Genomic DNA, 56667 nt, shown 5'->3' on the forward strand with positions numbered 1-56667 from the left:
TCCGGGCCGGCCCGCCGGCGGCGTTCTCCGGGCCGTGCAGAGCCGTGCCGCACGCCCCTCCGCCCGTGCGTGGCGGCTCCGCTCCCCTGCTCCTGCCACGACGTGGCAGGAACCGGCGCATCGATGACGTTCGGCCGCCTCGGCAGCGCGCTCGGTGGGCCCTACCGTGGGCGTCATGACCGACGCTTTCGCCCACTTCTCCGCACGCCTCGCCTTCGAGACCGACTGTGCGGACGTGTACGCGGACCAGCGTGCCGGCGTCTCGTTCACGCTCGTCGACGTCCGTGGCGAGGATGCATGGCGGCAGGGCCGTATCAGCGGGGCCGTGCACCTGCCTCACGCGGAGATCGCCGCACGCGCGCCGCAGGAGATCGACCGGACCCTCCCGGTCGTCGTGTACTGCTGGAGCCCCGGATGCAACGGCGCCCATCGCGGCGCCCGGGAGTTCGCCCGCCTCGGCTACGACGTGCGCGAGATGCTCGGCGGCTACGAGTACTGGGTGCGCGAGGGACAGCCGTGGGAGACCGACGACGGACCTGGACAGCGTGTGTTCGACCCGCTCGTCATGGTCGTGCGGCAGAGGTCGCAGACGGCGTCCGTGACGGCGTGAGCGTTCCGTGACGGCGTGAGCGACTGTGCGTGCGCCTGAGCGTCTGTGCTTGCACCTGAGCGTCCGTGGAGGCGCCTGAGCGCCTGTGCTGGCTCCTGAGGATCTGTGGCGGCCTCCGCCTGCCGTGACGGCCGGCGCTTCCGTGTAGGTGTCTGACCGTCTGTGACGACTCCTGAGCCTGCCCTGACGGCCAGACCTTCCGTGGAGGCGCCCGAGCGCGCCGTGGAGGCCGGCACGGCCGCCGACAGCGCCGTCAGGCCGTCTGCACGTCCTCGGCGAACCAGCGCGTCGCAGAGCCGAAGAACACCGGCTCCGGTCCTCCACGATCGTCGTCATCGACGACGTCGCAGACGACGACGGTGACGTTATCGCGGGTGCCCGCCTCGAGGGCGAGGGCGACGGCCGACGCCGCGGCGGCCTGCGGGTCCGGGGCGTCCGCGACCAGCTGCGCCACATCCGCTTCGGGGACGTAGTCCGTCAGACCGTCGCTGCACAGCAGCCAGCGGTCGCCGACGGTCGGACGCCGCTCGGCGACGGAGACGACGTCACCCTCCGCACCCGCGAGCGATGCGGTGATGATGTTGCGGCGCGGGTGAGCGGCCGCGGCCTCGGGCGGGATGATGCCGTGGTCGACGAGAGCCTGGACGTACGAGTCGTCGCGGGTCTCGCGCGAGAAGGCACCGTCCCGCAGGAGGTAGGCGCGCGAGTCTCCCGTGTGCGCGAGGAGCAGGTCTCCGGATGCCGCCAGGAAGACCCCCGTGAACGTGGTGGCCATGCCCTGCAGGGCGGGATCGCGCTCGACGTGGGCGCGGATGTCCCAGTTGGCCTCGCGGATGCGGACGAGGAGGTCGTCGGCATCCATCTCCGTCCCCCGTGTCGCCACGAGGCGGTGGATCAGCGCCGCGGAGGCCAGGTCTCCCGACGGTCCTCCCCCGACGCCGTCAGCCACCGCCGCACCCCAGGACGCCGCGAAGGCGGCGTCCTGGTTGGTGGGACGGTGGGCGCCGGCGTCGGAGACGGCGGCGACGTTCAGCCGGAGGGGCACGGGATCAGCGCGCGAAGTACCCGCGGTAGTACTCGTACACCCAGCCGACGATGGCGATCGCGAAGACGCCGAAGCCGATCGGGACGAGCCAGCTGCCGACCGCGAGACCCATGGCGGCGATCGCGGCCGAGGCCGCGAGCACGATGGGCCACCACGACCAGGGGCTGTACTCGCCCATCTCGGGGTCGCCGTCGTCGATATCCGCGGTGAGGATGTCCTCGGGCAGCTCGCCGCCCTGGGCCTTCTGCACCCGGCCCAGGTAGAACGCGATCATCGTGCCCATGAGACCCGTGAAGACGAGGGCGACGGTGCCGACCCACTCCACCGAGCCGTGGCTGATGACGTTCCACACGGCGTACATGACCGCGACGGCGAAGAAGAACGCGGTGAGGATCCACCACAGTCCGACATTGGTGCGCATGGACTTACTTCACCTCTCCAGCAGCGGCGTCGACGACCGGGGCGTCCGGAGCGTCCTTCGCCGGGCCCACACCGACCGGGATGCCGGCCTCGGGGTGGTTCAGGTCGAACGCGGGCCGCTCGCTGCGGATGCGCGGGATGGACGTGAAGTTGTGACGCGGCGGCGGGCACGAGGTGGCCCACTCGAGGGAGGCGCCGTAGCCCCACGGGTCGTCGACGGTCACACGCGGCGCCTTGCGGGCGGTGATCCAGACGTTCAGGAGGAACGGGATCATCGATGCGCCGAGGATCATCGAGCCGATGGTCGAGACCTGGTTCTCCCACTGCCAGCCGTCAGCGGCCGCGTAGTCGGCGTAACGACGGACCATGCCGTCGACGCCCAGCCAGTGCTGGATGAGGAACGTCATGTGGAAGCCGACGAACAGCATCCAGAAGTGGACCATGCCGAGACGCTCGTTGAGCATCTTGCCCGTCCACTTCGGCCACCAGAAGTAGAAGCCGGCGAACATCGCGAAGACGACGGTGCCGAAGACGACGTAGTGGAAGTGGGCGACGACGAAGTACGAGTCCGACAGGTGGAAGTCCAGCGGCGGCGACGCGAGGATGACGCCGGTGAGACCACCGAAGACGAACGACACGAGGAAGCCGAGAGCGAAGACCATCGGGGTCTCGAACGTCACCGATCCGCGCCACATGGTGCCGATCCAGTTGAAGATCTTCACGCCGGTGGGCACCGCGATGAGCATCGTCATCAGGGCGAAGAAGGGCAGGAGCACACCGCCGGTGACGTACATGTGGTGCGCCCACACCGCGACCGAGAGTGCCGCGATGGCGATCGTCGCGTAGACGAGCGTCTTGTAGCCGAAGATCGGCTTGCGGCTGAAGACGGGGAAGATCTCCGAGACGATGCCGAAGAACGGCAGCGCGATGATGTACACCTCGGGGTGCCCGAAGAACCAGAACAGGTGCTGCCAGAGCAGCACGCCGCCGTTCTCCGGGTTGTAGATCTGGGCGCCGAGCACGCGGTCGGCGGCGGCGGCGAAGATCGCGGCGGCAAGGACCGGGAAGGCCAGCAGCACGAGGATGCTCGTGATGAGGGTGTTCCAGGTGAAGATCGGCATGCGCCACATCGTCATGCCCGGGGCGCGCATCGTGAGGATCGTGGTGATGAAGTTCACCGCGCCGAGGATGGTGCCGAAGCCGCTGATGCCCAGACCCAGCATCCAGAGGTTTCCTCCGACGCCGGGCGAGAAGCTCGCGTTGGCGAGCGGCTGATAGGCGAACCAGCCGAAGCCGGCCGCACCCTGCGGGGTGAGGAAGCCGGAGACGGCGATGGTCGACCCGAACAGGAAGAGCCAGAAGGCGAAGGCGTTCAGACGCGGGAAGGCGACGTCGGGAGCGCCGATCTGCAGCGGCAGGAGCGCGTTGGCGAAGCCCGCGAACAGCGGCGTCGCGAACATGAGCAGCATGATCGTGCCGTGCATCGTGAACAGCTGGTTGTACTGCTCTTTCGTCGGGATGATCTGCATGCCCGGCTCGAACAGCTCGGCGCGGATGATGAGCGCCATCACGCCGCCGAGCATGAAGAAGATGACGGACGCGATCAGGTACATGTACCCGATGGTCTTGTGGTCGGTGGAGGTGATCCACTTGACGACCAGGTTGCCCTTCTGCTCGACACGCGTGGTGCTGAGCAGAGCGGCCTGACGCGGCGGGAGGGTCGTCGGTCGCCCGGCGCCCTTCTCCTGCAGAGGAAGCGTCGTTGCCATGATCACTCGTTCCCTTCGGTGGCAACCGTCGTGCTGAGGTTCTGCAGTCGCTGCAGGTCGCTGATGTCGCCCACGTCGCCGGCCGCCCGCAGGGTGTCGAGGTAGTCCTCGTACTCCTGCTCGCTCACGACCTTGACGTTGAACAGCATCGCGGAGTGGTACTCGCCGCACAGTTCGGCGCACTTGCCTTCGTACGTGCCCTCGCGGGTTGGCGTGAAGGACCAGTAGTTCTCGCGCCCGATGTACATGTCCTTCTTGTAGAGGAAGTCGACGATCCAGAAGGAGTGGATGACGTCGCGCGAGCGGAGCTCGATCTGCACCGTCTTGTCGACCGGCAGGTACAGCGTGGGGACGTCGTCGAGGTCGTAGCCGTCGGAGGTCTCCTGCGCCTGGACGCCCATGCTGTACACGGCGTCGGAGTTGTCCTCCTGCTCGCCGTTGTACTGGAAGTCCCAGGCCCACTGCTTGCCGTACGCGGTGATGGACACGTCCGGGTCCTCGTACTGCGTCTCGAGGATCGTCTGGTCGCGCGCGGTGAAGGCGAAGAAGCCGACCACGAGGATCAGCGGCACGACCGTGTAGAAGATCTCGACCGGCATGTTGTAGCGCAGCTGCACCGGGAGGCCGGACTGGCCCTTGCGACGCCGGTAGGCGATGACGGACCACAGCATGAGGCCCCACGTGATGACACCGACCGCGAGGAGGACGATCCACGAGTTGACCCAGAGACCGGCGACCATGTCGGTGTGGTTCGTGGCGGGCGTGCCGTCCTCGACGAAGCCGGGGAGGAAGCCGTGCAGCTGCGACGTGGTGCAGCCGGCCAGAAGCGTGGCCGAGGCGATCCCGACGGGGAGCGCTGCCCAGCGGAGGCGACGTTTGGAGGGCACAATGCACCTTTCCGAGTCAGGGATGTTGCTCTCGACAGTCTAGAGCAACCTCCTAGGGTCCTCAGGCCAATCGTCCAGCACCGAGACATCGAAAACCCCCGGAATCCACGGTGTGATCCGCGGTTCCGGGGGCTGTCGAATCGGCGAGGACGCCGGGCCCGTCGGGCGTCAGTGGAAGCTGTCGCCGCAGGCGCAGGAGCCCTGCGCGTTGGGGTTGTCGATCGTGAAGCCCTGCTCCGAGATCGTGTCCTTGAAGTCGATGCTCGCACCGTCGAGGTACGGCACGCTCATGTCGTCCACGATGACCTCGACGCCGTCGAAGTCGACGACCTTGTCGCCGTCGAGGTAGCGCTCGTCGAAGTAGAGCTGGTAGATGAGTCCGGAGCATCCGCCCGGCTGGACGGCGACGCGCAGACGCAGGTCGTCGCGGCCCTCCTGCGAGAGCAGGCTCTTGACCTTGTCGGCAGCGGCGTCGGACAGGGCGACGCCGTGCTCACGGGTGGCGGGGGCGGACGACAGGGTGGTGTCGGTCATGACGAAGCCCTTCGGATGAATCGGACGCGGACGGTCACGAGTCTACGCCCGCCGCGCCCGGATCGGTCCGAGATCACGCCGACCGCGCGTTCAACCGGGCCAGGAGCAGCGCCTCGGACACGACGGCGTTGCGGAAGGTGTCCAGGTGCAACGACTCGTTCGGGCTGTGGGCGCGCGAGTGGGGGTCCTCCACACCGGTGACCAGGATCTGCGCGCCGGGGAACTCCGCGACGAGGTCGGCGATGAACGGGATCGACCCGCCCACGCCAACGTCGACGGACTCGACCCCGTAGCCGTCGGCGAACGCGGCGCGGACGTCCTCCACCGCGTAGCCCGAGGTGTCGACGAGGAACGCGTCGCCGCAGTCGACGTCGGCGAACTCGAGGTGCGCGCCGAACGGCGCGTGGGCGCGCAGGTGCGCCTCGATCGCCGCGAAGGCCTCCTCGGCCTTCTGCCCGGGGGCGACGCGCGCGCTGATGACGACGCGGGCCTGCGGGGCCAGGGTGTTGGACGCGGCCTCGACGGAGGTGGCATCCATTCCGGTGATGGTGATCGACGGCTTGTTCCACATCCGGCTGAGGATCGTGCCGCGGCCGATGGGCGAGACCCCGTCGAGGAGTCCCGACTCGGCGCGGAGGGTCTGCTCGTCGTAGGCGGGCGTCTCGGCGTCGCGCTCGTGGAGCCCCTCCACCGCGACCGCGCCGTCGTCGTCCCACAGCGTCGCGAGGAGCTTGACGGTCGCGAGCATCGCGTCGGGGACCGCGCCGCCGAGCATGCCCGAGTGGGACGCGTGGTCCAGGGTGCGCACCGTCAGCGTAAACCGGGCGTTGCCGCGCAGGGAGACCGTGAGCGCGGGGGTGCGCTCGTCCCAGTTGCCCGAGTCGGCCACGACGATCACGTCGGAGCGGAGCACGTCGGCGTGGTCGGAGAGGAACTGGCCGAATGAGCGGGAGCCGTACTCCTCCTCGCCCTCGATGAACATGGCGATGCCGAGGTCGAGGTCGTCGCCGAGCGCCTCGTTCACCGCGCGGACGGCCGCGACGTGCGCCATGACGCCGGCCTTGTCGTCGGCTGCGCCGCGACCATACAGGCGGCCGTCGCGGACCGTCGGCTCGAACGGCGGCGACTCCCACAGCTCGTCGTCTCCCGGGGGCTGGACGTCGTGGTGGGCGTAGAGCAGGACCGTCGGGCGCCCGTTGCGGGCGGCACGGGATGCCAGGACGGCGGGCTGACCGACCTCGTCGGTGCCGGGGATTCCGGCGCGGGCCACCTCGACCCGGTCGAAGACGCCGGTGCCGCGCACGAGCTCGGCCACCGCCTCGGCGCTGCGGACGACGGCGGACTGGTCGAACGCCGGCCAGGCGATGGAAGGGATGCGGACGAGGGCGCCGAGGTCGGCGAGAGCGGTGGGGATGCCGGCGGATGCGGCCTCACGCACAGCATCCTGCCGGGACAGGTCGAGGGTCATGCGGGTAATCTTAAGTCTCCCGATCAGCGATCCCCGAGGTTTCCCGTGGCCAAGTCATCCGCCCCCGCCCCCAACGACACCCCCGTCGAGCCGACGGACCTCGGTTCGGGCAAGGGCCGCGCGACGCCGTCGCGCGCCGAGCAGGAGGCGGCGCGTCGGCGTCCCCTCGTCGCCGACACCAAGGAGGCGAAGCAGCGTGCGCGAGCCGAGCTCGCCGCACAGCGCGAGAAGGCGCGCGTCGGCATGGCCGCCGGCGAGGAGCGCTACCTCCCCGTCCGCGACAAGGGTCCGCAGCGCCGCTTCGCCCGCGACTTCGTCGACGCCGGGTGGCACCTCGGCGAAGGCGTGATGCCGTTCATGATCCTCGTCATCGTGGCCACGCTCATCCCCGTCGGCTTCTTCCAGTACTGGTCGTTCGTCGCGCTGTGGATCTTCATCCTGTTCGTGGTCGGCGACATGATCATCACCTCCATCCGCGTCAAGCGGGCCGCCAAGGAGAAGTTCGGCGAGACCAAGGTCGAGAAGGGCCTCGGCTGGTACGCGGCGATGCGCACGGTCCAGATGCGCTTCATGCGCCTGCCCAAGGCGCAGGTCAAGCGCGGGCAGTACCCGGTCTGAGTCCCCGGACAGACAGACGGAAGCGGCGCGTCCCCTCGGGGGCGCGCCGCTTCCGTCTCCGCAGGCTCAGTGTCCGCGGGCGAGACCGCGGTTGATCTGCCGCGCCCAGAGCGGCCCGCGGTACAGGAACGCGGTGTAGCCCTGGACGAGCGTCGCCCCGGCGGCGAGACGCGCGCGGACGTCCGCGGCCGTGTCCACTCCCCCGGCCGAGACGACGACGAACTCCGACGGGACCGCGGCGCGCACCAGGCGCAGCACCTCGAGGGCGCGCGCCTTCAGCGGCTCGCCGGACAGCCCGCCGGCACCCATCGCCTCGACCGCGGCCGGGTCGGCCGTCAGCCCTGTGCGTGCGATCGTCGTGTTCGTCGCGATGATCCCGGCGAGTCCGGTGTCCACCGCCAGATGAGCGATGTCCTGCACCTCGTCGTCCGCGAGGTCCGGGGCGATCTTCACGAGCAGCGGCGTCGAGCCGGCGGCATCCCGGACCGCGGTCAGCAGCGGACGGAGCGTCTCGACCGCCTGCAGACCCCGCAGGCCGGGGGTGTTCGGCGAGGAGACGTTGACGACGAGGTAGTCGGCCAGCGGTGCGAGCAGACGGGCGCTGCGGACGTAGTCGGTGGTCGCGTCCTCGACGGCGACGGCGCGGCTCTTGCCGATGTTGACCCCGAGGACCGGGCGGCGACGCGAGCGGCGCAGCGCCCGCAGTCGGCGCGCGGCGACGGCGGCACCGTCGTTGTTGAACCCCATGCGGTTGATGACGGCGCGGTCGGCGACGAGGCGGAACAGGCGGGGCTTCGGGTTGCCCGGCTGCGGCAGCGCCGTGATCGTGCCGACCTCGACGTGTCCGAAGCCGAGGGCGTGCAGGCCCTTGCCCATCGTGACGTTCTTGTCGAACCCGGCGGCCACGCCGAACGGCGAGTCGAAGCGCAGGCCCAGGGCGTGAACCTCGGCGCCGGGGGCGGGCGCGGTCAGACGCCGCGCGACGGCGGCGACGGGGGGAAGACCGACGGCACGGATGACGAGAGCGCCGAGGTGGTGCGCGCGCTCCGGATCCATGCGGGCGAGGACCGTGCGGAAGAGGAGGGGATACATCACCGCCAGGGTACTGGACCGTCGCGGGCGAGAACTCCCGGGGCCGGCGTCAGTCCGCGGCCGGGACGGGGCCGGCGTCAGTCCGCGGCCGGGACGGGGCGGGCGGCCGCGCGGGCGGCGTGGTCCGCGCGCAGCTGCGCGATCGCCGCGTCGAAGTCGTCCAGCGACTCGAACGCCTGGTAGACGCTTGCGAAGCGCAGGTAGGCCACCTCGTCGAGCTCGCGGAGCGGGCCGAGGATCGACAGGCCGATCTCGTTGGCCTCGATCTGCGACGACCCCGTCTGCCGGATCGCCTCCTCGACCTGTTGCGCGAGCATCGCCAGGTCCGCGTCCGTGACGGGACGGCCCTGGCAGGCCTTCCGCACCCCCGAGACGACCTTCTCGCGGCTGAACGGCTCGACGACCCCCGACCGTTTGATGACGTTCAGGCTCGCCGTCTCGACCGTCGAGAACCGGCCGCCGCACTTCGGGCACTGCCGACGACGACGGATGCTGAGACCGTCGTCGCTCGTGCGCGAGTCGATGACCCGGGAGTCCGGGTTCCGGCAGAAGGGACAATGCATGGGATCGCCAGACTACGCCGGGAAGCGGGCGGTGACGGCCTCGCCGTGCGCGGGCAGGGCCTCGGCCTCGGCGAGGGTGACGATGGCATCCCGGACCGCCGCCAGCGCGTCGCGGTCGTACTCCACGACCTGCTGCGGGCGCAGGAAGGTCGCCGCGGAGAGACCGGAGCTGTACCGCGCCTGTCCCCCGGTCGGCAGCACGTGGTTGCTGCCGGCGAGGTAGTCGCCGAGGCTGACCGGCGTGTACGGGCCGACGAACACCGCGCCCGCGTGCACGAAGTCTTCGGGACGCGGGTCGGACAGGTGCAGCTCCAGGTGCTCGGGCGCGTAAGCGTTGCTGAAGGCGGTCGCCTGCGCGATGTCGTCGACGAGGACGACGGCCGACTGCGGCCCGTCGAACGCGGTCGTCACGCGGGCGCTGTGCCGCGTCGCCGCAACGCGCTCGGGCAGCGCTGCGCGCACGGCGTCGGCCAGCTCGGGGTCGTCCGTCACGAGGACGGCGGACGCCTGCTCGTCGTGCTCGGCCTGGCTGACCAGGTCGGCGGCGACGAGACCGGGGTCGGCCGAGGCGTCGGCGACGACGAGGATCTCGGTGGCACCGGCCTCGGAGTCGGTTCCGACGCGTCCGGCGACGGCGCGCTTGGCGGATGCCACGAAGTTGTTGCCCGGCCCGGTGACCACGTCGACCGGGTCGAGGCCGATGGCGGACACCCCGTGGGCGAACGCGCCGATGGCGCCCGCTCCGCCCATGGCGTAGACCTCCGTGACGCCCAGCAGCCGGGCGGCCGCGAGGATCACGGGGTGCACGCGCCCGTCGAAGGCCGCCTGCGGAGGCGAGGCGAGGGCGACCTCGCGCACACCGGCGACCTGCGCGGGAACCGCGTTCATGACGACGCTGGACGGGTAGACGGCCTTGCCGCCGGGGACGTAGAGGCCCACGCGGCGCACCGGCTGCCAGCGCTGGGTGACGCGGGCCCCGGGACCGATCTCGGTGACCGTGGGCGGCGGCACCTGCGCGGCCGAGGCCGTGCGCACACGGCGGATGGCCTCTTCGAGCGCGGCGCGGATCTCGGGCGCGAGCTGGTCGAGGGCTTCGTCGAGGTGCTCCGCGGGGACGCGCAGGGCGTGGCCGGTCACGCGGTCGAATCGCTCGGCCTGGTCGCGCAGGGCCTGCTCGCCGTGGGCGGCGACGTCGTCGACGAGGCGGGCGGCCGTCGCGAGGGCCTCGTCGCGCGCGGCATCGGCGCGGGGAACGGCGGCGAGCAGCTCGGCCGGCGTGAGGACGCGGCCGCGCAGATCGATGGTGCGGAGCATGAGTCCAGGCTACCGGCCGCCCGCGAGCCGCCCGCCCCGAGGCGGAGCGGCTCGCAGGCGCTGCTCAGGTGGTCAGCCGCGCGTGACGCCGGAGACGTCGTGCAGGTAGCCGATGCGGCCGTCGTCGTGGCGCACGACGAACGTCTCGCCGCGGTCCTCGACCACGAGCGCCCAGGCGGTGGGGCCGATGTGGAAGATGGGCGTGCCGTAGTCGTCGACGATCTCGCGTTCCTCCGGCACGAGCGCCCAGAACGCCTGCGCCGCGTGCGGGTGGGGCTCGTCGCCGTGAGTGTCGTGCACGGCCGTCTGCGCGCCGGTGTCGTCGCGCAGCGGCGCGAACACGTCCGTGTCTTGGGTGTCGGCGTCGTGACCGCCGGTGGAGGCCGGCAGTACCGTCGTCGCCGGTGCCCCGTCGTGGGGAAGATCGACGGAGCCCGTGTACGAGCCGGGGGCGTCCCCCTCGCGGCGGACGTCGGACGGAGCCGGTGCGGCGGCGGGCTTCGACGCCGCGGCGCGCGGTGCGCGGGGCGCGCGCGGGGCGCGCGGAGCGCGCGGGCGCGGGACGACCCCGGCGATTGGCCGGGCGTTGCGGTGCGCGGGGATCTCGTCGCGACGCTGGAAGTCCTGCTCGAACGGCGGGATGAACGGCGCGAAGACGGTGAAGACGACACCGGCGACCATGAGGGCCGCCTCCACCCACACGACCCAGGAGCGGGGCCAGAAGCCGGCCTCGTTCGCGACGGCGACGGTGTCCCACACCCACGCCACCCACACGAGGGCCGCGACCGAGAACGCGACGGAGGCGAACTGGTCGATGCCGAGCGAGCCCACGCGCCGGATGCCCTGGGGCGACAGGCGGCGCAGCACGATGAGACCCACGGCGACCGTCGGCAGCGCGATGGCCGGGATCCACCACAGACCCGACAGCCAGACGTTCGACCCGCCGACCAGCACCCGGGCCGGAACGACGAGTTCGTTGAGGCGGAAGAACGACACGAGGAACGCGACGGCCCAGATTCCGAGGAGCACGACCTCGCGCACCGAGAACGGGCCGACGCCGTACTGCGGCGCGTCCGTCGAGTCGGGGCGGGCGGCGCCCGGCCGCGCGGATGCGTCGGCGTCGTGCGGGCGGGACGTGTGCGCCGCGCCGGCGGCGGGGGTCTCCCCCGCGGTCCCGTCGGGGGCGGGGCGCCCCGTGGCGCCGTCGTCCGGGGCCGCCACCGCGGCGATGTGGTCGTCGTTGCGATCAGTCACGATCATCCTTTCCGAGCGCCGGAGCGCGTCGTCACTGTATCGATGGTGCCGGAGCGCCAGGCGCACCGTCACATATCCGGGGGTTTCGGAGCGCGCACGCACCGTCACGTATCCAGAGTGCCGGAACGCGCCCGGCGCACCGTCACATATCGAGCGTGCCGCGAGATCGCCGCCGGTCCGCCCGGGTTGACAGCCGTCGGCACGGCGGGGTGCTCAGCCGAGGCAGTTGGGGCCGAGGAGCCCCTTCAGCTCCCCGAACAGGTCGGCGGTGACGCGGACGGGCAGCGGCACCTCGAAGACCTTCGCCGTGCCCGCTTTGTGCAGTTTGAGCGTCACCTCTGTACTGCCTGAATGCCGACGGAGCATCTGCGCGAGCTCGCCCACGAGCGCCTCGTTGGCGCGCTGCTCCGGCACCATCAGCACCAGGCCGCTCGTCTCGTCGAGACCCTCGAGGTCGGGCGCGAACGCGCTCTGCGCATGCAGGTTGAGGCCGTCGTCCCGACGGGACACGCGCCCGCGGACGACCATGATGCTGTCGGCCACGAGCGCCGGGCCGAACTCCGCGTAGGTCTTGCCCATGAACATCACGGTCACCTCGCCGTTGAAGTCCTCGACGGTGACCATGCCGTACGGGTTGCCGCTCTGCTTCGCGACGCGGTGCTGCACGCTCGTGAGCAGCCCGGCGACGGTGACCTGATCGCCGTCCTGCACGTCCTCCGAGGCGAGCAGGTCGTGGATCGACGTCGACGCGTGCTTGGCGAGCGGCACCTCGAGACCCGCGAGGGGGTGGTCCGACACGTACAGGCCGAGCATCTCGCGCTCGAACGCGAGCTTGTCCTTCTTCGTCCACTCGGGCCGCTCGGGGACCTTCTGCACCTGCTGGGGCTCGTCCCAGAGCGAGTCGAAGTCGAAGCCGACCTCGCCGTTGGCCTCGCGCCGCTTGTCGAGCACCGCGCCCTCGCAGGCGTCCTCGTGGATCTCGACCAGAGCGCGCCGCGTCGATCCGAGCGAGTCGAACGCCCCGGCCTTGATGAGCGACTCCACCGTGCGCTTGTTCGCGACGTGGACGGGGACCTTCGACAGGAAGTCGTGGAACGACGTGTAGGAGGCCTCCTGCCGCGCGGCCACGATCCCGTCGACGACGTTCGTGCCGACGTTGCGGACCGCGCCGAGGCCGAAGCGGATGTCCTCGCCCACGGCGGCGAAGAAGCGGATGGACTCGTTGACGTCGGGCGGGAGCACCTTGATGCCCATGCGGCGGCATTCGTTGAGGTAGACCGCCATCTTGTCCTTCGAGTCGCCCACGCTCGTCAGCAGCGCGGCCATGTACTCGGCGGGATAGTGAGCCTTGAGGTACGCGGTCCAGTACGAGACGAGACCGTATGCGGCGGTGTGGGCCTTGTTGAAGGCGTAGTCCGCGAAGGACTCGAGCACCTTCCACAGCGTCTGCTGGGCGACCTCGCCGAAGCCGCGCTCGGTCATGCCGCCGAAGAAGATCTCCTTCTGCTTGTCGAGCTCGCTCTTCTTCTTCTTGCCCATCGCGCGACGCAGCAGGTCGGCCTGTCCGAGCGTGTACCCGGCGACGCGCTGGGCGACGGCCATCACCTGCTCCTGGTAGACGATGAGGCCGTAGGTCGTGTCGAGGATGTCGGCCAGCGGCTCCTCGAGCTCGGGGTGGATCGGCTCGATCTCCTGCTGCTTGTTCTTTCGCAGCGCGTAGTTGATGTGCGAGTTCACGCCCATCGGACCCGGGCGGTACAGCGCCAGCACGGCCGAGATGTCCTCGAAGTTGTCGGGGCGCATCAGGCGCAGCAGCGAGCGCATCGGCCCGCCGTCGAGCTGGAACACGCCGAGCGTGTCGCCGCGCGCCAGCAGCTCGTACGAGGCCGCGTCGTCGAGATCCAGGTCCTCCAGGACGAGCGGATGGCCGCGGTTGGCCTCGATGTTGTCGAGCGCGTCGTTGATGATGGTGAGGTTGCGCAGCCCGAGGAAGTCCATCTTGATCAGGCCGAGCGACTCGCACGCGGGGTAGTCGAACTGCGTGACGATCTGGCCGTCCTGCTCGCGGCGCATGATCGGGATGATGTCGATGAGCGGCTCGCTCGACATGATGACGCCCGCGGCGTGGACACCCCACTGCCGCTTCAGGTTCTCGAGCCCGAGCGCGGTGTCGAAGACCGTCTTCGCCTCGGCGTCGGTCTCGATGAGCGTGCGGAACTCGCTCGCCTCCTTGTAGCGCGGGTGCTCCGGGTTGAACATCCCGTCGAGGGGCATGTCCTTGCCCATCACCGCCGGCGGCATCGCCTTGGTGAGCTTGTCGCCCATGCTGAACGGGAAGCCGAGGACGCGACCGGCGTCCTTGAGCGCCTGCTTCGCCTTGATCGTGCCGTACGTGACGATCTGAGCGACGCGCTCGTCGCCGTACTTCTCCGTGACGTACTGGATGACCTCGCCGCGACGACGGTCGTCGAAGTCGACGTCGAAGTCGGGCATGGAGACGCGGTCGGGGTTGAGGAAGCGCTCGAAGATGAGGCCGTGCTGCAGCGGGTCGAGGTCGGTGATCTTCATCGCGTACGCGACCATCGAGCCGGCTCCCGATCCACGACCGGGACCGACGCGGATGCCGTTGCGCTTGGCCCAGTTGATGAAGTCGGCGACGACGAGGAAGTAGCCGGGGAACCCCATCTGCAGGATGACGTCGGTCTCGTACTCGGCCTGCTTCCGGACGGCATCCGGGATGCCGCCGGGGTAGCGGTCCTGCAGGCCGTTCTCGACCTCCTTGATCATCCAGCTGCCCTCGGTCTCGCCCGGAGGCACGGGGAAGCGCGGCATGTAGTTGGCGGAGGTGTCGAACTCGACCTCGCACCGCTCGGCGATGAGCAGCGTGTTGTCGCAGGCCTCCGGGTTGTCGCGGAAGACCTGGCGCATCTCGGCCGGCGACTTGACGTAGTAGCCGTCGCCGTCGAACTTGAAGCGCTTCGGGTCGTCGAGCGTCGAGCCCGACTGGACGCACAGCAGCGCCGCGTGGCTCGTGGCGTCGTGCTGGTGCGTGTAGTGCAGGTCGTTGGTGCCGACCAGCGGGATGCCGAGGTCCTTCGAGATCTTCAGCAGGTCGCTCATGACCCGGCGCTCGATGGACAGGCCGTGGTCCATGATCTCGGCGAAGTAGTTCTCTTTGCCGAAGATGTCCTGGAACTCCGCCGCCGCCGCTCGCGCGGCGTCGTACTGGCCGAGGCGCAGCCGCGTCTGGACCTCGCCCGAGGGGCACCCGGTCGTCGCGATGAGCCCCTTGCCGTACGTCTGCAGCAGCTCGCGGTCCATGCGGGGCTTGAAGTAGTAGCCCTCCATGCTCGCCTTCGACGACAGGCGGAACAGGTTGTGCATGCCCTCGGTCGTCTCGGACAGCAGCGTCATGTGCGTGTACGCGCCCGAGCCGGACACGTCGTCGCCCTGCTGCTCCGGTGTGCCCCAGCGCACACGCGCCTTGTCCGAGCGGTGGGTGCCGGGGGTGACGTAGGCCTCGATGCCGATGATCGGCTTGATGCCCGCGTCCTTGGCGGTCTTGTAGAACTCGAAGGCCGCGAACGTGTTGCCGTGGTCGGTGACGGCGATCGCCGGCATCCCCTGCGTGACGGCCTCCTGGACCATCGGGCCGATGCGCGCAGCGCCGTCGAGCATCGAGTACTCGCTGTGCACGTGGAGGTGAACGAAGGAGTCTGCTGCCACGCGTCGAGTCTACGGTCGACCTCCGACATCGCCTCGCGATGTTCGTGGCGGACACCCAGTCGGAGGACGTCTCCCGCGCGTGTCGTCAGATTCCGTCGCTCAGCAGCTCGAGAGCGTGCGCGAGGTCGGCGGGGTAGGCGGACTCGAATGAGACCCACTCCCCCGTCGCCGGGTGGGCGAAGGCGAGCCGATGGGCGTGCAGCCACTGCCGGGTCAGCCCCAGCCGGGCGGCCAGCGTCGGGTCGGCCCCGTAGAGCGGGTCGCCGACGCACGGGTGACGGTGGGCGGCCATATGCACCCGGATCTGGTGGGTGCGTCCGGTCTCGAGGTGGATCTCCAGCAGCGAGGCGCGCGGGAAGGCCTCGAGCGTCTCGTAGTGGGTGACCGAGTCCTTGCCGTCCGGTGTGACGGCGAACTTCCAGGAGTGGCTCGGGTGCCGTCCGATGGGGGCGTCGATCGTCCCCGCGAGCGGGTCCGGGTGCCCCTGGACGACCGCGTGGTAGACCTTCTCGACCTCGCGCTCTTTGAACGCGGCCTTGAGGAGCGTGTACGCCCGCTCGCTCTTGGCGACGACCATGAGGCCGCTGGTGCCGACGTCGAGACGGTGCACGACCCCCTGCCGCTCGGCGGCGCCCGTCGTCGCGATCCGGTATCCCGCCGCGGCGAGGGCGCCCAGGACCGTGGGCCCGTCCCAGCCGACCGAGGGGTGCGCGGCCACGCCCGCGGGTTTGTCGACCACCACGATGTCGTCGTCGTCGTAGGCGATGCCCAGATCGGGCACCGCGACCGGGACGATCTCGGGGTCGCGCTTCGGCTCCCACTCGACGAGGAGCCACGACCCGGCCCGCAGGCGGTCGGAGCGGGCGGCGGTGCGCCCGTCGACGGTCACGCCGCCGGCGTCGGCGACGTCCGCCGCGAAGGTGCGCGAGAACCCGAGCATCTTGGCGAGCGCCTGGTCGATGCGCGTTCCGTCGAGCCCGTCGGGGACGGGGAGGCTCCGCGACTCCATGTCAGCGGGTCCCCGGCTCGGCGGTGTCCGCCGCCTCTCCGGGCTGGGCGCGTCGGCTGTCGTCGGCGGGTCGCTGGGACGTCGCCGGACGGCGGTCGGCGGGCGCGACGGTGTCAGCGGCCGCAGCGGCGGGCGCGGCGGTGTCAGCGGCCGTAGCGGCCTCACCGGCGGGCGCGGGGGTGTCGTCGGCCGCCGCGGCGGCCTCGGCCTCGCGCGACGCCCGCGTCTCGCGCGTGCCGTCGAGGCGGAGCCCGAACAGGACGAGGAGCGCGACGGAGATCATCATCGTGACGATGAACATGTCGGCCACGTTGTAGATGGCGGGCATCATCCAGGGCGTCGAGATGAAGTCGACGACGTGCCCGACCGGGAAGCCCGGGTCGCGCAGCAGGCGGTCGGTGAGGTTGCCGAGCACGCCGCCCAGCAGCAGACCGAGCACGGTCGCCCACAGCCGCGACCGCACGCGGGTGACGGCGAGGAACACGATCACACCCGCGACCACCGCGAGGGCGATCGTGAACAACCACGTGACGCCCTCGCCGAGGGAGAACGCGGCGCCCGGGTTGCGGACGAGGTAGAACTGCAGGAACTCGCCGAGGATCGGCACCACCTGCTCGGGCGGCAGGGACGCGATGGCGAGGACCTTGGTGAACTGGTCGGCGGCCAGCACCGTCACCGCGAGGATCGCGATGAGGATGCCGGCCGCCGCCGCACGCAGGGGGGGTCGACTGCGCAAAAGGGTTTACAGGCCGATGGCCGACACCGGGGTCGAGCCCGAGGTGGACGCCGAGGTGTCGAGGTCGCGGAGCTGGCCCTCGATGTACGAGCGCAGCTGTGCACGGTAGTCGCGCTCGAAGGTGCGGAGCTCGGTGATACGACCCTCGAGGGTCGTGCGCTCCTTCTCGAGACGGGCGCGCTCCTCGCGGCCCTTCTGCTCGGCCTCGGCGACGATGGATGCCGCCTGCGCCTGCGCCTCGGAGATGAGCTGGTCGCGCTGCGCCTTGCCCTCGGCGACGTGCTCGTCGTGCAGGCGCTGGGCCAGCTCGATGATGCCGGCGCTGGCGGCGGCGGGGGCCGTGTCGGGCTCGGCGGCGGGGGCCGGGGCAGCGGCGGCCGGGGCCTCGGCGGCGGGCTCCTCGGCGGCGGCGGGCTCCTCGGCGGCGGGAGCGGCGGCGGCGGCCGGAGCGGCCTCACCGTTCTCGTACGCGGCGAGCTTGGCCTTCAGCTCCTCGTTCTCGGCGATGGTCTTGCGCCACTCGACGACGATCTCGTCGAGGAAGTCGTCGACCTCGTCGGGGTCGAAGCCCTCCTTGAACCGCACGTGCTGGAACTGCTTGGTGACGACGTCATCGGGGGTCAGTGCCATGGTGTTTCCTCTTTCGAGAGCTCTGAGTCGGAACTGTGGGGGTGTCGCACCGGGGCGTACCGCTTCGGAACAGCATAGCCGCCGCCCTTCTCCGGTGTCGAAGGGCGGCGGCGGATCGTCACAGGGCCGCGAGGGACCTGGTGACGCTCAGAAGCAGGAAGCAGAGGAACATCGTGATCGCGAAAGCGAAGTCGATCGCGATGCCCCCGATGCGCAGCGGCGGGATCACCCGGCGCAGGAGCTTGATGGGCGGGTCGGTGACCGTGTAGACGATCTCCGCCGCGACCAGGCTCGCTCCGCGCGGGCGCCACTCGCGGTTGAACAGCGGGATGTACTCCAGCACGAGACGCGCCAGCAGCACGATGATGTAGATGAAGAGGAGCGTGCTGAGGATGGAGCCGACCAGGCTCAGGACGGCCACCGGATTACGGCTGCGCGAACGGCGCGACCTCGGGGTCGGCCTGAGCGATCGCACCGTCGCCGGAGACGGCGATGTTCTCGGGCGAGAGCAGGAAGACCTTGCTCGTCACCCGCTCGATGCGGCCGTACAGTCCGAGCGAGAGTCCGCTCGCGAAGTCGATCAGACGACGTGCGTCCGCATCGCTCATCTGCGACAGGTTGATGATGACCGGGATGCCCTCGCGGAAGTTCTCGGCGATCGTCTGAGCGTCGCGGTACTGCTTGGGGTGCACCGTCAGGATCTCGCTGACCGGTCCGGCCGTCGGCTGACGCACCACGGCGGGGCGGTGCAGCGGCGTCACGGGCGCGGTCTTCTCGACAGCAGCCGGCTGCGGCTGCTTGCGAGCGACCGGCTGCGCGGCAGGCTCCTCATAGGTCTCCTCCTCGTCGGCGAGTCCCAGGTACACCATCGTCTTCTTGAGCGGGTTCGACATCGCATCCTCCGTTCGCTCGTCTGGTTCGAGGCTAGCCGCGCACGGGCCGCGGACCCGTGATTGCCGAGCCGATCCGTAGGTGTGTCGCACCCATCGCGATCGCCTCCGGGAAGTCGTTCGTCATGCCGGCCGAGATCCACCCGGCGGCGGGGTCGACGGTGCGCAGCACGTCCGAGGCGGCGCGCAGCCTCTCGAAGGCGCGCGCCGGGTCCTCGTCGAGCGGGGCGACGGCCATCACGCCCCGCGTGCGCAGCCCGGGGAGCGCGTGCACGTGCGTCGCGAGCGCCTCCACCTCCGCGGGCGCGACGCCGCCGCGACCCGGGTCCTCGGTGAGGTTCACCTGCAGCAGCACGTCGAGGACCTCGTCGCCGCCGGCCGCGTCGAGCGCATCGGCGATCCGGGGGCGGTCGACGGAGTGGACGACGCCCGCCGCGGCGCGGACCGCGCGGGCCTTGTTCGTCTGCGCCTGGCCGATGAAGTGCCAGGTGAGACCGGGCAGATGCGCGAGCTCCTCCCGCTTGGCGCTCAGCTCCTGCTGACGGTTCTCGCCCACGTGTCGGACGCCGAGCGCGTGGAGCTCCGCCACGAGCGCCGCGGGGTGGAACTTCGTCACGACGATCCGGGTGATCTCCGCGGGGTCCCGGTGCGCGGCACGGGCGGCCTCGACGATGCGGGCGTCGACGTCCGCCAGCCGGTCGGCGAGGGTGGCATCCATGGGTCTCCTTCGACGGCAGAGCGGGCCCGGTCGGAACCGGACCCGCTCGCTGCCGCGCGGCTTACTTGAGGAAGTCGGGCACGTCGAGGTCGTCGTCGGCGTAGCCGTCGAACGAGCTCTCGGGCACGCGGGCGACGACCGGGGCCGGCTCGGGCGCGCGCTCGGGGGTGCGCTCGGTCCCGCGATCGGTGGCCGCCTTCTGCTCCTCGGCGGCGTCGAGGTCGCGCGCCACGTCGTCCGCGGGGATGGACGGCAGGACCGGGGTCGCGGCCGGGCGCGCCGCACCGACGGCGTCGATGCGCAGCGAGGGCTCGCCGCCGTCGAAGCCGGCCGCGATGACCGTCACGCGCACCTCGTCGCCCAGCGTGTCGTCGATGACCGTTCCGAAGATGATGTTCGCCTCGGGGTGCGCGGCCTCCTTGACGAGCTGGGCCGCGTCGTTGATCTCGAAGATGCCGAGGTTCGATCCGCCCTGGATCGACAGCAGCACGCCGTGGGCGCCCTCGATGGAGGCCTCGAGCAGGGGCGACTCGACGGCCAGCTCCGCGGCCTTGATGGCGCGGTCCGCGCCGCGGGCCGAGCCGATGCCCATGAGGGCCGAACCGGCGCCCTGCATGACCGACTTGACGTCGGCGAAGTCGAGGTTGATGAGACCGGGGGTCGTGATGAGGTCGGTGATGCCCTGGACACCGGCGAGCAGCACCTGGTCGGCCGTGGCGAACGCCTCGATCATCGAGATGCCGCGGTCGCTGATCTCGAGCAGACGGTCGTTCGGGACGACGATGAGGGTGTCGACCTCCTCCTTCAGGCGGGCCACACCGCCCTCGGCCTGGCTCTGGCGACGACGGCCCTCGAAGGAGAACGGCTTGGTGACCACACCGATGGTGAGGGCGCCGATCGACTTCGCGATCTTGGCGACGACGGGCGCGCCGCCCGTGCCGGTCCCGCCGCCCTCGCCCGCGGTGACGAAGACCATGTCGGCGCCGCGCAGCGCCTCCTCGATCTCCTCGGCGTGGTCCTCGGCGGCGCGACGGCCCACCTCGGGATCCGCACCGGCGCCGAGGCCGCGCGTCAGCTCGCGGCCGACGTCGAGCTTGACGTCCGCGTCGCTCATCAGCAGCGCCTGCGCGTCGGTGTTGATCGCGATGAACTCCACGCCGCGCAGGCCCAGCTCGATCATGCGGTTGACGGCGTTGACGCCGCCTCCGCCCACACCGACGACCTTGATGACGGCGAGGTAGTTCTGGTTGTGGCTCATGCAGGCCTCCGTTATCCCCGAACCCGAAACTCTAAACCTCATGTTGAGGGTTAAAGAATTGCCCGGTATGCAATTCCTTAGCTCGAAGGTAGGCGGCGCTTCCCGCCCCGACCGATCGACACGCGGCGTGTCGGAACATCGCCCCGACTATCCGCGGACGACGCCCGCCTCGGGGGATGTGACATCGTACTCGCGACCGGCCTGCGGCGGGCTTTTCTGCAGGAGGAGGTTCAGGACGACGGCCTTCTCCGCCGACTCGTCCGCGCTCGCCCACACCACGCGGGACCCGCTCCCGGTCAGGGTGAACGCGACGTCGTCCGCCGTCGTGGCGGTGACCTCCGCCACCTGCGAGCGGATGCCGTCGGGCAGCGCCCGCACCACGCGGCCCGCCGCGCGGAACGCGGTGGAGTCGGCGCCGCCGTCGACCCGCAGCAGGGGCACGCCCGACGGGGCCTGGGACGAGGTCGAGAGCGCCACGCCGGCGGCATCCACCACCGTGAAGACGCCGTCGGACTCGATCGCGCCGACCGGGGTGCGCTCCACGATGCGCACGACGAGGTCGTGGGGCGGACGCGCCTCGAGGGTGTAGGACTCCACGAGCGGGAACCGCACGAGCGCCGCCTTCACGGCGCTGTCGTCCACGAGCGCGAGGGGCGTGCCGAGCTGGTCGTCCAGCGCCGCCGTCACCGCGGCCGCGTCCAGCTGCGACGTGCCGACCACCTCGACGCGTTCCAGGGCGAAGAGCGGGCTGTAGGCCGCGCCCGCGGTGCCCAGGACGGTCACCAGCACGGCGACGCCGACGCCGATCCAGACGCGCCGCCGCCGGCGCTGCCGGACCGTGAAGCGCTTGACCTCGGCCCGGAGGGCGCGGCGCCGGGCCCGCGAGGCCCGCCACACGTCGCGCAGGCTCGTGCCCGTGGCATCCGTCTCCGGGTCGACCGGGGTCTCCCGGGGGACGGTGCGGTCCGCCGCGGCGACGGCCGGACGGGACGGGGCCGCATCATCCGGACGAACGGATGCCGACGGCCTCGCCTCCCGTGCCGGGGCGGGAGCCCGGCGCTCCGCCGCGGGCGGGGTGGGCAGGGGCGAGGGCCGGTCCATGGCTCAGACCGCCGCGCCGTCCGTGCGCGCCAGCGCGTCGAGGACCTGCGGGATGAGCTGGTAGACGTTGCCGCAGCCGAGGGTGATGACGTAGTCGCCGGGACGCGCGATGGAGGCGGTGTAGTCGGCGGCCTGCTGCCAGTCCGGCACGTAGTGCACGTGGGCGGGGTCGGCGAAGGCGCCGCTGACGAGCTCTCCCGTCACGCCGGGCACGGGGTCCTCGCGGGCGCCGAAGACGTCGAGCATGACCGTGTGGTCCGCGTGCGTCTCGAGGACCTCCGCGAACTCGCGGTACATCTCCTGCGTGCGGGAGTAGGTGTGCGGCTGCTGGATCGCGATCAGACGGCCGTCCCCGACGACGGTGCGGGCCGCCGACAGCGCCGCGGCCACCTCCGTCGGGTGATGGGCGTAGTCGTCGAACACGCTCACCCCGCGCTGCACGCCGTGCAGCTCGAACCGGCGCACCGTGCCGCCGAACCCCTCGACGGCGCGCGCGGCGTCGGCGAGGGGATGTCCGAGCACCCGCAGGACGGCGACCGCCCCCGCGGCGTTCACCGCGTTGTGGGCGCCGGGCACCCTCAGCTGCACGTCGACGGTCTCCTCGCCGGCGGTGAGGGTGAAGGCGACGGGCCCGTCGGTGCGGATGCCGCTGAGACGCACGTCCGCGTCGGCGTCCTCGCCGAAGGTGACGACGGTGCGGTGGGTGATCCGTTCGCGGACCGACCGCGCCCCCGGGTCGTCGGCCGAGATGACGACGGCCTCCCCCGCCGCGTCGGCGAAGCGCGCGAAGGCGGCGTCGAACGCGTCACGGGAGCCGTAGTGGTCGAGGTGGTCGGGATCGACGTTGGTGATGAGCGCGACGGACGTGTCGTACAGCAGGAACGTGCCGTCGGACTCGTCGGCCTCGATGACGACGAGGTCGTCCGAGCCCGTGCCGCTGGAGGCGCCGAGGTCGGCGATGACGCCGCCGTTGACGAAGGTGGGATCGAGCTCGAGGGCCCGGAGCGCGGTCACGATCATGCCGGTCGAGGTCGTCTTGCCGTGCGCGCCGGCGACGGACACCAGGCGCCGGCCGCCGATCAGCCAGTGCAGCGCCTGGGACCGGTGGATGACGTGGAGGCCGCGCTCCTTGGCCGTGACGAACTCGGGGTTCTCGGGCCAGATCGCCCCCGTGTGCACGACGGTGTCGGCGTCGCCGAGGTGGGCGGCGTCGTGGCCGATGTGGACCGTGGCGCCGCGGGCGGCGAGGTCGCGGAGGGCCGCGCTGTCGGCGCGGTCGGACCCCGAGACGCGGATGCCGCGGTCGAGGAACATGCGGGCGAGGCCGGACATGCCCGAGCCGCCGATCCCGATGAGGTGGGCGGCGGTGATGGACTCGGGGATGGGGAGGCTCAGGTCGGGTCTGATCATGGCGTTGCGATCCTACGTCGCCCGGCCGAGGGGGCCGTCCTGGCACGCCCAGCGGGGCTACCCTCGCCGGCGCCGCGGGTCGAGCCAGCGCTGCCGGTCGTGTCAGCGCTGCCGGTCGCGTCAGCGCGCGAGGGCGCGGTCCACGAGGGCGATGACGTTCTCGGTGCCCGCGCGCGTCCCCGTCCGCGCCGTGGCGGCCCGCATGGCCGCGCGGCGCTCTTCGTCGCGCAGCAGCGGCACGATGCCCGTCCGCACCCGGTCCGCGGTGAAGTCCGCATCCGGGATCAGCAGCGCGGCGCCCGCCCGCACCGCGGACGCGGCGTTCAGGCGCTGCTCCCCGTTGCCGACGGCGTAGGGCACGTACACCGCCGGGATGCCGAGGGCGCTGATCTCGCTCACCGTCGCCGCCCCCGAGCGCGAGACGATCAGGTCGGCGAGCGCGAAGGCGAGGTCCATCCGGTCGACGTAGCGGACGACCGCGTAGCCGGGCTCCCCCGGATCGGCCAGCTCCGACTTCTCCCCCGTCACGTGCAGCAGCTGCCAGCCGGCCTCCCGCACGTCTCGCCACGCGCCGCCGAAGGCCTCGTTGAGACGCAGAGCCCCCAACGAGCCGCCGAAGACGAGGAGCGTCGGGGCGGCGGCATCCAGTCCGAAGTGCCGCGCCGCCTCCTCGCGGAGACCGGAGGCCTCGAGCTCGACGATCTCGCGACGCAGCGGCATCCCGACCACCTCCGCCCCGCGCAGCGGGGTGCCCTCGAACGCGACGCCGACCGCCGCCGACCCACGGGCCCCGAGGACGTTGGCGAGCCCGGGCTTGGCGTTGGCCTCATGCACGACGTACGGGATGCGCTCCCGCCGTGCCGCGACGTAGGCGGGGGCGGACGCGTAGCCGCCGAAGCCGACGACCACGTCCACGCCGCGCTCGCGGATGTAGCGGCGGACCAGCGCGACGGCACGGAGGAAGGCGGACGGGAAGGCGGCGGCGGCACGGTTCGGCCGGCGCGGGAAGGGGACCTTGGGGACGATGAGCAGCTCGTACCCGCGCAGCGGCACGAGACGCGCCTCGAGCCCCTCGCGGGTGCCGAGCACGAGCACGTCGGCCGCGGCGTCGCGGGCGCGCAGCCCATCGGCGACGGCGAGCAGGGGGTTCACGTGGCCGGCGGTGCCGCCGCCGGTGAGGAGGTAGGTCGTCACCGTTCCACCGTAGTCAGCGACGCCGGCTCCGCCGTCCTCGGCGAGGTCGGCGCGGCGGCTTCTCCGGCGTCCTCAGCGACGCCGGCGCGGCTTCTCCGGCGTCCTCAGCGACGCCGGCGCGCCGACGCCACGGGAGCGTCCGCGGGGCGCCGCTCGGGCAGCCCGCGAGCGAACGACAGCAGCACGCCGCACGCGATGAGCACCGACAGCAGCGACGTCCCGCCCTGCGACATGAACGGCAGCGGCACACCCAGCACGGGGAACACCCGCAGGACCACGCCGATGTTGATCAGAGCCTGACCGACGATCCAGATGGTGATCGCGCCCGACACGATGCGGACGAACGGGTCGTCGGTGCGGCGGATGACGTGGAACGCGCCCACCGCGAAGAGGGCGAACAGCAGCAGCACGACGATGCAGCCGATGAGTCCCAGCTCCTCGCCGACGATGGCGAAGATGTAGTCGTTGGCGGCCGCGGGGAGCCAGTCGTACTTCTCCGCCGAGTTGCCCAGTCCGACCCCGAACACGCCGCCGGCAGCGAGCCCCCAGATGCCGTGCAGCGGCTGGTAGCAGTCGCCGAGGTACTGCGCGAGGCAGTCCTGGTCGAGGAAGCTCATGATGCGGCGCATGCGGTCGGCGCTCGTCACCGCGAGCACGGCCACCGCGCCGAGCGCGGCGATCGCCGGCAGCACGAAGATGCGCAGCTTGACGCCCGAGAAGAACAGCGCGCCGAGCAGCACCAGCACGAGGACCATGGCCGTGCCGAGGTCCCGGCCGCCCATGACCGTGGCGATGACGAGGGCGGCGACGGGGACCACGGGGATGAAGACGTGGTGCCAGACGCCCAGCAGCGTCTGCTTGCGGAAGAGCACGTACCCCAGCCACAGCGCGAGGGCGAGCTTGAGGAACTCCGCCGGCTGCGCTTGGACGAACCCGAGGTCGATCCAGTTGCGGTTTCCGTTGGCCTCGACGCCCAGCGGCGTGAACACCAGCAGCTGGAACAGCAGCGCGCCGATGAGGGCGGGCCACGCGATCCGCTTCCAGAACTTCAGCGGAGCACGGCTGAGGACGAACATCAACGGCACGCCCAGCATCGCGAACACGCCCTGCTTCATGACGTGCTCGAACGGGCTCTGTCCACCGTCGAGCGCCGAGGTCGCCGAGAGCACCATGACGAGGCCGAAGCCGGTGAGCAGCAGTGCCGTCGAGGCGATCAGCAGGAACTCGCTCGGCACGGGCGCGAAAGCCTTGCCCAGCGACACCCGCGCCATGAGGCCGCCGCGCTCACGCGGAGCCTCGTCGGGGCTCTGGTGGGGAGGAGGTGCCGTCGTGGTCACGGTGTCCCCTTCCGGTCCGCTCGTTCGGTCAGTCGTCCTGGCTCGCGATCCACGACCGCACCGCGTCCGCGAAGCGTTCGCCGCGGTCCGCGTAGGACGCGAACTGGTCGAAGGACGCCGCCGCGGGAGCCAGGAGAACGGTGTCTCCGTCCCGGGCCACGCCCGCCGCCAGATCGACGACCCGGGCCATGACGTCCTCAGTCTCGGCGTGGTCGACCTCGAACAGCGGCACCGCCGGGGCGTGTCGCGCGAACGCCGCGACGATGTCGGCGCGCTCCGTGCCGATGACGATGACCGCGCGCGCCGCTCCGCCGCGGGCGCGGACGAGGTCGCTCAGGTCGACGCCCTTCAGCAGACCCCCGACGACCCACACGGCACCGGGATAGGCCGCGAGGGACGACGACGCGGCGTGCGGGTTGGTGGCCTTGGAATCGTCCACCCAGGTCACGCCGCGATGCGCGGCGACGACCTGGATGCGGTGCGGGTCGAGCGTGAAGCGCAGGAGCGCGTCGCGGATGGCCGCCGGCGGCACGTCCAGGGAGCGCGCGAGGGCGCTCGCGGCGAGGACGTTCGCCACGATGTGCGGCGCGGCGAGACCCCGCGCGGCGAGGTCCTCGACCGTCGTCAGCTCGAGCGCGGAGGTCGCCCGCTCGGCGAGGAACGCCCGGTCGACGAGGATGCCCTCGACGACGCCGAGGTCGCTCGGACCGGGGATGCCGAGGTCGAACCCGATGGCCCGGGCTCCCTCGATCACCTCGGCGTCCTCGACCATGCCGCGGGTGGCCTCGTCGGCCTTGTTGTAGACGCAGGCGACGCGTGTGCGGGCGTAGATCCCGGCCTTCGCGTCGTGGTACTCCTGGGCGCCGCCGTGCCACTCGAGGTGGTCGTCGGCGAGGTTCAGGCAGACGGCGGCGTGCGGCGAGAGAGCGTCGTCGCCGGTCTGCAGGTTGAGGTACCAGAGCTGGTGGCTGGACAGCTCGACGACGAACGCGTCGAACCCGGCGGGGTCGCGCACCGCGTCGAGCACCGGCGTGCCGATGTTGCCGACGGGGGCGGCACGGAGACCGCCCGCGACGAGCATCTCCGCGGTCAGGCGCGTCGTCGTGGTCTTGCCGTTGGTGCCGGTGATGAGGATCCAGTCCGCGGGGCGGCCGTCGGGCCGCACGACCTTGTCGCGGACGCGCCAGGCGAGCTCGACATCGCCCCAGAGGGCGATGCCGTTCTCCTGCGTCCATCGGATGACCGGATGCGACGGCGGGAAGCCCGGCGACGCGATGACGACCTCGGGCGCGAAGTCGACCAGCTCGGCCGGCGGCGCGTCGAGAGGACCGACGTGGAGCCCTGCGCCGATGACCGGCAGCAACCGCGCGTACTCCTCCGCGGCCTTCTCGGTGACGACGAGCACCTCGGCACCGAGCTCGGCGAGGGTGTCGGCGACGGAGAAGCCCGTCACCGACAGGCCGAGCACGGCGACGCGGAGGCCGCGCCACTCGGCGTACCAGCTGGTCAGGGAGTCCAGACGAGGGGAGCTCATGCGCGCGACAGCCATTCGACGTAGAAGAAGCCGACCCCGGAGACCGCCAGCAGTCCGGCGATGATCCACATGCGGACGACGATGGTGACCTCGGGCCACCCCCGCATCTCGAGGTGGTGGTGCAGCGGGCTCATGAGGAACAGGCGCTTGCCGCGGGTGACCTTGAAGTAGGCGCGCTGCAGGATCACCGAGCCGGAGGCGATGACGTAGACGCCCGCGACGAGGATGAGCAGCAGCTCCGTGCGGGTGAGGATCGCCATCGCGGCGATCACGCCGCCGATGGCCATCGAGCCGCAGTCGCCCATGAACACCTTCGCCTTCGGCGCGTTCCACCACAGGAACCCGACGAGGGCGCCGACGAACGCCGCGGACACGATCGCGAGGTCGAACGGATCCCGGACGGCGTAGCAGGCCGGCTGCACGGCCGGGTCCAGCGCTCCGGTGCAGACCTGCTGCACCTGCCAGAACGCGATGAGGCTGTAGGCGCCGACGACGAAGATGCCGGAACCCGCGGCGAGGCCGTCGAGTCCGTCGGCGACGTTGACCGAGTTCGACGTGGCCGTGCCGATGAGCGAGATCCACGCGAGGTAGAGCAGCCATCCGAGGATCGGGCCGAGCGCGAAGAACGACAGCAGCTGGATGTCCCGGAACACCGAGATGTAGGCGGAGGCGGGCGTCTGCCCGAAGTTGTTGGGGAAGTTCAGCGCCACGATGGCGAACGGCACCGCCACGATGACCTGGCCGGCGATCTTGCGCCAGCCCGACAGCCCGAGGCTGCGCTGCTGACGGATCTTCATGTAGTCGTCGATGAATCCGACGACGCCGAAGCCGACCATCAGCCAGAGGACGAGCAGACCCGACACCGTCGGCGGGTTGTTGCCGGCGAAGGAGCCGATCAGGTACCCGACGATCGTGCCGAGGATGAAGATGGTGCCGCCCATCGTCGGCGTGCCGCGCTTGGCGGCGTGCGACGGGTTGTGCACGTTCTCGGGGGTGCGGATGACCTGCCCCCAGCCCCACTTGCGGAACCACCGCAGGAAGACCGGGGTGAGGAAGAGGGTGAAGGCGAGCGAGATCGCTGCCGCCGTCAGAAGTGACCTCACGCGAACGCCTCTCCCAGACGGTCGCCGAGCAGCCTGAGCCCGGCGGAGTTGGACGACTTGACCAGCACGCGGTCGCCGTCGCGCAGCTCGGTGAGCAGGTAGTCGTACGCGGCGTCGGCGTCGGCGAAGAACACCGCCTCACCGTCCCACGACCCCTGCGCGATGGCCTCGAGGTACATGCGGCGGGCGTCCTGACCGATCACGACGATGCGCTGGATGCGCAGCCGGACGGCCAGGAGTCCGATGCGGTCGTGCTCCTCCTCGGCGTACTCGCCGAGCTCGCTCATCGCGCCGAGCACGGCGACGGTGCGCTCGTGCGGGGCCGTGATCTGCGCGAGCGTACGGAGGGCCGCGGCCATCGAGTCGGGGCTCGCGTTGTAGGCGTCGTTGATGATGCGCACGCGGTCGGACCCGAGCGGCTGCATCCGCCAGCGCTCGGCGATCTCGACGGTCTCGAGTCGCGCGATGGCGTCCGCCGGGGTCACGCCGAGCGCGATCGCCGCGGTGAGGGCGGCGAGGGCGTTCATGACGTGGTGCTCCCCGAGCACGCGCAACGTGAGGTCGAACTCCTCGCCGTCGACGAGCAGGCGGGCCCGGGTGCCGGATGCCGAGACCTCGACGTCCGTCGCCCGCACCTGCGCGCGCTCGCCCCGGCCGAACCAGCGGACGTCGATCCCGCGCTCGCGCGCGATCGGCTCCATGGCGGCCACACGGGGGTCGTCGGCGTTGAGGACGGCCAGGCCGCCCTCGCGGGTGGCCTTCACGAGCTCGCTCTTGGCGTGGAAGGTCGACTCGATGCCGCCGAAGCCGCCGGCGTGCGCCATGCCGACCATGAGCACCACGCCGATGTCGGGCGTCACGAGTCCGGCCAGGCGCGCGATGGCCCCGGGCGCGCTCGCCCCGAACTCGCTCACGAGGAAGCGCGTGTCGTCGGTGACCCGCAGCATCGTCAGGGGGGCGCCCACCTCGTTGTTGAAGGAGGCGCGCGGAGCGACGGTCTCGCCCTCGTCCGCGAGGATGCGCGCGAGCAGGTTCTTGGTGGTGGTCTTGCCGTTGGACCCGGTGATGCCGACGACGCGGAGATCCCCGCGGGCGCGCACGCGCGCGACGACCTCGCGCGCCAGAACGGACAGGGCGCCCACGGCATCCGGGACGACAATCTGCGACACCGGGTCGTCCACCTCGCGCTCGACGATGGCGAGGGCGGCCCCGCGTTCGACGGCGGCGGCGACGAACAGGTGCCCGTCGGTGGTCTCGCCGGGCTTGGCGACGAAGACGTCGCCCGGCTCGATGAGACGGGAATCGGTGTCGACGAGACCGGAGACGAGGGATGCCTCGGTGTCGGCGCCGCGCAGGACGAGACGCCCGCCGAGCACGGCGGAGATGTCGGAGAGGCTCAGAGAGATCATGGCTGTGTGCGGACGCCCTTCCTGTGGGGGGACGGCATCCGGCGGGGTCAGCCGAACTTGGGGAGTTCGGGGGTGGTCGTTCCGGACGGGATCACTCGATAGTTCTTCAGGACCTGGGTGAGGGCCTTCTGGAAGGCAGGCGCGGTGGCCGCAGACGACTTTACCGTCCGGGGTTCGTCGAGGTTGACCGCGACGACGTACTGGGGGTCGTCGGCGGGCGCGAAGCCGATCATGGTCGTGTAGTACGCGCCCTGCTTGTAGGCCCCGGTCTCGGGGTCCGACTTCTCGCCCGTTCCGGTCTTGATCGCGACCCGGTAACCCGGGATCGACACCTGCGATGCGAGCGTGCCCTGGGTGGCCACGTTCTCGAGCATGAGCGAGACCTGGTCGGCGACGCCCTCGGAGAAGACGCGCTCCCCCTCGGCGTCGGGCACGTCGGTCACGGTCCCGTCCGCCGCGGTGCAGCTCTCCACCAGCGACAGCGGCATCTTCACGCCGCCGTTGGCGATGGTCTGATACGCCCCGACCAGCTGCGGCACCGTGACCGCGAGCCCCTGGCCGAACGTCGTGTTGTAGAATGTCTGGTTGTCCCAGTCGGCGACCGGACGCAGGATGCCGCCGGACTCGCCGGGGAAGCCGATCGCGGTGGGCGTGCCGATGCCGAGCTTCTTCAGGTAGTCGTAGCGCGTCTCGACGGGGATCATCTCGCCGAACTTGCTGATGCCCACGTTCGAGGAGTCGATGAGCACGCCGGTCAGCGTGTAGTTGTTCGCCGGGTGGACGAAGGCGTCGCGGACGCGCGCGCCGTTCGGCATCGTCTCGGAGGAAGAGGCCGTGACGGTCGTGCTCGCGTCGAAGGCCCCGGTCTCGAGCCCGATGGCGGCCGTGAGGGCCTTGAAGGTCGAGCCGGGTTCGTTGGGCCCGGCGAAGGCGCGGCTCTCGCGGTCGGCCGCGGGCGTGGCGGTCGGGTCGTTGGGGTCGACGGCGGGGTACTCCGCGAGCGCCCGGACCTTGCCGGTCTTGGCCTCGACGACCGTGATGGTGCCGCCGAGCGAGCCGGTGTTCTGCACCTGCTCGGCGATCAGCTGGCTGAGGTACCACTGCAGGTCGCGGTCGATCGTGAGCTTGAGCGTGCCGCCGTCGATCGCCGGCGCGGTCTCCACCTCGGTGCCGGGCAGCACGCCGCCGTAGCGCCCCCGCTGATAGGTGACCGAGCCGTCGGTGGACTGCAGGCAGGAGTCGTCGGCGGACTCGAGCCCGGCGAGCGGCTGACCGTCGCTGCCGACGAACCCGATGAGGTTGCCGGCCACGGCGCCGTCGGGGTACACCCGGGCCGGCTGGGGCGTGAAGCTGAGGAACGGCACGCCGAGGTCGGCGAGGGCCCGGTACTGCTCGGTCGAGACGTTCTTGACGATCTGCGCCCACTGCGACGACGGGTTCGCGGCGTGCGCGTCGACGACGATCTTCTCGACCTCGGCCGCGTCCTGCTTCGTGATCGCCGCGATCTCTCCGGCGATGTCGGCCCACGACCGCGTCACCTTCTGGCCGTCGTCGTCGCGGTAGCTGATCCCGTCGACGGCGAGGGACGGGTCGATCGCCACGTCGTAACGGCGGACGCTGGATGCCAGGGTGACGCCGTTCTCGTCGACGATCGAGCCGCGCGTGCCGTACACGGTGCGCTGGCTCTGCATGCCCATGGCCTTGGCGTCGTCGACGTGCTCGCCGGCGTTGACCACCTGGATGTCGACCAGGCGGATGATGAACGCCGTCAGCACGATGAGCACGACGGCGAGGGCGACCACGGTACGGCGGCGCGGGGACCGCGTGAGCATCGTCGTCATGGGCTTATCGTGTCGCCGGAGTCGGGAGACCGTCGGAGATCGACGGGGGTGTCGTGATCGTGGGGGCCGGGGTGCGCGAGGCGTCGCCGGGCCCCTCGACCGCGACCACTCCCCCGGCGGCATCCGTCGACGCGGCGGGGTCGGTGCCTGCGGCGGGGTCCGAGGTCCCGGCGGCGTCGGATCCTGCGGCGGGAGCCTCGGCGTCGGCGGCCGGGTCGGTCACGAGGGGGACGCCGGCGATCAGGGCGTTGCGCACCGAGCCGCGGCCCAGCGCGTCGATGGACGAGGCGCCCTCCGCCGGCTGTCCGGAGCCGATGACCGCGCCGTCGCTGAGGCGCAGGTAGGTGGGCGACTCGTCGATGACCATCCCGAGGGCGGACGCGTTGGCGGCGAGGTACTGCGGCGAGCTGAGCCCCGCGACCTCGTCGTAGAGGATCTGCTTCTGGTACGTGAGGTCGCGCTGCTGCTGGGTGAGCGTGGAGATCTCGAACGTGCTCTGCGTCGTGAGGATCGACAGACCCATCTGCACGAGCGCGATCAGCACCGCCCCGGTGACCGCGATCACACCGAACGCCCTTCGCGGGGCGCGCCGGCGCGCGGGCGCGGCGGGGACGGGCTGCAGGCGCCGCGGGGCGCGGACGGGGGTGGGGAACTCCGGCAGCAGGGCGGCGTTCGACGTGCTCATGCGGCCTCCTCGACCCGTTCGGCGGCGCGCAGACGCACCGGGGTGGCGCGGGGGTTGGCCGCGCGTTCTTCCTCGCTCGCGAGCTCGGCGCCGCGGACCAGGAGTCGGAACTTGGGGGCGTGCTCGGGCAGCTCCACGGGCAGACCGCGCGGGGCGGTGGACGTGGATGCCTCGGCGAACACGCGCTTGACCAGTCGATCCTCGAGCGACTGGTACGACAGCACGACGATGCGACCGCCCACGCCGAGCACGTCCAGCGCGGCGGGGATGGTGCGCTCGAGCACGGACAGCTCGGCGTTCACCTCGATGCGCAGAGCCTGGAAGACGCGCTTGGCGGGGTGGCGCTCGCGGAGGACCGCCGCCGGCGTCGCTGCTTGCAGCACGTCCACGAGCTGACCCGACCGCTCCAGCGGGGCCTGCGCCCGTGCGGCGATGATGGCGCGGGCGTAGCGCCCGGCCAGCTTCTCCTCGCCGTACCGCTCGAAGATGCGTCGCAGGTCGCCCTCGCCGTAGGTCGCGAGGACGTGGGCGGCGGTCACGCCGCTCGTCTGGTCCATGCGCATGTCCAGCGGGGCGTCCTGGGCGTAGGCGAAGCCGCGGTCGGCGACGTCGAGCTGCAGGGACGAGACGCCGAGGTCGAAGAGGATGCCGTCGACCTTGTCCACTCCCGCCGAGGCGACCGCCGCGGCGATGCCGTCGTAGACGGTGTGCACGAGGGTCACGCGATCGCCGAACCGCGCCAGCCGCTGCCCCGCGATGCGGAGGGCGTCGGTGTCGCGGTCGAGGCCGATGAGTCGCGTCGTCGGGAAGCGCTCGAGGAACGCCTCGGAATGGCCGCCCATGCCGAGGGTGCCGTCGACGAAGACGCTGCCCTCGCGCTGCAGCGCGGGGCCGAGGAGCTCGGCACAGCGCTCGAGGAGGACGGGGGTGTGGATGTCGCGGATGTCCATGATTCTCCGGATCCGGTCCCGGGCTCTGATCCCCATCCGCATCGACCTGGCGCCGGGGAAGTGCGTCAGGGCGTGCGGCTGGGAATCACAGCCGAGGATCAGAACAGTCCGGGGATCACCTCCTGCTCCATCTCGGCGTACGTCTCTTCGTTGCTCTCGGCGTAGGTGTTCCACGCCTCCGCGTCCCAGATCTCGGCGTGGGCGCCGACTCCGGTGACGACCAGCTCGCGCCCCAGGCCCGCGTAGGCCCGGAGGGCCGGCGGAACGGTGATGCGGTTCTGGCTGTCGGGCTTCTCGGCGCTGGCCCCCGAGAGGAACATGCGCAGGAAGTCGCGGGCCTGCTTGTTGCTCAGCGGGGCCTCGCGGATCCGCTCGTGGACGCGCTCGAACTCCTCCGTGCTGAACACGTAGAGGCAGCGGTCCTGCCCCCGGGTGATCACCACACCGGCGCCGAGATCGTCCCGGAACTTCGCGGGCAGGATGACCCGACCTTTGTCGTCGAGCTTGGGCGTGTGCGTGCCGAGCAGCATCCGGGACACACCCCCCTTCGTCCGGCCAGCGAAGTTTCCCCCACTTTACTCCACTGCCCTCCACTTAGCCATCGTCACTCAGCCTCTTCTGGGCGAACGCTCCCCCGTGTACTCTCTGCACCCACGCCGCGGGCCACCTCGCGAGGCGCGCGAGCCCCGGAAAGACGCGGGAGAGAGCCTCGCGGGCACAAAAAAACACCGGCTCCGAAGAGCCGGTGTTTCGAGTGGAGGGGGGTGGAGGGTCAGCGACCTTCGTTGCGACGATCCCAGCGCTCGTTCATGCGATCCATGAAGGACGAGCCGGAGGCGCGGGGGGCGCGGGACGAGGCCGCCTTCGGTGCGGACGCCGTCTGCGCGGCGCCACGCGTCGGGGTGACCGCGAAGACCACACCGCCGAGCATGACGAGGAAGCCCACGACGCCGACGGCGATCCCGAGGAAGCCCGTGTTGAAGCCGATGGACACGCCCGCGATGAGGGCGCCGAGTCCGGCGAGCACGAGGATCGAGCCGATGACGATGTTGCGATAACTGAGGGCACGCCCGGGAGCCGTGACGACATCCGCGTCGTTGCTCATGAGATGGCGCTCCATCTCGTCCAGCAGGCGCTGCTCCTGTTCGGAGAGTGGCATGCATCCCCCTCTTTTGCTCGTACCGTCGATCTTACGCGCGGCGTAGATCACTAGGCTAGGCCCGTGCCGCCCTCCTCGGAACCGATCGAGGCTGTTTCTCAGCGACTCGACAACTTCCTCTCCGACCAGCTATCGTTCGCCGCCTCTCTGGGGCCCGAGGCCGAGACGATGACACGTGCGGGCGCCGCCGCTCTGCAGGGCGGGAAGCGTCTGCGCGCACGATTCTGCATCTCCGGGTGGAGGGCTGTGGAGGAGCACCGCCGCCCGGCCCCCGCCGCCCTGATCCCCGCGCTCGTCGCCGTCGCGGCATCCCTCGAGGTCTTCCACGCCGCGGCCCTCGTCCACGACGACATCATCGACAACTCGGACACCCGCCGCGGACAGCCCGCCGCGCATCGCGCGCTCGAGGCCGCGCACCGTGCCGCCGGGTGGGCGACCGACCCCGCCGCCTTCGGGCGCTCGGGCGCGGTGCTCCTCGGCGACCTGCTCGTGGCCTGGAGCGACGACCTCCTCGAGGAGGGACTGACGGATGCCGCCGCCACCGCCGCCGCGACCCGGCGGCACTACGCCCACATGCGTCGCGACGTGACGATCGGCCAATTCCTCGACGTCGCCGAGGAGTCCGCCTACGTCGTCCACCCCGACGGCGACCACGCCGACCGCGCGCTGCGCGTGGCCTCGTACAAGTCGGCCCGCTACAGCATCCAGCAGCCCCTGCAGATCGGCGCGGCGCTGGCCGGAGCCGAGGGCGACCAGCTCGACGCGCTCGGACGCTTCGGGCACGACGTCGGCATGGCCTTCCAGCTGCGCGACGACGTGCTCGGCGTCTTCGGCGACACCGCCGTCACGGGCAAGCCCTCCGGCGACGACCTCCGCGAGGGCAAGCGCACTGTCCTCGTCGCCTACGCCCGCGAACGGCTCGACGCCGGAGCGCGGCGCACGGTCGACGAGCTCCTCGGCGACCCGGACCTGGATGCCGCCCAGATCGCGGCCCTGCAGCGGACGATCGTCGACACGGGCGCTCTCGCCCGCACGGAGGAGCTCATCGCCGAGTACGCGCGTCGCGCGGACCGCGCCCTCTCCGGCGCGCGTCTCGGCGACGCCGCGGTCAACGAGCTGCGCGAGCTCGCCCGCGCGGCGACCCAGCGCACCTCGTAACAGGCAGGCGCCGCAGCTCAGCCGGACCCGGCCGGGCATGTCCCCCTTCGTGCAGGTCCACCCCTCCGAACCCGCACAGAAGGGGACACGGCCTCAGGCGAGGGTGGCGGCGACCCGCCGGACCTCGCTCTTGCGGCCGGCGAGCAGCGCCTCGATGGGGGCGACGCCGATGGTGTCCTCGGGCGTGAGCAGCCAGTCGATCGCCTCGTCGTCGTCGAAGCCGACGTCGTGGAGCACGATCGCCGTCCCGCGCAGCGACGACAGCGGACGGCCGTCGACGATGAAGACGGAAGGCACCTGCAGCACGCCGTTGCGACGCGAGCCGATGAGGTAGTGGTCGTCCAGCAGGCGCCGGACGCGGCCGAGCGACTCCCCCAGCACCTCCACGAGGTCGGGAAGGGCCAGCCAGTCGGTCTCGTAGCGTGAAGAGTCGGTCACGCTCCCAGTCTCTCACCGACGAGGGCTCGGGATGCCGCGGTCTCGCGGCACCGGCCGGTGGCATCCCTTCCCCGCCCTTTCCACACCAGCCGAGGGCTGCTTGGTCACACGAGTCACATCAGTCACACGCGTTGACACTCGCAACAGGTCCGTGGCAACGTGTCGGCAGTCGGAAGAACGGAATCCCCCACCATGCGACGACGCCTCCCTGTATCCGCCCCCGCCGCCCCGCGCTCGCGCGCGGCGACCGTCCCCGCCGCCCTGGCCGGCTCCATCGCGCTCGCCCTGGCGGGCGAGCACGCGGCCCATGCCGTCCCGCCGGCGCCCGCCCCGGCGACCCTCCCCGGCCCGCATCCGGTGCCGACGACCCTCGCACCGCGCGTGGCCGCTCTGCCCGCTCCCGCGGTCCACGTCGTCCAGTCCGGCGACACCGTGTCGTCCATCGCGGCGCGGTACGGCCTCGACACGAACGCGGTCCTCGCGGCCAACGGCCTCGGCTGGTCGAGCATCATCCGGCCGGGCCAGGAGCTGGTGCTCTCGGCACCCGCCGCCGCCCCCGCCCCGGCGCCTGCGCCGGCCGCGGCCTACGAGGTCCGCGCGGGCGACACGCTCTCGGGGATCGCCGCCGCCCACGGCGTCGGGCTCGACGCCGTCCTCTCGGCCAACGGCCTGACCCGGGCGTCGATCATCTACCCCGGCGAGACGCTGCAGATCCCGAGCGGCATGGTCGCCGTGGCATCCGTCGCCCCCGTCCTCGCGCCGGGACTCGACGCCGAGCAGAGCGCCAACGCGCGGACGATCATCCGCATCGGCCGCGAGCTCGGCGTGCCCGAGCGCGGCATCGCCATCGCCCTCGGCACCGCGATGCAGGAGTCCTGGCTGCGCAACCTCGACTGGGGCGACCGCGACTCCGTCGGCCTGTTCCAGCAGCGGCCGAGCACCGGATGGGGCGCACCGGATCAGCTGATGGACCCCGACTACGCGACGCGGGCGTTCTTCCTCGGCGTCGCGGACGCCGGCGGGACCGTCACTCTCGGCCTCGTCGACATCCCGGGCTGGGAGGTCCTGCCGTACGCCGACGCCGCGCAGGCGGTGCAGATCTCCGCCTATCCTGACCGCTACGGGCAGTGGGAGCAGCCCGCGACGGTCTGGCTGGCCGCGCTCGGCTGAGCATGCATGCGGCTTTGGGGGTGAGCCGCTCCCCGAGCTCACAGGAGGCGCTCCGTAGACTCTCCCCGTGAGCACGAGTCAGCAGGCCGACCCGCTGATCGGCCGTCTCGTCGACGGCCGGTACCGGGTCCGTGCGCGCATCGCGCGCGGCGGCATGGCGACCGTGTACGTCGCGACCGATCTGCGCCTCGAGCGCCGCGTGGCCCTCAAGGTCATGCACGGCCACCTGAGCGACGACACCGTGTTCCAGAGCCGGTTCATCCAGGAGGCGCGCTCGGCGGCCCGTCTGGCGGATCCGCACGTCGTGAACGTCTTCGACCAGGGCCAGGACGGCGAGATGGCCTACCTGGTCATGGAGTACCTCCCCGGCATCACCCTCCGCGAGCTGCTGCGCGAGCAGCGCCGGCTCACGGTCGATCAGACCCTGACGATCATGGATGCCATCCTGTCCGGGCTGGCCGCCGCGCACCGCGCGGGCATCGTCCACCGCGACGTCAAGCCGGAGAACGTGCTGCTCGCCGAGGACGGCCGCATCAAGATCGGCGACTTCGGCCTGGCGCGGGCCACGACCGCGAACACCGCCAGCGGCGCGCAGCTGATGGGCACGATCGCCTACCTCGCGCCCGAGCTCGTCACGCGCGGCACCGCCGACGCCCGCAGCGACATCTACTCGCTCGGCATCATGCTCTACGAGATGCTCACCGGCGAGCAGCCCTACAAGGGCGAGCAGCCGATGCAGATCGCCTATCAGCACGCCACCGACTCCGTGCCGCGCCCGAGCGCGAAGGTCTCCACCGTCCCCGAGCAGCTCGACGAGCTCGTGCTGTGGTCGACGGAGCGCTCCCCCGACGACCGGCCCGTCGACGCCGGAACCATGCTCTCCCGCCTGCGCGAGGTCGAGAAGGAGCTGGGGCTGGCGCCGCAGGTCGCCCGCGCGGTGTCGGTCGGCATCGCCACGCCCGCGACGGCGGCCGAGTCGCGCGAACTCACCAAGGTCCTCCCGCAGACCGCATCGCTCCCCCAGGCCTCCGTCGACGACCACGACAACGCCACGCACCTCCGGGCCCGCACACGGCGCCGCACCGCCCGCGGCGCCTGGATCGTCGCCCTCGTGCTGCTGCTCGCCGGGTCCGCGGCGGGCGTCGGCTGGTGGTTCGGCTCGGGCCCCGGCTCGCTCGTGGCCGTCCCCGACGTGGCGCAGCGCAGCTTCGACGACGCCGCCACCGCCCTCGCCCTGGAGCAGCTGCAGGCGCAGCCGCAGGAGGTGAACGACTTCGACGTCCCGGCCGGCACCACGGTCGGCAGCGACCCGGCCGCCGGGCAGCGGGTCGACAAGGACAGCGTCGTGACGGTCTTCGTGTCGGTCGGCCCCGCCACCCACCAGATCCCCGGCCTCGCCGGGGTGCAGGCGGACGAGGTCCGCGGCATCCTGGAGTCCGCCGTCGTCACCGTCGGTGACGAGGCGACGGAATTCACTGACGCCGACGAGGGCGCGGTGCTCGGGGTCACGATCACCCCGCGCTCCGGCGCCGAGCCCTTCGCCTGCACCGACGGCTGCACCGTCTACGAGGGCGACACCGCCTCCATGGTCGTCTCGCTCGGCCCGATCCCCGACATCGTGGGACTGACCGCCGGCCAGGCGGAGCGAGCCCTCGACGACGTCGAGCTGCAGTCGACCCGGGTCGAGGAGTACAGCAACAGCGTCGACTCCGGCGACGTCATCTCGTACGACGCCCGCTCCGGCGGCGGCAACTGGCGGCCCGGCGACACGGTCACCCTGCGGGTGTCCATCGGCCCGCGTCCCGTGCAGATCCCCGAGAACGTCATCGGCAAGTCCATCCGCGACGCGGTGGCGCAGCTGCAGGGCCTCGGCTTCGAGGTCAACGCCGGCATCGAGGACGGGACGCTCCCCCTCGGCTTCCGCTATTGGGACATCTACAAGGTGCGCGCCACCAACCCCGCGGCGGGCTCGACCGCCCCGCAGGGTGCGACGATCACCCTCACCCCCACGCTCTGACCCCGGCGCGCGCCCTCGCCGGACGCGCCGGTGACGACGAAGGCCCCGACCGGACGGTCGGGGCCTCCTCTGTCGTGGGTCTCAGCGCTTCTCGAGCTCCTCGGCCACGAGGAACGCCAGCTCGAGGCTCTGACGGTGGTTCAGGCGCGGGTCGCACAGGCTCTCGTAACGCGTCGCGAGGGTGGCCTCGTCGATCTGCTCCGACCCGCCCAGGCACTCGGTGACGTCGTCGCCGGTGAGCTCGACGTGGATGCCGCCCGGGTGCGTCCCGACGGCGCGGTGCGCCTCGAAGAAGCCGCGGACCTCGTCCACCACGTCGTCGAACCGGCGCGTCTTGTAGCCGGTCGGCGTCGTGATGCCGTTTCCGTGCATCGGGTCGGTGACCCACAGGGGCGTCGCACCGGAGTCGCGGACGGCCTCGAGCAGCGGCGGCAGCGCGTCGCGGATCTTGCCCGCGCCCATGCGCGTGATGAACGTCAGGCGACCGGGCTCGCGCTCCGGGTCGAGTTTGTCGATCAGGGCGAGCGCGGTGTCGGTCGTCGTGGTCGGACCCAGCTTGACGCCGATCGGGTTGCGGATCTTGGAGAAGTAGTCGACGTGGGCGCCGTCGAGCTCACGCGTGCGCTCCCCGATCCACTGGAAGTGCGACGAGGTGTTGTACGGCAGGCCGGTACGCGAGTCGATGCGCGTCATGGGCCGCTCGTAGTCCATGAGCAGGCCCTCGTGGCCGGTGTAGAACTCGACGCGGGTGAGCTCGTCGAAGTCGGCGCCGGCCGCCTCCATGAACTTGATCGCGCGGTCGATCTCGGTGGCGAGACGCTCGTAGGCCTGGTTGGCGGGCGTGCTGGCGAAGCCCTTGTTCCAGCTGTGGACCTCGCGGAGGTCGGCGAAGCCGCCCTGGGTGAACGCGCGGATGAGGTTCAGCGTCGACGCGGCCGTGTGGTAGCCCTTGAGCAGACGCGCCGGGTCCGCCTTGCGCGACTCCTCGGTGAAGTCGTAGCCGTTGACGATGTCGCCGCGGTAGGCCGGAAGCGTCACATCGCCGCGCGTCTCGGTGTCGCTGGAGCGCGGCTTGGCGAACTGGCCCGCCATGCGGCCCATCTTGACCACCGGCATGGACGCCCCGTAGGTGAGCACGACGGCCATCTGCAGGACGGTCTTGATGCGGTTGCGGATCTGCTCGGCCGTGGCTCCCGCGAACGTCTCGGCGCAGTCGCCGCCCTGCAGCAGGAACGCCTGGCCGGCGGCCGCGCGGGCGAGACGGTCGCGGAGGATGTCGACCTCGCCGGCGAAGACGAGCGGGGGCAGGGTCGCCAACTCCGCGGACGCCGCAGCGACAGCGGACTCGTCATACCACTTCGGCTGCTGCTTGATGGGCAGGGTTCGCCAGTGGTCGAGTTCGTGGAGCTGCTGATTCACCCCGCAAGTCTAGTGGCGCGCCGCGGGCGCCTTCGCCGCCTGCGCCGTCGCGAGACGGTCCTTCACGGTCGAGGCGTAGACGTCCTCGTACCGCTGCTCGCCGAGGCGCTGCAGGGCGACCATGATCTCGTCCGTGACCGACCGGAGGATGTAGCGGTCGCTCTCCATCCCCTCGAAGCGGGAGAAGTCCAGCGGCTCCCCGATGACGATGCCGACGCGGCCCACCCGTGGCAGGCGGTGGCCGATGGGCATGACGGCGCCGGTGTCGACCATCACCACGGGGACGACCGGCACGCGCGCCTCCAGCGCCATGCGGGCGATGCCCGTGCGCCCGCGGTACAGCGTGCCGTCGGGGCTGCGCGTGCCCTCGGGGTAGATCCCGAGCAGCTCCCCGCGTCCCAGCACGCCGAGGCCGGTGTTGAGGGATGCCTCCGACGCCTTGCCGCCGGACCGGTCGATCGGCAGCTGGCCGGTCGCGGTGAAGAAGACCCGCGTGGCCCAGCCCTTGAGGCCGCGGCCCGTGAAGTAGTCGCTCTTGGCGAGGAACGCCATCCGCCGGTCGATCATCAGGGGCAGGAAGATCGAGTCCGAGAACGACAGGTGGTTGCTGGCGAGGATCGCCGCGCCCTCCCGGGGGATGTTCCGCCGGCCCACGACCCACGGGCGGAAGACGGCCTTGATGACCGGGCCGATCACCACGTACTTCATGAGCCAGTAGAACATCGTCAGCGGTCCTTCCCGGCGAGGTCGGCGACCCCGATGAGGCCGGCGTCGTTGCCCAGACGCGCGATCGTGAACTGCGCGACGGGACGCTCACCGTACCCCGGGAGCGACGTCTCGTAGGCCAGCTGCACCGGCGCGAGCAGGTCGGCCCCGAGCTGGGCGACGCCGCCGCCGATGACGAAGAGCTCGGGGTCGAGCACGGCCTGGAAGCCGCCGCACGCCTCGCCCAGCGCCGTCGCCACGCGACGGAGCGCCTCGATCGCGCCGGCGTCCCCCGCCAGCACGAGACGCGACACCGCGGGTCCGGGGATCGCTCCGCGCTCCTCGCGGACCGCCGCGAGGGCAGCGCCGATGCCGCCGCCGTCGGCGATGGCGTTGGCCTCGCGCTGCAGGGCGCGTCCCGACGCGTACTGCTCGAGGCATCCGTTCTGGCCGCACCCGCAGGGAAGCCCGCCGCGGACGAATCGCATGTGGCCGAGCTCGCCGCCGATGCCGTGACCGCCGCGGAACAGCTCGCCCCCGGTGATGATGGCCCCGCCGACGCCCGTCCCCATCGTCAGCATGACCATGTCGTGCACGCCCTGGCCCGCGCCGAAGCGGTACTCGCCCCAGCCGGCGGCGTTCGCGTCGTTCTCGATCGTGACCGGGGCCCCGAGACGGTCCTCCAGGCGGGCGCGCAGCGGCTCGTCGTGCCAGTCGATGTTGGGGGCGTGGATGACGGTGCTGCGGTCGAGGCTGATGAACCCCGCGGCAGCGACGCCGATCGCGTGGATCTCGTGCGTCCGGCGCAGATGCTCGGCCATGTCGACGACGGCATCGACGAGGGCGGCGGGGTCGATGGGGGTGTCCACCCGCAGCTTCTCGACGATGGTGCCGTCCTCCTCGACGACGCCTCCGGCGATCTTCGTGCCACCGATGTCGATCCCGACGTTGCGCACAGCGCTCCCCTCCGGCCCGCCCCGTAGCACGGCCCGAAGCAGTCTAGTCATCCGGCGCAGCCCGCCGTGGACCCCGGGTGACGGCGGGGACGCCGCATCCATGCGGATAGACTCGTCGGACCGATCGATGATCTTTTCCGGTACCGAAGGAGTTGCCGTGATCCACTTCGACCTTGCCCCCGTCGTCCCCGCCGACCCGAGCGCGAACGTGTCCGACCTGCTCGCCGAGCGGGTCGCTGCGACCCCCGACCGCGCGCTGTTCGCCGTCCCCGACGCGGGCGGCTGGCGTGACGTCTCCGCCGCCGCGTTCGAGAGTCAGGTCATCGCGCTGGCCAAGGGCTTCGTCGCCGCGGGCGTCGCCCCCGGCGACAAGGTGGCCTTCATCGCCCGCACGACGTACGACTGGACCCTCGTCGACTTCGCGCTGTTCTACGCCGGCGCCGTCATGGTCCCGGTGTACGAGACCAGCTCGCCGTCGCAAATCTCCTGGATCCTGTCCGACTCGGGTGCCGTCGCCGCGATCGTGGAGACGGCCGAGCACGAGTCGCGGCTCGGCGAGGTGCGCGGGGACCTCCCGCTCATCCGCGAGGTGTGGACCATGCACGGCGGCGGGCTCGACGCCCTCGTCGCGCAGGGCGCCGGCGTCGACGACGCCGAGGTCCAGCGCCGCCGCGCGCTCGCCAACGGCTCGGACATCGCGACGCTCATCTACACCTCGGGCTCCACCGGACGGCCGAAGGGCTGCGTCCTCACCCACAGCAACTTCGTCGAGCTCGCACGCAACTCCGCCAAGGCGCTCCACGAGGTCGTGGAGACGCCGGACGCGTCGACCCTCCTCTTCATCACGACCGCCCACGTCTTCGCGCGGTTCATCTCGCTGCTGAACGTGCACGCGGGAGTCAAGACCGGTCATCAGCCCGACACCAAGCAGCTGCTGCCTGCGCTCGGCACGTTCCGGCCGTCGTTCCTCCTCGCCGTGCCGCGCGTGTTCGAGAAGGTCTACAACTCCGCGGAGCAGAAGGCCGAGGCCGGCGGGAAGGGCAAGATCTTCCGCGCCGCCGCCGCCGTGGCGGTCGAGCACTCCCAGCGCGAGCAGGACGGCCGCAGCATCCCCCTCGGGCTCAAGCTCAAGTTCACGCTCTTCGACAAGCTCGTCTACTCGAAGCTCCGTGACGCCATGGGCGGGCGCGTGGTCTACGCCGTCTCCGGATCCGCTCCTCTCGGCCCGCGTCTCGGCCACTTCTTCCGCAGTCTCGGCGTCGTCATCCTCGAGGGGTACGGCCTGACCGAGACGACGGCACCGGCGACGGTCAACCTCGCTTCGAAGTCCAAAATCGGCACCGTCGGTCCCGTGCTCCCCGGCGTCGGGGTCCGCGTCGCGGACGACGGCGAGATCCAGGTGCGCGGCATCAACGTCTTCTCTGAGTACTGGCGCAACCCCGAGGCGACCGCCGAGGCGTTCGACGGCGACTGGTTCAAGACGGGGGACATCGGCGCCTTCGACGCGGACGGCTTCCTCACCATCACGGGCCGCAAGAAGGAGATCATCGTCACCGCCGGCGGCAAGAACGTCGCCCCCGCGGCGCTCGAGGACCCCATCCGCGCCAACCCGATCGTGGGCCAGGTCGTCGTGGTGGGCGACCAGAAGCCGTTCATCTCCGCGCTCGTCACCCTCGACTCCGAGATGCTGCCGACGTGGCTGGCGAACAACGGCCTGCCCGCCGACATGTCGCTGAAGGATGCGGCCGCGAACGAGAAGGTGCGCGCCGAAGTGCAGAGCGCCATCGACCGCGCCAACACGGCCGTCTCGCGCGCCGAGTCCATCCGCAAGTTCGAGATCCTCGCGACGGAGTGGACGGAGGCCAGCGGTCACCTCACCCCGAAGATGAGCATCAAGCGCAACGTCATCGTGTCCGACTTCGCCGAGACGATCGAGGACATCTACGCCGTGCCGATCAACACGACGAACGTCTCGCTCCCCTGAGCACGCACGCGCGGCCCGGCTCCTCGAGCCGGGCCGCGTCGTCTCCCGCGTCACCGCGACAGGAAGAGTCACCGGCGCAGGCCGATCCGGCACGATACCGCCTGTTCCGGACGCATCGCCTGCGTCGGCACCACGACACTCCGGCGGAGGGATGCCACCGGCACCGGCCGCGCCCCGGAGCGGAAGCGGCGCGGGTCAGAACCAGTCGCTCTCGCGGATCTGCTTCATCGCCTCGCGGCGGGTCTCCGCGGGGAGCCGCGACAGGTAAAGCATCCCGTCGAGATGGTCGGTCTCGTGCTGCAGCGCCTGCGCGAGCAGGCCGTCCCCCTCGAGCACGACCTCGTTGCCGTTGAGGTCGGTGCCGACGACCTTGGCCCAGGGGTACCGCAGCGCCTCGTGCCACAGGCCCGGGACCGAGAGGCATCCCTCCCCCACCGGCTCGGGCTCGCCGCGGGTCTCGACGAGCTCCGGGTTGAGCACGTAGCCGATGTCGCCGTCGATGTTGTAGCTGAACGCCCGCAGGCCCACGCCGATCTGCGGGGCCGCGACGCCCGCGCGTCCGGGCGGCTCGACGGTGTCGAGGAGGTCCTGCACGAGGGCGCGGACGCCGTCGTCGATCGTCTCGATGCGTGCACTGGGCGCCCGCAGGACGGGGTCGCCGAAGAAGCGGATCTGCCGGACGGTCATGCTGCGGCCGCCGGGGAGCGCAGGCCCTCGACCACGGCCGCCGCGAGCTCGCGGGCGGCCTCACGGGTGCCGGGCTGAAGGTCGCGGAACGAGATCGCGCTGCCGGTGGCGATGAGCGGGTCGTACGGCATCCGGATGACCGCGCGCACGCGCGTGCGGAAGTGCGTCTCGAGCTCGCTCTCGCGGACCAGCGGGGTGCCGGGTCGCGCATTGTTCAGCACGACGACCGCGTCGCGCACGCGGTCCGCGTACCCGTTGGTCTCGAGCCAGGTGAGCGTCTCGGATGCCAGGCGCGCCTCGTCCACCGAAAGACCGGCGACGATGACGAGACTGTCGGACTGCTCGAGCGTCGCCCCCATCACCGAGTGGACGATGCCCGTGCCGGTGTCGGTGAGGACGATCGAGTAGTAGTGGGCGGCCACGGTGGCCACGTCGCGGTAGTCGTCGTCGCTGAAGGCCTCGCTGACCCGAGGGTCGGCGTCGGAGGCGAGCACGTCCAGGCGGGTCGCGTCGCGGGCGACGATCGAGGAGACGTCCGCGTAGCCGGTGACCTCGTCGCGGGCGCGGACCAGGTCGCGCACCGTGCGGCCGTTCGGCCGGCCGACGCGATCGGCGAGGGTCCCGCGGTCGGGGTTGGCGTCGACCGCGATGATGCGGTCGTCGCGGGCGTCGGCGAGGGCCATCCCGAGGAGGGCCGTGACGGTGGTCTTGCCGACCCCGCCCTTGCGGGAGAGCACCGGGACGAACCGCGCGCCGCCGGGCAGCGGCGACGAGATGCGGCGATCCAGCTCCTTGCGCGCGCGGGCACGGCGGCCGTCGCCGAGGTTGATCCGGTGGCGCGACAGCGAGTAGACGAGCTGCTGCCACAGGCCCTCGGGCTCCGGGCGGGCGATCTGCCGCGGGTCGAGCAGGCGGTCGGCGGTGAGCAGATCGGGGCTCTCGCGGGTGTCGTCGAGCTCGCCGAGGCGCTTGGACGACAGCGTCACCTCGGGCGCCGACGTGCGGACGCGCTCCATCGCATGGGCGCGATCCACCCGGGCGGCCTCGTCCGCCTGGTGCACCTCGCGACGCGTCAGCGGGACGGTGCCGATGACGCCGGTGGCGGCCCGGCGCGTGGCGGGGGCGGGAGGGGATGCCGCGGCGGCGGCGTTCTGCGCCTCCGGCTGCGGGGCGCGCTCGGTGGCGGCGGCCACGGGCTGCGCGGTCGGCGCCGCCGCGGACGCGTCGGACTCGACAGCCGGAGCGACCGCGGGCTCCGCGGCGGGCGCGGCGGCGAAGGGCACGGATGCCGGCGCGGCGGCGGAGGGCTCGGATGCCGGCGCGGCGGCGGCGGCCTCGGACGCCGGCTCGGTGGCGGCGGCCTCGGATGCCGGCTCGGCGGCGGGCGCGGGAGCAGACTCCCCCGCCTCGTCGGACGGCGCGTCGGCGACCGCGGCCGTGACGCCGCCCTCGTCGGGGGCGACCCACGGAGCGCGGGTCAGCGGCTCCGCGGGCTCGTCGTCGTGCTGTTCGGGGGCGGCGACGGGCTGGGCGTCCTGCTGCGCGGGCGCGGCGGAGGGCGCGCCGACGGGAGTCCCGTCGATGTCGTCCGCCGGTGCGACGTCGTCGCCGCTCCCCGTGACGGACTCGTACGCGTCGACGGAGTCGACGACGTCCGCGTCGTCCGGCGCTTCCGTGAAGGCGTCCGCCTCGGCCGCGGCGAGGGCGGCGTCCGCATCGGCCACGACGTCATCCTGCCCGGCGTCCGCGGAGGCGGACGGGTCGGGGTCCTCCCCCGCGGCCGCGTCGGCATCCGGCGTGGGAGACGCGTCGTCGCCGCCCTCGTCGAGGTGGTCCTCGGACACGAGCTCCGCATCGACGACCTCGTCCTCGCCGTCACGGCCGTCGTGGTGCGCGGCGTCGTGACCGTCGTCGAGGGTGCGCGGCTCGAGGATGATGTCGCCGGTCGGGACCTCGTCGATGTGCGCCTCGACCACCGGGGCCGACGCGGCCTCGTCCTCGCCGTGCGGCAGCGCGGGGGCGGCATCCGGGATCACGATGTCGTCGACGGGGAGCTCGTCCTCGACGACGTCGTCGTCACGGTCGTCGTCGACCGTGGACGGGAGGCTGACGTTCACCTGGGCGATGTGCCCGCCGAGGATCGAGATGCTGGCCGTGTCGAGGGTTCCGCTGTCGTCGAGGACGCCGTGTTCGGCGTTCTCCTCGGGGGTCTCGTCGAGGCGGTCGGGCGTCACTGCGGTCTCCAAACGGGAAGAGGGCGCGAGAAGCGCCCCCTTCCACGTTACTGCGAGGGACGGACGGTGAGCAAAAGGTCACCGGCCTCGACCTGCTGCGTCGCCCGCACCGCGATCCTTTCGATCGTCCCGTCGACGGGCGACGTGATCGCCGCCTCCATCTTCATCGCCTCGATTGACGCGACGGCCTGCCCCGCGCGGACGCGGTCCCCCGCCGTCGCCTTCACGGTCACGACGCCGGAGAACGGTGCGGCGACCTGACCCGGCTTGGACGTGTCGGCCTTCTCCGCCTGACGCGCCTCCACCTCGATCGACCGGTCGCGGACGAACACCGGCCGCAGCTGGCCGTTCAGCGTGGTCATGACCGTCCGCATGCCCTTGTCGTCGGCGTCGCCGATCGCCTCCAGCCCGACGAAGAGCTGGACGCCGCGCTCGATCTCCACGATGTGCTCGCCGCCGGGGCGGAGGCCGTACAGGTAGTCCGCCGTGTCGAGGACGCTGAGGTCGCCGTAGGTCTCGCGCATCTGGGCGAAGATGCGGGTGGGCCCGGGGAACAGCAGCGTGTTCAGGCGCGCGCGCCGCGTGGCGGCGTCCCCGGCGAGGGCCGCCGCGTCGTCGTCGGTCAGGGGCGTCACCCCCGTCTTGACCTCGCGCCCGGCGAGGACCTTCGAACGGAACGGCTCGGGCCAGCCGCGCGGCAGGTCGCCGAGCTCGCCGGCCATGAAGGACACGACGGAGTCAGGGACGTCGTACCGCTCGGGGTGGCGCTCGAAGTCGTCGGGGTCGGCCTTCACCGCCGCGAGGTGCAGGGCCAGATCGCCCACCACCTTCGACGACGGCGTCACCTTGGGCACCCGGCCGAGGATGCGGTCGGCCGCGGCGTACAGATCCTCGATGAGCTCGAAGTCGTCGGCGAGCCCGAGGGCGATCGCCTGCTGCCGCAGGTTCGACAGCTGCCCGCCGGGGATCTCGTGACGGTACACGCGGCCGGTGGGACCGGGCAGGCCCGACTCGAACGGGCGGTAGAGGTGCCGCACGGACTCCCAGTACGGCTCGAGATCCGACACCGCGTCGAGGTCGAGCCCCGTGTCGCGCTCCGTGTGGGCGAGCGCGGCGACCAGCGCCGAGAGGGAGGGCTGGCTGGTCGTGCCCGACATGGGCGCCGCGGCGGCGTCGACCGCGTCGGCCCCCGCCGCCGAGGCGGCGAGCAGCGTGGCGAGCTGCCCCCCGGCGGTGTCGTGCGTGTGCACGTGCACCGGCAGGTCGAAGCGCTCGCGCAGCGCCGCGACCAGGCGGGCCGCGGCCGCCGGACGCAGCAGCCCCGCCATGTCCTTGATCGCGAGGACGTGCGCGCCCGCGTCGACGATCTGCTCGGCCAGACGCAGGTAGTAGTCGAGGGTGTAGAAGTCCTCGGACGGGTTCAGCAGGTCGCCCGTGTAGCAGACCGCGACCTCCGCGACGGCGGTGCCGGTGCTCAGGACGGCGTCGATCGCCGGCCGCATCTGCGAAACGTCGTTGAGCGCGTCGAAGATGCGGAAGATGTCGACCCCGGATGCCGCGGCCTCGCTCACGAAAGCGTCCGTCACCTGCGTCGGGTAGGGCGTGTAGCCCACGGTGTTGCGTCCCCGCAGCAGCATCTGGATGGCCACGTTCGGCAGCGCGCTGCGGAGAGCGTCAAGCCGCTCCCACGGGTCCTCGCCGAGGAACCGGAGGGCGACGTCGTAGGTCGCGCCGCCCCAGGCCTCCACGGACAGCAGCTGCGGCGTCATCCGTGCGACGTGCGGGGCCACGCGGACGAGGTCGCGGGTGCGGACCCGCGTCGCCAGCAGGGACTGGTGCGCGTCGCGGAACGTCGTCTCGGTGACCGCCAGCGCGGTCTGCTCGCGCAGAGCGCGGGCGAAGCCCGCCGGTCCCAGCTCCTGCAGGCGCTGGCGGGACCCGGCCGGAGCGGGCAGAGTCGTGTCGAGCGGCGGGAGCTTGGTCGCGGGATCCACCGACACGGGGTTCTCGCCGTGGGGCCGGTTGACGGTGGTGTCGACGAGCCAGGAGAGGATCTTCGTGCCGCGGTCCTTGGACTCCCGTCCGCGCAGCAGCTCCGGGCGCTCGTCGATGAAGGACGTGCTGAGGTCGCCCGCGACGAAGGCCGGGTCGTCCAGCACCGCCTGGAGGAACGGGATGTTGGTCGAGACGCCGCGGATGCGGAACTCCGCGAGGGCGCGACGGGCGCGCGCGACGGCGGCGCCGAAGTCGCGGCCGCGGCACGACAGCTTCGCGAGCATCGAGTCGAAGTGCGGGCTGATCTGCGAGCCCGCCGCCGTCGTCCCGCCGTCGAGGCGGATGCCCGCGCCGCCGGGAGAGCGGTAGGTGGTGATCTTGCCCGTGTCGGGGCGGAAGCCCTGCGTCGGGTCCTCCGTCGTGATGCGGCACTGCAGGGCGGCCCCGCGCAGGCGGATCTCCTCCTGCGTGAGGTGCAGCTCCGAGAGGGTCTGCCCGGCGGCGATGCGCATCTGCGACTGCACGAGGTCGACGTCGGTGACCTCCTCGGTCACCGTGTGCTCGACCTGGATGCGCGGGTTCATCTCGATGAAGACGACCTCGCCGGCCCGCGGTCCCGCCGTCTCGAGCAGGAACTCGACGGTCCCGGCGTTCTGGTACCCGATCGAGCGGGCGAAGGCGACGGCGTAGCGGTGCAGGTCGGCGCGGATCGCATCGTCCAGGTTCGGCGCCGGCGCGATCTCGATGACCTTCTGGTGGCGACGCTGCACCGAGCAGTCGCGCTCGAAGAGGTGGACCGTCTCGCCCGCGGCATCCGCGAGGATCTGCACCTCAACGTGACGGGGACGCTGGACGGCCTGCTCGAGGAACATCCGCGGGTCGCCGAAGGCGCTCTGCGCCTCGCGCATGGCCTCGGCCAGAGCGGGGGCGAGCTCGCCGATCGACTCCACGCGGCGCATCCCCCGCCCGCCGCCGCCGGCGACGGCCTTGGCGAAGAGGGGGAAGCCGATCTCGTCCGCCTGCGCGACGAGGTGGTCGATGTCGTCGGATGCCGCGGTGGAGCGCAGCACGGGCACCCCGGCGGCGATCGCGTGCTCCTTGGCTGTGACCTTGTTCCCCGCCATCGACAGCACCTCGGCGGGCGGCCCGATGAAGGTGATGCCGTTGGCGGCGGCCTTCTCGGCGAGCTCCGGGTTCTCGGACAGGAAGCCGTACCCGGGGTAGATGGCATCCGCCCCGCACTCGAGCGCGACGCGGATAATCTCGTCGACATCGAGATAGGCGCGCACCGGGTGACCGCGCTCCCCGATCAGGTAGGCCTCGTCCGCTTTGAGACGGTGCAGAGAGGCACGGTCCTCGTAGGGGAACACCGCGACCGTGCGCGCTCCCACCTCGTAGGCGGCTCGGAACGCGCGGATGGCGATCTCTCCGCGGTTGGCGACCAGGATCTTCGAGAACATGCGCACCTCACGTCAAGCTGGCGGAGCTGAATGTGCTCACAGCCTAGGGGAAGGTAACGTAGACGCTCGTGCACGTACTCTCCGTCAGCTCTTTGAAAGGCGGGGTCGGCAAGACGACCGTGACGCTCGGGCTGGCTTCCGCCGCCTTCGCGCGTGGCGTACGCACCCTCGTCGTCGACCTCGACCCGCAGTCCGACGTGTCGACCGGCATGGACATCCAGGTCGCCGGACGCCTCAACATCGCCGATGTACTGGCGAACCCGCGCGAGAAGGTCGTCCGTCAGGCGATCACCTCCAGCGGCTGGGCCAAGGTCCACCCCGGCACGATCGACGTGCTCATCGGCAGCCCGTCCGCGATCAACTTCGACGGCCCGCACCCCAGCGTCCGCGACGTCTGGAAGCTCGAGGAGGCCCTCGCCACCATCGAGGCCGACTACGACCTCGTGCTCATCGACTGCGCCCCCTCGCTGAACGCCCTCACGCGCACCGCGTGGGCGGCGAGCGACCGCGTCGTCGTCGTCACCGAGCCCGGCCTGTTCTCCGTCGCCGCGGCCGACCGCGCGCTGCGCGCCATCGAGGAGATCCGTCGCGGCCTCTCCCCCCGTCTGCAGCCGCTCGGCGTCGTGGTCAACCGCGTCCGCCCGCAGTCCATCGAGCACCAGTTCCGCATCAAGGAGCTCCGCGACATGTTCGGCCCGCTGGTCCTCAACCCGCAGCTCCCCGAGCGCACCTCGCTCCAGCAGGCGCAGGGTGCGGCGAAGCCGCTGCACGTCTGGCCCGGCGACTCCGCCCAGGAGCTCGCCGCCGACTTCGACGCGCTGCTCGACCGCATCGTCCGGACCGGCCGCATCCCCGTCGAGGGCGACGCCGCCCGCGCCTGAGGCGTCGTCACGAGAAGGACCCCGGATGCCGCGGCATCCGGGGTCCTTCTCGTCGAAGACGGTGGTGGTCAGGCGGTGCGGGCCGCGCGACGGGCGGCGAGCTCGTCGACGGCCTCGGGCGCGGCGGCCTCGAAGTCGACGAGCGTCGACTCGACCTCGCGCAGGACCTTGCCGACGGCGATGCCGAACACGCCCTGGCCGCGGCTGACGAGGTCGATGACCTCGTCGTTGGAGGTGCACAGGTAGACGGAGGCGCCGTCGCTCATCAGCGTCGTGCCCGCCAGGTCGCGGATGCCGGCGGCGCGGAGCTGGTCGACGGCGGTGCGGATCTGCTGCAGCGAGATGCCGGTGTCCAGGAGGCGCTTGACGAGCTTGAGCACGAGGATGTCGCGGAAGCCGTACAGGCGCTGCGTGCCCGAGCCGTTCGCCCCACGGACGGTGGGGACGACGAGCTCGGTGCGGGCCCAGTAGTCGAGCTGGCGGTAGCTGATGCCGGCGGCGCGCGCCGCGACGGCGCCGCGATAGCCCGTGTCGTCGTCCATCTCGGGCAGACCGTCGGTGAAGAGGAGTTCCGTGGCGAACCGGGGTTCGCCGACTGTGTCGCCAGCGGTCATGCTCGCGTCCCTCCTCGTCGGGTCATTGGTTCCACGCTAGATCAGCGATGCCCGCCCGGCAACGACATCCGCCCGAGCGATTCGGCGTGTCGCGCTCAGGAGAGCACGCGGTCGATGGCGCTGCGCACGAAGATCGCCCGCACCTCGTCCAGCCGCGCGGCCAGCTCGGGGGCGAGCTCGCTCGCGCGGGCGCGCGAGGCGGCGTCGGGGCGGCGCAGCAGGGCGGAGAGGGCGGACTCGACGAGGGAGGCCTCGCGCTCCGCGCTCTGCCGCAGCGACCGCACGTGACGCGGCTCGATGCCGTGACGGTCCAGCGCGACGAGCGCGCGCAGCAGGGTCACGGTCTGCTCGGGATAGGACTCCGCCGCGGTGACGACACCGGTGCTGATGGCGTCGTTCAGCAGCTGCGGCGCGGCGCCGGAGGCCGACAGCAGCTCGTCGCGGCGATAGCGGCGCGGGGCCGCGGTCATCGACGGCATGGCCGTGGGCGGGGCCGGGTTGCGGCCGGCATCCAGGTCCTCGAGGTAGTCGCGGATGACGGCGAGCGGGAGGTAGTGGTCGCGCTGCAGGGTGAGCGCGAGCCGCAGCCGCTCGAGGTCGGCGGGTGAGAACTTGCGGTACCCGGAGTCGGTGCGCGTCGGCGAGACGATGCCCTGCACCTCGAGGAAGCGGAGCTTGCTCGAGGTGAGCGCGGGGAACTCGGGGGTCAGGCGCGCCAGCACCTGGCCGATACTCAGCAGCCCCGCAGCCGTGGGACGACCGCGGGCGGGGGCTGCCGCCATCAGTGCTCTGCCGCGGCGAGATCGACGGGCGAGACGAAGAAGTTGAGGCGGAACTTGCCGATCCGCACCTCGGCGCCGTTGACGAGCGCCGAGCGGTCGACCCGCTCGCCGTTGACGTAGCTGCCGTTGAGGGAGCGCTGGTCGACGATCTCGAACGCGGCGCCCTGACGGGTGATCTCCGCGTGCCGGCGCGAGACGGTGACGTCGTCGAAGAAGATGTCGGCCTCGGGGTGACGGCCGACCGTGGTGACGTCGGTGTCGAGCAGGTAGCGCGCGCCGGTGGTGGGGCCGGAGCGGACGATGAGCAGGGCCGCCCCGGAGGGCAGCGCCTCGATCGCCTCGAGCTCGGCCTCGCTCAGGTCGGCGCCGAAGGGCACGAAGGAGAGGTCGGCGTCGTGACCGAACGTCTGCGTCGTGTCGTTCGCGCGCGCAGCGGGGGCGGCGTCGGCGGCACGACGGATGTCGTCGCGTTCGAATCGGCGGGTCTCGTCCACGGCTTCTCCTTCATTTCCACCATAGCCGATCGATTCCGGCGCAGAACGGTCGTATCGACCATGGCGCGGACCGTGCTGGTGCGTCGTCGTATGTCCTCGTATGTCGGCGTCGGGCACCTCAGTTCGGGTGGCGGCCTAGCCTGACGGGACACTCGAACCTACCGAGCAGGAGACCATCGTGTCGAGTCCGCACCTCCGTTCCACGCCCGCACCGTCGACCCCGGTCGCCGCCTGCATGTGCGCCCGGGGTGCCGCCTGCTCGTCGTTCGCCCCCGGCCACGCCGTCCACCTGCTGCAGCGGCGCGTGGTCGCCGCCACCCCGTCCGAGTGGATCGACGGCGTCGTGACGCACACGGATGCCGCCGCCGGCGAGGTGGTCGTGCAGGCTCTCGACGGCAGCGAGCTGCGGCTGTGGAACGCGGCCGGAGCGTCCGCCTCGGCCGTGGCGGGCGAGCCCGTCGCGGTGCACGGGCGCTATCACGCGCTCTGGGCCGCCGGACGCCTCTTCAACGTCGCGCGACTCGACCGGCTCTGAGTCAGGCGGTCTGCATCGACTCGCGCAGGGCCATGCAGGCGTCCATGCAGGCGCGGCACGACTCGGCGCACATCGCGCAGACCGCGCTGTGATCGGCGTGCGCGGCGCACTCGTCCATGCACGAACGGCACATCGCGATGCAGGCGTCGAGCATCGCCATGACCGTCGTCGGCGTCATGCCCTGCATCCGCAGCAGCGACCGCATCATCGTGTGGCACATGTCGGCGCAGTTCATGCAGGCCGGCGCGCATGACATCTCCATGGTCGAACAGACGGTGCACGCCTGCTCGCAGGCCGCGCAGGCGTCCAGGCAGGCCTGCAGCAGGTCCTGGTCGATCTCGGCCATCGCCGACATCGTCGCGCTGTCGTTCTCCTGCATCATCCGCATCGCGTCCATGAGCGTTCCTTCCGAAGGGTCGACGTCGACGGACCCGCCGTCCGCCTGCGCTCAGGGTAGAACCGCCCCTGGCGGCGCGGTACCCCTTTGACGCGGCTCCCAGCCGGGTGCGAACGGGGGTGGTTAGGGTCGAGGAGTGACTTCCTCGGCCGCGCCGCGTCGGCGCCTCCTCCCCGCTCTCCTGGCCGCAGCGGCCCTCGCCGCCGCCGCCGTCCTCACCACCGCCGCCCCCGCCTCCGCGCACGACGAGCTCGTGTCCAGCGACCCGGCCGCCGGCGCCACCCTGGACGCCGTCCCCGCCGAGATCACGCTGACCTACAGCGCCGAGATCCTCGCGGAGGACGGCGCGACGCAGGTGCAGGTGACCGACGAGACGGGCGCCTCGCTCGCCGAGACCGCACCGGTCGTGTCGGGCACCGAGGTCACGCAGACCCTCAGCCCGGCGGCATCCGGAGTCGTCTCCGTCGTGTGGCGCGTCGTCTCGAGCGACGGCCACCCGATCTCCGGCGACTTCACCTTCACCGTCCCCGCTGCCGCCGCCGCCGCGCCCACCCCGACCGAGACGGCGAGCTCCACCCCGTCCGCGTCGCCGAGCGCCACGACGTCCGAGACCGCTGCCCCGGCGGCCACCCCGGAGGCCACCGACCCGGCCACGGCGGAGGCGTCGGACGCCTCGCCGCTGCCGTGGATCCTGCTCGTGGTGGCGCTCCTCATCGTCGCCGGTGCCATCGCCTATCTCTTCGTCGCACGCGGGCGCCGCGGAGCCGGCGACGGCGGCTCGACCGGCACCCCCGGACGATAGGCTGGAGCCATGCCTCATTACGACTTGGTCATTCTTGGTGCGGGTCCCGGCGGGTACGTCGCGGCCGTGCGCGGCGCGCAGCTGGGGCTGTCGGTCGCGATCGTCGAAGAGAAGTACTGGGGCGGTGTGTGCCTCAACGTGGGCTGCATCCCCTCGAAGGCGCTGCTGCGCAACGCCGACCTCGCCCACACGTTCCACGCGAAGGCCGACCTCTTCGGCATCTCGGGCGACGTGCACTTCGACTTCGGCAAGGCCTTCGACCGCAGCCGGTCCGTCGCGGCCGGCCACGTCAAGGGCATCCACTACCTGATGAAGAAGAACAAGGTCACCGAGTACGAGGGTCGCGGTCACTTCGTCGACGACCACACGCTCGACGTGACCAAGACCGACGGCTCGAAGGAGCAGGTCACCTTCGACAACGTCATCATCGCCACGGGCTCGACGGTCCGCCTGCTCCCCGGCGTCACCCTCTCCGAGAACGTCGTCACGTACGAGGAGCAGATCCTCACGCGCGAGCTCCCCTCCTCGATCGTCATCGTCGGCGCGGGCGCCATCGGCATGGAGTTCGCCTACGTCATGACGAACTACGGCGTGAAGGTGACCATCATCGAGTTCCTCGACCGCGCCCTCCCCAACGAGGACGCCGAGGTTTCGAAGGAGATCCAGAAGCAGTACAAGGGCTACGGCGTCGACATCCTGACCTCGACCAAGGTCGAGTCGGTCACCGACCACGGCGACAAGGTCACCGTCGCGTACACCGGCAAGGACGGCAACGCCGGCTCGATCGACGCCGACCGCGTGCTCATGTCCATCGGCTTCGCCCCGAAGGTCGACGGCTTCGGCCTGGAGAACACGGGTGTGAAGCTCACCGAGCGCGGTGCGATCGACATCGACGACCTCATGCGCACCAACGTGCCGCACATCTACGCGATCGGCGACGTCACCGCCAAGCTGCAGCTGGCCCACGTGGCCGAGGCGCAGGGCGTCGTGGCCGCCGAGACCATCGGCGGCGCCGAGACGCAGACGCTCGGCGACTACCGCAACATGCCGCGTGCCACGTTCTGCAACCCGCAGGTCGCCTCGTTCGGCCTGACCGAGCAGCAGGCGCGTGACGCCGGTCACGAGATCAAGGTCGCCAAGTTCCCGTTCTCCGCCAACGGCAAGGCGAACGGCCTCGGCGAGCCGGTCGGCTTCGTCAAGCTGATCGCGGACGCGGAGCACCTCGAGCTGCTCGGCGGCCACCTCATCGGCCCCGATGTGTCCGAGCTGCTGCCGGAGCTGACGCTTGCGCAGAAGTGGGACCTCACCGCTCTCGAGGCCGCGCGCAACGTGCACACGCACCCGACGCTGTCCGAGGGTCTCCAGGAGGCCTTCCACGGTCTCACGGGACACATGATCAACCTCTGATCGCCCCGCGACACGACGACGCCCGCCCGGTTCTCCGGGCGGGCGTCGTCGTATGTGCAGGTCAGTGTCCCAATGCGCGTGCGAGCTTCGAGCCGGACGACGCCGGGCGGCCGCCGGCAGCGAAGACCGCCGCATCGACCGCGGCGAAGAACGCGGCGCGCTGCGCGGCGTCCTCCGGTCCGGCGGGACCGAGCTCGACCTCCCACTCGCGCCACGACGACTCCGTGCCGCTGCGCTCGTCGCGCGCGCGGACGTGGTCGTCGACGAA

General features: G+C 71.5%; 51 protein-coding genes and 1 pseudogene (1 of these 52 only partly in view). 10 read left to right on the forward strand and 42 right to left on the reverse strand.

Going from position 1 to position 56667, the window contains the following annotated elements:
* The first annotated feature begins 175 nt into the window (after positions 1–175).
* Positions 176–610 (forward strand): rhodanese-like domain-containing protein, encoded by a 435-nt coding sequence (locus ACO03V_RS09585; RefSeq protein WP_423137427.1) that lies wholly within the window; start codon positions 176–178, stop codon positions 608–610.
* A gap of 253 nt (positions 611–863) precedes the next feature.
* Here ACO03V_RS09585 and ACO03V_RS09590 read toward each other — a convergent pair whose 3' ends face one another.
* The 6 genes from ACO03V_RS09590 to ACO03V_RS09615 all read right to left on the reverse strand — a co-directional run bounded on the left by ACO03V_RS09590 (position 864) and on the right by ACO03V_RS09615 (position 6733).
* Positions 864–1655 (reverse strand): PP2C family protein-serine/threonine phosphatase, encoded by a 792-nt coding sequence (locus ACO03V_RS09590; RefSeq protein WP_367727275.1) that lies wholly within the window; start codon positions 1653–1655, stop codon positions 864–866.
* Positions 1656–1659: 4 nt separating this feature from the next.
* On the reverse strand, positions 1660–2076 hold the full coding sequence (locus tag ACO03V_RS09595; protein ID WP_367727276.1) for a cytochrome c oxidase subunit 4: 417 nt from the start codon (positions 2074–2076) through the stop codon (positions 1660–1662).
* 4 nt (positions 2077–2080) lie between these two features.
* On the reverse strand, positions 2081–3844 hold the full coding sequence (ctaD, locus tag ACO03V_RS09600) for a cytochrome c oxidase subunit I (protein ID WP_367727277.1): 1764 nt from the start codon (positions 3842–3844) through the stop codon (positions 2081–2083).
* 2 nt (positions 3845–3846) lie between these two features.
* Complete coding sequence (coxB, locus tag ACO03V_RS09605; RefSeq protein WP_367727278.1) at positions 3847–4731, reverse strand: cytochrome c oxidase subunit II; 885 nt, start codon at positions 4729–4731, stop codon at positions 3847–3849.
* A gap of 168 nt (positions 4732–4899) precedes the next feature.
* Complete coding sequence (gene erpA, locus ACO03V_RS09610) at positions 4900–5265, reverse strand: iron-sulfur cluster insertion protein ErpA (protein ID WP_367727279.1); 366 nt, start codon at positions 5263–5265, stop codon at positions 4900–4902.
* Between the two features lie 73 nt (positions 5266–5338).
* Positions 5339–6733: a dipeptidase gene (locus ACO03V_RS09615; RefSeq protein ID WP_423137428.1), complete on the reverse strand. Its 1395-nt coding sequence runs from the start codon at positions 6731–6733 to the stop codon at positions 5339–5341.
* 45 nt (positions 6734–6778) lie between these two features.
* Between ACO03V_RS09615 and ACO03V_RS09620 the strand changes: the two genes are divergently transcribed.
* The gene (locus ACO03V_RS09620; RefSeq protein ID WP_367727281.1) at positions 6779–7351 is read left to right on the forward strand and encodes a DUF3043 domain-containing protein; all 573 of its coding nucleotides are present in this window, start codon (positions 6779–6781) and stop codon (positions 7349–7351) included.
* 66 nt (positions 7352–7417) lie between these two features.
* Here the strand turns inward: ACO03V_RS09620 and ACO03V_RS09625 are convergent, their stop codons facing one another.
* The 24 genes and pseudogenes from ACO03V_RS09625 to ACO03V_RS09740 all read right to left on the reverse strand — a co-directional run bounded on the left by ACO03V_RS09625 (position 7418) and on the right by ACO03V_RS09740 (position 34264).
* Positions 7418–8443, reverse strand: coding sequence for a quinone-dependent dihydroorotate dehydrogenase (locus ACO03V_RS09625; RefSeq protein ID WP_423137429.1), 1026 nt, complete (start codon positions 8441–8443; stop codon positions 7418–7420).
* Between the two features lie 77 nt (positions 8444–8520).
* The gene (nrdR, locus tag ACO03V_RS09630; protein WP_367727283.1) at positions 8521–9006 is read right to left on the reverse strand and encodes a transcriptional regulator NrdR; all 486 of its coding nucleotides are present in this window, start codon (positions 9004–9006) and stop codon (positions 8521–8523) included.
* A 12-nt stretch (positions 9007–9018) separates the two neighbouring features.
* On the reverse strand, positions 9019–10320 hold the full coding sequence (hisD, locus tag ACO03V_RS09635) for a histidinol dehydrogenase (RefSeq protein WP_367727284.1): 1302 nt from the start codon (positions 10318–10320) through the stop codon (positions 9019–9021).
* A 72-nt stretch (positions 10321–10392) separates the two neighbouring features.
* Positions 10393–11574 (reverse strand): hypothetical protein, encoded by a 1182-nt coding sequence (locus ACO03V_RS09640; protein WP_423137430.1) that lies wholly within the window; start codon positions 11572–11574, stop codon positions 10393–10395.
* A gap of 213 nt (positions 11575–11787) precedes the next feature.
* Entirely contained in the window at positions 11788–15252 is a 3465-nt protein-coding gene (gene dnaE, locus ACO03V_RS09645; protein WP_423137504.1) for a DNA polymerase III subunit alpha, read from the reverse strand.
* Between the two features lie 133 nt (positions 15253–15385).
* Entirely contained in the window at positions 15386–16309 is a 924-nt protein-coding gene (locus tag ACO03V_RS09650; protein WP_367727289.1) for an RluA family pseudouridine synthase, read from the reverse strand.
* Positions 16310–16466: 157 nt separating this feature from the next.
* Positions 16467–17045 (reverse strand): annotated as a pseudogene (lspA, locus tag ACO03V_RS09655) (signal peptidase II); the annotation flags it as partial.
* 6 nt (positions 17046–17051) lie between these two features.
* Positions 17052–17675: a DivIVA domain-containing protein gene (locus ACO03V_RS09660; protein ID WP_367727291.1), complete on the reverse strand. Its 624-nt coding sequence runs from the start codon at positions 17673–17675 to the stop codon at positions 17052–17054.
* 118 nt (positions 17676–17793) lie between these two features.
* A complete protein-coding gene (locus ACO03V_RS09665; RefSeq protein ID WP_367727292.1) occupies positions 17794–18096 on the reverse strand; it encodes a YggT family protein in 303 nt (100 codons plus the stop codon).
* A gap of 4 nt (positions 18097–18100) precedes the next feature.
* Entirely contained in the window at positions 18101–18568 is a 468-nt protein-coding gene (locus ACO03V_RS09670; RefSeq protein ID WP_367727293.1) for a cell division protein SepF, read from the reverse strand.
* Between the two features lie 31 nt (positions 18569–18599).
* Positions 18600–19283 (reverse strand): YggS family pyridoxal phosphate-dependent enzyme, encoded by a 684-nt coding sequence (locus ACO03V_RS09675; protein ID WP_423137431.1) that lies wholly within the window; start codon positions 19281–19283, stop codon positions 18600–18602.
* Between the two features lie 61 nt (positions 19284–19344).
* The gene (gene ftsZ, locus ACO03V_RS09680) at positions 19345–20541 is read right to left on the reverse strand and encodes a cell division protein FtsZ (protein ID WP_367727297.1); all 1197 of its coding nucleotides are present in this window, start codon (positions 20539–20541) and stop codon (positions 19345–19347) included.
* 147 nt (positions 20542–20688) lie between these two features.
* Entirely contained in the window at positions 20689–21642 is a 954-nt protein-coding gene (locus ACO03V_RS09685; protein ID WP_423137432.1) for an FtsQ-type POTRA domain-containing protein, read from the reverse strand.
* Positions 21643–21645: 3 nt separating this feature from the next.
* A complete protein-coding gene (murC, locus tag ACO03V_RS09690; RefSeq protein ID WP_423137433.1) occupies positions 21646–23052 on the reverse strand; it encodes a UDP-N-acetylmuramate--L-alanine ligase in 1407 nt (468 codons plus the stop codon).
* Positions 23053–23172: 120 nt separating this feature from the next.
* Positions 23173–24246: a UDP-N-acetylglucosamine--N-acetylmuramyl-(pentapeptide) pyrophosphoryl-undecaprenol N-acetylglucosamine transferase gene (locus ACO03V_RS09695; protein WP_423137434.1), complete on the reverse strand. Its 1074-nt coding sequence runs from the start codon at positions 24244–24246 to the stop codon at positions 23173–23175.
* A gap of 104 nt (positions 24247–24350) precedes the next feature.
* On the reverse strand, positions 24351–25583 hold the full coding sequence (ftsW, locus tag ACO03V_RS09700) for a putative lipid II flippase FtsW (protein ID WP_423137435.1): 1233 nt from the start codon (positions 25581–25583) through the stop codon (positions 24351–24353).
* Between the two features lie 28 nt (positions 25584–25611).
* Positions 25612–27117 carry a UDP-N-acetylmuramoyl-L-alanine--D-glutamate ligase gene (gene murD / locus ACO03V_RS09705; RefSeq protein ID WP_423137436.1) on the reverse strand — a complete coding sequence of 502 codons (1506 nt, stop codon included), beginning with the start codon at positions 27115–27117 and terminating at the stop codon, positions 25612–25614.
* Complete coding sequence (gene mraY, locus ACO03V_RS09710; RefSeq protein ID WP_367727304.1) at positions 27114–28220, reverse strand: phospho-N-acetylmuramoyl-pentapeptide-transferase; 1107 nt, start codon at positions 28218–28220, stop codon at positions 27114–27116. The genes murD and mraY overlap by 4 nt, the downstream gene beginning before the upstream one ends.
* The gene (locus ACO03V_RS09715; RefSeq protein ID WP_423137437.1) at positions 28217–29629 is read right to left on the reverse strand and encodes a UDP-N-acetylmuramoyl-tripeptide--D-alanyl-D-alanine ligase; all 1413 of its coding nucleotides are present in this window, start codon (positions 29627–29629) and stop codon (positions 28217–28219) included. Before ACO03V_RS09715 ends, mraY begins: the two co-directional genes overlap by 4 nt.
* A 47-nt stretch (positions 29630–29676) precedes the next feature.
* Positions 29677–31470 carry a peptidoglycan D,D-transpeptidase FtsI family protein gene (locus tag ACO03V_RS09720; RefSeq protein WP_387054386.1) on the reverse strand — a complete coding sequence of 598 codons (1794 nt, stop codon included), beginning with the start codon at positions 31468–31470 and terminating at the stop codon, positions 29677–29679.
* Between the two features lie 4 nt (positions 31471–31474).
* Complete coding sequence (locus ACO03V_RS09725; protein ID WP_423137438.1) at positions 31475–32155, reverse strand: hypothetical protein; 681 nt, start codon at positions 32153–32155, stop codon at positions 31475–31477.
* On the reverse strand, positions 32152–33105 hold the full coding sequence (gene rsmH / locus ACO03V_RS09730) for a 16S rRNA (cytosine(1402)-N(4))-methyltransferase RsmH (RefSeq protein WP_367727368.1): 954 nt from the start codon (positions 33103–33105) through the stop codon (positions 32152–32154). The genes ACO03V_RS09725 and rsmH overlap by 4 nt, the downstream gene beginning before the upstream one ends.
* Positions 33106–33203: 98 nt before the next feature.
* Complete coding sequence (gene mraZ, locus ACO03V_RS09735; RefSeq protein WP_367727680.1) at positions 33204–33635, reverse strand: division/cell wall cluster transcriptional repressor MraZ; 432 nt, start codon at positions 33633–33635, stop codon at positions 33204–33206.
* Positions 33636–33877: 242 nt separating this feature from the next.
* A complete protein-coding gene (locus ACO03V_RS09740; protein WP_367727370.1) occupies positions 33878–34264 on the reverse strand; it encodes a DUF3040 domain-containing protein in 387 nt (128 codons plus the stop codon).
* A gap of 63 nt (positions 34265–34327) precedes the next feature.
* Between ACO03V_RS09740 and ACO03V_RS09745 the strand changes: the two genes are divergently transcribed.
* On the forward strand, positions 34328–35422 hold the full coding sequence (locus ACO03V_RS09745; protein ID WP_367727378.1) for a polyprenyl synthetase family protein: 1095 nt from the start codon (positions 34328–34330) through the stop codon (positions 35420–35422).
* Between the two features lie 93 nt (positions 35423–35515).
* Here ACO03V_RS09745 and ACO03V_RS09750 read toward each other — a convergent pair whose 3' ends face one another.
* On the reverse strand, positions 35516–35860 hold the full coding sequence (locus ACO03V_RS09750) for an Rv2175c family DNA-binding protein (protein ID WP_367727386.1): 345 nt from the start codon (positions 35858–35860) through the stop codon (positions 35516–35518).
* A gap of 192 nt (positions 35861–36052) precedes the next feature.
* Here ACO03V_RS09750 and ACO03V_RS09755 point away from each other — a divergent pair, with 192 nt between their 5' ends.
* Together ACO03V_RS09755 and pknB are read left to right on the forward strand one after the other, a co-directional pair.
* A complete protein-coding gene (locus ACO03V_RS09755; RefSeq protein WP_423137439.1) occupies positions 36053–37030 on the forward strand; it encodes a LysM peptidoglycan-binding domain-containing protein in 978 nt (325 codons plus the stop codon).
* A gap of 67 nt (positions 37031–37097) precedes the next feature.
* Positions 37098–39047, forward strand: a complete 1950-nt coding sequence (gene pknB / locus ACO03V_RS09760) for a Stk1 family PASTA domain-containing Ser/Thr kinase (RefSeq protein ID WP_423137440.1) — start codon at positions 37098–37100, stop codon at positions 39045–39047.
* Positions 39048–39128: 81 nt separating this feature from the next.
* On the opposite strand, the gene ACO03V_RS09765 is transcribed toward pknB, so the two are convergent.
* Genes ACO03V_RS09765 through ACO03V_RS09775 form a run of 3 tightly spaced genes read right to left on the reverse strand, consistent with a single transcriptional unit; the run spans position 39129 to position 42127 of the window.
* A complete protein-coding gene (locus ACO03V_RS09765; RefSeq protein WP_367727402.1) occupies positions 39129–40466 on the reverse strand; it encodes a class II 3-deoxy-7-phosphoheptulonate synthase in 1338 nt (445 codons plus the stop codon).
* A 9-nt stretch (positions 40467–40475) separates the two neighbouring features.
* Positions 40476–41189, reverse strand: coding sequence for a lysophospholipid acyltransferase family protein (locus ACO03V_RS09770; protein WP_367727404.1), 714 nt, complete (start codon positions 41187–41189; stop codon positions 40476–40478).
* 2 nt (positions 41190–41191) lie between these two features.
* Complete coding sequence (locus tag ACO03V_RS09775) at positions 41192–42127, reverse strand: ROK family glucokinase (RefSeq protein WP_423137441.1); 936 nt, start codon at positions 42125–42127, stop codon at positions 41192–41194.
* A 127-nt stretch (positions 42128–42254) separates the two neighbouring features.
* Here ACO03V_RS09775 and ACO03V_RS09780 point away from each other — a divergent pair, with 127 nt between their 5' ends.
* Positions 42255–44111: an AMP-dependent synthetase/ligase gene (locus tag ACO03V_RS09780; protein ID WP_423137442.1), complete on the forward strand. Its 1857-nt coding sequence runs from the start codon at positions 42255–42257 to the stop codon at positions 44109–44111.
* Between the two features lie 195 nt (positions 44112–44306).
* Here the strand turns inward: ACO03V_RS09780 and def are convergent, their stop codons facing one another.
* Genes def through ACO03V_RS09795 form a run of 3 tightly spaced genes read right to left on the reverse strand, consistent with a single transcriptional unit; the run spans position 44307 to position 50487 of the window.
* On the reverse strand, positions 44307–44798 hold the full coding sequence (def, locus tag ACO03V_RS09785; protein ID WP_423137443.1) for a peptide deformylase: 492 nt from the start codon (positions 44796–44798) through the stop codon (positions 44307–44309).
* Positions 44795–47032, reverse strand: coding sequence for a MinD/ParA family protein (locus ACO03V_RS09790; RefSeq protein ID WP_423137444.1), 2238 nt, complete (start codon positions 47030–47032; stop codon positions 44795–44797). The genes def and ACO03V_RS09790 overlap by 4 nt, the downstream gene beginning before the upstream one ends.
* A 47-nt stretch (positions 47033–47079) precedes the next feature.
* Positions 47080–50487, reverse strand: a complete 3408-nt coding sequence (locus ACO03V_RS09795; RefSeq protein ID WP_423137445.1) for a pyruvate carboxylase — start codon at positions 50485–50487, stop codon at positions 47080–47082.
* A 68-nt stretch (positions 50488–50555) separates the two neighbouring features.
* Here ACO03V_RS09795 and ACO03V_RS09800 point away from each other — a divergent pair, with 68 nt between their 5' ends.
* A complete protein-coding gene (locus tag ACO03V_RS09800; RefSeq protein WP_367727414.1) occupies positions 50556–51368 on the forward strand; it encodes a ParA family protein in 813 nt (270 codons plus the stop codon).
* Between the two features lie 68 nt (positions 51369–51436).
* On the opposite strand, the gene ACO03V_RS09805 is transcribed toward ACO03V_RS09800, so the two are convergent.
* The 3 genes from ACO03V_RS09805 to ACO03V_RS09815 form a co-directional block, all read right to left on the reverse strand.
* On the reverse strand, positions 51437–51982 hold the full coding sequence (locus ACO03V_RS09805; protein WP_367727415.1) for a MerR family transcriptional regulator: 546 nt from the start codon (positions 51980–51982) through the stop codon (positions 51437–51439).
* A 95-nt stretch (positions 51983–52077) separates the two neighbouring features.
* Positions 52078–52764 (reverse strand): MerR family transcriptional regulator, encoded by a 687-nt coding sequence (locus tag ACO03V_RS09810; RefSeq protein ID WP_367727416.1) that lies wholly within the window; start codon positions 52762–52764, stop codon positions 52078–52080.
* A complete protein-coding gene (locus ACO03V_RS09815; protein WP_367727418.1) occupies positions 52764–53258 on the reverse strand; it encodes an FHA domain-containing protein in 495 nt (164 codons plus the stop codon). The genes ACO03V_RS09810 and ACO03V_RS09815 overlap by 1 nt, the downstream gene beginning before the upstream one ends.
* 178 nt (positions 53259–53436) lie before the next feature.
* On the opposite strand from ACO03V_RS09815, the gene ACO03V_RS09820 reads away from it, so the two are divergent.
* Positions 53437–53793: a hypothetical protein gene (locus ACO03V_RS09820; RefSeq protein WP_423137446.1), complete on the forward strand. Its 357-nt coding sequence runs from the start codon at positions 53437–53439 to the stop codon at positions 53791–53793.
* Position 53794: 1 nt separating this feature from the next.
* Here the strand turns inward: ACO03V_RS09820 and ACO03V_RS09825 are convergent, their stop codons facing one another.
* Complete coding sequence (locus ACO03V_RS09825; protein ID WP_423137447.1) at positions 53795–54190, reverse strand: hypothetical protein; 396 nt, start codon at positions 54188–54190, stop codon at positions 53795–53797.
* Between the two features lie 136 nt (positions 54191–54326).
* On the opposite strand from ACO03V_RS09825, the gene ACO03V_RS09830 reads away from it, so the two are divergent.
* Positions 54327–54992: a copper resistance CopC family protein gene (locus tag ACO03V_RS09830; protein ID WP_423137448.1), complete on the forward strand. Its 666-nt coding sequence runs from the start codon at positions 54327–54329 to the stop codon at positions 54990–54992.
* A gap of 9 nt (positions 54993–55001) precedes the next feature.
* The gene (gene lpdA / locus ACO03V_RS09835; protein ID WP_367727424.1) at positions 55002–56399 is read left to right on the forward strand and encodes a dihydrolipoyl dehydrogenase; all 1398 of its coding nucleotides are present in this window, start codon (positions 55002–55004) and stop codon (positions 56397–56399) included.
* 61 nt (positions 56400–56460) lie between these two features.
* Here the strand turns inward: lpdA and ACO03V_RS09840 are convergent, their stop codons facing one another.
* Positions 56461–56667 carry the 3' end of a CYTH domain-containing protein gene (locus ACO03V_RS09840; RefSeq protein WP_423137449.1) on the reverse strand. The gene runs 438 nt beyond the window's last position, so the window shows 207 of its 645 coding nt (coding positions 439–645); its start codon lies beyond the right edge, outside the window; the stop codon is at positions 56461–56463.

This window comes from Microbacterium sp. HMH0099 (genome assembly GCF_049384025.1).
GTDB lineage: Bacteria > Actinomycetota > Actinomycetes > Actinomycetales > Microbacteriaceae > Microbacterium.

Excerpts from the sequence above, each read along its gene's own strand:
- ACO03V_RS09675 (WP_423137431.1), bottom strand. The coding sequence starts at position 19,283 with ATGGATGCCACCCTCGCCGACCGGCTGGCGGACGTCGACGCCCGCATC.
- ctaD (WP_367727277.1), bottom strand. The coding sequence starts at position 3,844 with ATGGCAACGACGCTTCCTCTGCAGGAGAAGGGCGCCGGGCGACCGACG.
- ACO03V_RS09650 (WP_367727289.1), bottom strand. The coding sequence starts at position 16,309 with ATGGAGTCGCGGAGCCTCCCCGTCCCCGACGGGCTCGACGGAACGCGC.
- ACO03V_RS09625 (WP_423137429.1), bottom strand. The coding sequence starts at position 8,443 with ATGTATCCCCTCCTCTTCCGCACGGTCCTCGCCCGCATGGATCCGGAG.
- nrdR (WP_367727283.1), bottom strand. The coding sequence starts at position 9,006 with ATGCATTGTCCCTTCTGCCGGAACCCGGACTCCCGGGTCATCGACTCG.
- lpdA (WP_367727424.1), top strand. The coding sequence starts at position 55,002 with ATGCCTCATTACGACTTGGTCATTCTTGGTGCGGGTCCCGGCGGGTAC.
- ACO03V_RS09615 (WP_423137428.1), bottom strand. The coding sequence starts at position 6,733 with ATGACCCTCGACCTGTCCCGGCAGGATGCTGTGCGTGAGGCCGCATCC.
- ACO03V_RS09660 (WP_367727291.1), bottom strand. The coding sequence starts at position 17,675 with ATGGCACTGACCCCCGATGACGTCGTCACCAAGCAGTTCCAGCACGTG.
- ACO03V_RS09810 (WP_367727416.1), bottom strand. The coding sequence starts at position 52,764 with ATGGCGGCAGCCCCCGCCCGCGGTCGTCCCACGGCTGCGGGGCTGCTG.
- murD (WP_423137436.1), bottom strand. The coding sequence starts at position 27,117 with ATGAGCTCCCCTCGTCTGGACTCCCTGACCAGCTGGTACGCCGAGTGG.
- ACO03V_RS09780 (WP_423137442.1), top strand. The coding sequence starts at position 42,255 with ATGATCTTTTCCGGTACCGAAGGAGTTGCCGTGATCCACTTCGACCTT.
- ACO03V_RS09805 (WP_367727415.1), bottom strand. The coding sequence starts at position 51,982 with ATGACCGCTGGCGACACAGTCGGCGAACCCCGGTTCGCCACGGAACTC.
- dnaE (WP_423137504.1), bottom strand. The coding sequence starts at position 15,252 with ATGCTCGACGGCGCTGCGCGCATCGGCCCGATGGTCCAGGAGGCCGTC.
- ACO03V_RS09725 (WP_423137438.1), bottom strand. The coding sequence starts at position 32,155 with ATGAGCACGTCGAACGCCGCCCTGCTGCCGGAGTTCCCCACCCCCGTC.
- ACO03V_RS09770 (WP_367727404.1), bottom strand. The coding sequence starts at position 41,189 with ATGTTCTACTGGCTCATGAAGTACGTGGTGATCGGCCCGGTCATCAAG.
- def (WP_423137443.1), bottom strand. The coding sequence starts at position 44,798 with ATGACCGTCCGGCAGATCCGCTTCTTCGGCGACCCCGTCCTGCGGGCG.
- hisD (WP_367727284.1), bottom strand. The coding sequence starts at position 10,320 with ATGCTCCGCACCATCGATCTGCGCGGCCGCGTCCTCACGCCGGCCGAG.
- mraZ (WP_367727680.1), bottom strand. The coding sequence starts at position 33,635 with ATGCTGCTCGGCACGCACACGCCCAAGCTCGACGACAAAGGTCGGGTC.
- ACO03V_RS09595 (WP_367727276.1), bottom strand. The coding sequence starts at position 2,076 with ATGCGCACCAATGTCGGACTGTGGTGGATCCTCACCGCGTTCTTCTTC.
- murC (WP_423137433.1), bottom strand. The coding sequence starts at position 23,052 with ATGATCAGACCCGACCTGAGCCTCCCCATCCCCGAGTCCATCACCGCC.
- ftsZ (WP_367727297.1), bottom strand. The coding sequence starts at position 20,541 with ATGAGCCACAACCAGAACTACCTCGCCGTCATCAAGGTCGTCGGTGTG.
- rsmH (WP_367727368.1), bottom strand. The coding sequence starts at position 33,105 with ATGGACATCCGCGACATCCACACCCCCGTCCTCCTCGAGCGCTGTGCC.
- ACO03V_RS09720 (WP_387054386.1), bottom strand. The coding sequence starts at position 31,470 with ATGACGACGATGCTCACGCGGTCCCCGCGCCGCCGTACCGTGGTCGCC.
- erpA (WP_367727279.1), bottom strand. The coding sequence starts at position 5,265 with ATGACCGACACCACCCTGTCGTCCGCCCCCGCCACCCGTGAGCACGGC.
- ACO03V_RS09585 (WP_423137427.1), top strand. The coding sequence starts at position 176 with ATGACCGACGCTTTCGCCCACTTCTCCGCACGCCTCGCCTTCGAGACC.
- ACO03V_RS09755 (WP_423137439.1), top strand. The coding sequence starts at position 36,053 with ATGCGACGACGCCTCCCTGTATCCGCCCCCGCCGCCCCGCGCTCGCGC.
- ACO03V_RS09715 (WP_423137437.1), bottom strand. The coding sequence starts at position 29,629 with ATGATCTCTCTGAGCCTCTCCGACATCTCCGCCGTGCTCGGCGGGCGT.
- ACO03V_RS09740 (WP_367727370.1), bottom strand. The coding sequence starts at position 34,264 with ATGCCACTCTCCGAACAGGAGCAGCGCCTGCTGGACGAGATGGAGCGC.
- ACO03V_RS09795 (WP_423137445.1), bottom strand. The coding sequence starts at position 50,487 with ATGTTCTCGAAGATCCTGGTCGCCAACCGCGGAGAGATCGCCATCCGC.
- ACO03V_RS09825 (WP_423137447.1), bottom strand. The coding sequence starts at position 54,190 with ATGGACGCGATGCGGATGATGCAGGAGAACGACAGCGCGACGATGTCG.
- ACO03V_RS09685 (WP_423137432.1), bottom strand. The coding sequence starts at position 21,642 with ATGGACCGGCCCTCGCCCCTGCCCACCCCGCCCGCGGCGGAGCGCCGG.
- ACO03V_RS09670 (WP_367727293.1), bottom strand. The coding sequence starts at position 18,568 with ATGTCGAACCCGCTCAAGAAGACGATGGTGTACCTGGGACTCGCCGAC.